The organism is Dickeya parazeae Ech586, from assembly GCF_000025065.1.
GTDB lineage: Bacteria > Pseudomonadota > Gammaproteobacteria > Enterobacterales > Enterobacteriaceae > Dickeya > Dickeya zeae.
Map to the genome: position 1 here is coordinate 2,133,847 of NC_013592.1, position 57,671 is coordinate 2,191,517.

The 57,671-nt window shown below is 55.3% G+C and carries 49 protein-coding genes and 1 pseudogene (2 of these 50 only partly in view); 31 read left to right on the forward strand and 19 right to left on the reverse strand.

The window, feature by feature from the left end; all coding sequences use genetic code 11:
• The 10 genes in view from sctT to sctW are tightly spaced (at most 10 nt apart) and all read right to left on the reverse strand, a layout consistent with a single transcriptional unit that may run on beyond the window.
• A protein-coding gene (sctT, locus tag DD586_RS09325) for a type III secretion system export apparatus subunit SctT (RefSeq protein WP_012884561.1) crosses the window boundary here: on the reverse strand, positions 1-95 show its start. It extends 709 nt beyond the left edge of the window; only the first 95 of its 804 coding nucleotides appear in the window; the start codon lies at positions 93-95; the stop codon falls past the left edge of the window.
• A 7-nt stretch (positions 96-102) separates the two neighbouring features.
• Positions 103-363: a type III secretion system export apparatus subunit SctS gene (gene sctS / locus DD586_RS09330; RefSeq protein WP_012884562.1), complete on the reverse strand. Its 261-nt coding sequence runs from the start codon at positions 361-363 to the stop codon at positions 103-105.
• 7 nt (positions 364-370) lie between these two features.
• A complete protein-coding gene (sctR, locus tag DD586_RS09335) occupies positions 371-1,024 on the reverse strand; it encodes a type III secretion system export apparatus subunit SctR (protein ID WP_012884563.1) in 654 nt (217 codons plus the stop codon).
• Positions 1,021-2,205 carry a type III secretion system cytoplasmic ring protein SctQ gene (sctQ, locus tag DD586_RS09340; RefSeq protein ID WP_012884564.1) on the reverse strand — a complete coding sequence of 395 codons (1,185 nt, stop codon included), beginning with the start codon at positions 2,203-2,205 and terminating at the stop codon, positions 1,021-1,023. The genes sctR and sctQ overlap by 4 nt, the downstream gene beginning before the upstream one ends.
• The gene (locus DD586_RS09345; RefSeq protein ID WP_012884565.1) at positions 2,202-2,753 is read right to left on the reverse strand and encodes a type III secretion system HrpP C-terminal domain-containing protein; all 552 of its coding nucleotides are present in this window, start codon (positions 2,751-2,753) and stop codon (positions 2,202-2,204) included. Before DD586_RS09345 ends, sctQ begins: the two co-directional genes overlap by 4 nt.
• On the reverse strand, positions 2,750-3,229 hold the full coding sequence (locus tag DD586_RS09350) for a hypothetical protein (protein WP_012884566.1): 480 nt from the start codon (positions 3,227-3,229) through the stop codon (positions 2,750-2,752). The genes DD586_RS09345 and DD586_RS09350 overlap by 4 nt, the downstream gene beginning before the upstream one ends.
• Positions 3,216-4,598, reverse strand: a complete 1,383-nt coding sequence (gene sctN / locus DD586_RS09355) for a type III secretion system ATPase SctN (RefSeq protein WP_012884567.1) — start codon at positions 4,596-4,598, stop codon at positions 3,216-3,218. The genes DD586_RS09350 and sctN overlap by 14 nt, the downstream gene beginning before the upstream one ends.
• A complete protein-coding gene (sctD, locus tag DD586_RS09360; RefSeq protein ID WP_012884568.1) occupies positions 4,598-5,569 on the reverse strand; it encodes a type III secretion system inner membrane ring subunit SctD in 972 nt (323 codons plus the stop codon). The genes sctN and sctD overlap by 1 nt, the downstream gene beginning before the upstream one ends.
• Before the next feature lie 10 nt (positions 5,570-5,579).
• Positions 5,580-7,682 (reverse strand): type III secretion system export apparatus subunit SctV, encoded by a 2,103-nt coding sequence (gene sctV / locus DD586_RS09365; RefSeq protein ID WP_012884569.1) that lies wholly within the window; start codon positions 7,680-7,682, stop codon positions 5,580-5,582.
• A 3-nt stretch (positions 7,683-7,685) separates the two neighbouring features.
• A complete protein-coding gene (sctW, locus tag DD586_RS09370) occupies positions 7,686-8,840 on the reverse strand; it encodes a type III secretion system gatekeeper subunit SctW (protein WP_012884570.1) in 1,155 nt (384 codons plus the stop codon).
• Between the two features lie 323 nt (positions 8,841-9,163).
• On the opposite strand from sctW, the gene DD586_RS09375 reads away from it, so the two are divergent.
• The 10 genes from DD586_RS09375 to DD586_RS09420 all read left to right on the forward strand — a co-directional run bounded on the left by DD586_RS09375 (position 9,164) and on the right by DD586_RS09420 (position 18,088).
• Positions 9,164-9,718, forward strand: a complete 555-nt coding sequence (locus DD586_RS09375) for an RNA polymerase sigma factor (protein WP_012884571.1) — start codon at positions 9,164-9,166, stop codon at positions 9,716-9,718.
• Between the two features lie 250 nt (positions 9,719-9,968).
• A complete protein-coding gene (locus DD586_RS09380) occupies positions 9,969-11,435 on the forward strand; it encodes a PAS domain-containing sensor histidine kinase (RefSeq protein WP_012884572.1) in 1,467 nt (488 codons plus the stop codon).
• Positions 11,436-11,467: 32 nt separating this feature from the next.
• A complete protein-coding gene (locus DD586_RS09385) occupies positions 11,468-12,109 on the forward strand; it encodes a response regulator (protein ID WP_012884573.1) in 642 nt (213 codons plus the stop codon).
• 375 nt (positions 12,110-12,484) lie between these two features.
• On the forward strand, positions 12,485-13,462 hold the full coding sequence (locus DD586_RS09390; protein ID WP_012884574.1) for a sigma 54-interacting transcriptional regulator: 978 nt from the start codon (positions 12,485-12,487) through the stop codon (positions 13,460-13,462).
• 216 nt (positions 13,463-13,678) lie between these two features.
• Positions 13,679-13,882: a hypothetical protein gene (locus DD586_RS09395; protein WP_012884575.1), complete on the forward strand. Its 204-nt coding sequence runs from the start codon at positions 13,679-13,681 to the stop codon at positions 13,880-13,882.
• Positions 13,883-13,993: 111 nt separating this feature from the next.
• Positions 13,994-14,371 (forward strand): EscI/YscI/HrpB family type III secretion system inner rod protein, encoded by a 378-nt coding sequence (locus tag DD586_RS09400; RefSeq protein WP_012884576.1) that lies wholly within the window; start codon positions 13,994-13,996, stop codon positions 14,369-14,371.
• A gap of 83 nt (positions 14,372-14,454) precedes the next feature.
• Entirely contained in the window at positions 14,455-15,258 is an 804-nt protein-coding gene (sctJ, locus tag DD586_RS09405) for a type III secretion system inner membrane ring lipoprotein SctJ (RefSeq protein ID WP_041164909.1), read from the forward strand.
• Positions 15,239-15,820, forward strand: a complete 582-nt coding sequence (locus tag DD586_RS09410) for a type 1 periplasmic-binding domain-containing protein (RefSeq protein WP_012884578.1) — start codon at positions 15,239-15,241, stop codon at positions 15,818-15,820. The genes sctJ and DD586_RS09410 overlap by 20 nt, the downstream gene beginning before the upstream one ends.
• An 84-nt stretch (positions 15,821-15,904) precedes the next feature.
• Complete coding sequence (sctL, locus tag DD586_RS09415) at positions 15,905-16,513, forward strand: type III secretion system stator protein SctL (protein ID WP_012884579.1); 609 nt, start codon at positions 15,905-15,907, stop codon at positions 16,511-16,513.
• A gap of 252 nt (positions 16,514-16,765) precedes the next feature.
• Positions 16,766-18,088: a lytic murein transglycosylase gene (locus tag DD586_RS09420; RefSeq protein WP_012884580.1), complete on the forward strand. Its 1,323-nt coding sequence runs from the start codon at positions 16,766-16,768 to the stop codon at positions 18,086-18,088.
• 36 nt (positions 18,089-18,124) lie between these two features.
• Here the strand turns inward: DD586_RS09420 and DD586_RS09425 are convergent, their stop codons facing one another.
• Positions 18,125-19,282, reverse strand: a complete 1,158-nt coding sequence (locus tag DD586_RS09425) for an alpha/beta hydrolase (RefSeq protein ID WP_228669771.1) — start codon at positions 19,280-19,282, stop codon at positions 18,125-18,127.
• A gap of 351 nt (positions 19,283-19,633) precedes the next feature.
• Here DD586_RS09425 and DD586_RS09430 point away from each other — a divergent pair, with 351 nt between their 5' ends.
• From DD586_RS09430 to DD586_RS09485, 12 genes are all read left to right on the forward strand, one after another.
• A complete protein-coding gene (locus DD586_RS09430; RefSeq protein WP_012884582.1) occupies positions 19,634-20,683 on the forward strand; it encodes a hypothetical protein in 1,050 nt (349 codons plus the stop codon).
• 164 nt (positions 20,684-20,847) lie between these two features.
• A complete protein-coding gene (gene rdrA / locus DD586_RS09435) occupies positions 20,848-23,403 on the forward strand; it encodes an antiviral RADAR system adenosine triphosphatase RdrA (RefSeq protein ID WP_012884583.1) in 2,556 nt (851 codons plus the stop codon).
• A 3-nt stretch (positions 23,404-23,406) separates the two neighbouring features.
• The gene (gene rdrB, locus DD586_RS09440) at positions 23,407-26,010 is read left to right on the forward strand and encodes an antiviral RADAR system adenosine deaminase RdrB (RefSeq protein WP_012884584.1); all 2,604 of its coding nucleotides are present in this window, start codon (positions 23,407-23,409) and stop codon (positions 26,008-26,010) included.
• 238 nt (positions 26,011-26,248) lie between these two features.
• Entirely contained in the window at positions 26,249-26,476 is a 228-nt protein-coding gene (locus DD586_RS09445; RefSeq protein WP_012884585.1) for a type III secretion protein HrpF, read from the forward strand.
• Complete coding sequence (locus DD586_RS09450; RefSeq protein ID WP_012884586.1) at positions 26,463-26,897, forward strand: type III secretion system chaperone; 435 nt, start codon at positions 26,463-26,465, stop codon at positions 26,895-26,897. The genes DD586_RS09445 and DD586_RS09450 overlap by 14 nt, the downstream gene beginning before the upstream one ends.
• A complete protein-coding gene (sctC, locus tag DD586_RS09455; RefSeq protein WP_012884587.1) occupies positions 26,890-28,962 on the forward strand; it encodes a type III secretion system outer membrane ring subunit SctC in 2,073 nt (690 codons plus the stop codon). The genes DD586_RS09450 and sctC overlap by 8 nt, the downstream gene beginning before the upstream one ends.
• Positions 28,963-28,995: 33 nt before the next feature.
• Positions 28,996-29,187 (forward strand): HrpT family type III secretion system protein, encoded by a 192-nt coding sequence (hrpT, locus tag DD586_RS09460; protein ID WP_012884588.1) that lies wholly within the window; start codon positions 28,996-28,998, stop codon positions 29,185-29,187.
• A gap of 26 nt (positions 29,188-29,213) precedes the next feature.
• Positions 29,214-29,585 (forward strand): HrpV family type III secretion system protein, encoded by a 372-nt coding sequence (gene hrpV, locus DD586_RS09465; protein WP_228669773.1) that lies wholly within the window; start codon positions 29,214-29,216, stop codon positions 29,583-29,585.
• 159 nt (positions 29,586-29,744) lie between these two features.
• Positions 29,745-30,713, forward strand: a complete 969-nt coding sequence (gene hrpN / locus DD586_RS09470) for a harpin HrpN (RefSeq protein WP_012884590.1) — start codon at positions 29,745-29,747, stop codon at positions 30,711-30,713.
• A gap of 362 nt (positions 30,714-31,075) precedes the next feature.
• The gene (locus DD586_RS09475; RefSeq protein WP_012884591.1) at positions 31,076-32,752 is read left to right on the forward strand and encodes a ShlB/FhaC/HecB family hemolysin secretion/activation protein; all 1,677 of its coding nucleotides are present in this window, start codon (positions 31,076-31,078) and stop codon (positions 32,750-32,752) included.
• Positions 32,753-32,858: 106 nt separating this feature from the next.
• Complete coding sequence (locus DD586_RS09480) at positions 32,859-41,789, forward strand: hemagglutinin repeat-containing protein (RefSeq protein ID WP_012884592.1); 8,931 nt, start codon at positions 32,859-32,861, stop codon at positions 41,787-41,789.
• Positions 41,789-42,139, forward strand: a complete 351-nt coding sequence (locus tag DD586_RS09485; protein WP_012884593.1) for a hypothetical protein — start codon at positions 41,789-41,791, stop codon at positions 42,137-42,139. The genes DD586_RS09480 and DD586_RS09485 overlap by 1 nt, the downstream gene beginning before the upstream one ends.
• Before the next feature lie 249 nt (positions 42,140-42,388).
• Here DD586_RS09485 and DD586_RS21360 read toward each other — a convergent pair whose 3' ends face one another.
• The gene (locus tag DD586_RS21360; RefSeq protein WP_267195269.1) at positions 42,389-42,553 is read right to left on the reverse strand and encodes a SymE family type I addiction module toxin; all 165 of its coding nucleotides are present in this window, start codon (positions 42,551-42,553) and stop codon (positions 42,389-42,391) included.
• A 181-nt stretch (positions 42,554-42,734) separates the two neighbouring features.
• Here DD586_RS21360 and DD586_RS22255 point away from each other — a divergent pair.
• Positions 42,735-44,424: pseudogene (locus DD586_RS22255) on the forward strand (VENN motif pre-toxin domain-containing protein); the annotation flags it as partial.
• 1 nt (position 44,425) lies between these two features.
• The gene (locus DD586_RS09505; protein ID WP_012884597.1) at positions 44,426-44,800 is read left to right on the forward strand and encodes a DUF6896 domain-containing protein; all 375 of its coding nucleotides are present in this window, start codon (positions 44,426-44,428) and stop codon (positions 44,798-44,800) included.
• Positions 44,801-45,059: 259 nt separating this feature from the next.
• On the opposite strand, the gene DD586_RS09510 is transcribed toward DD586_RS09505, so the two are convergent.
• Positions 45,060-45,323 carry a SymE family type I addiction module toxin gene (locus tag DD586_RS09510; protein WP_167316308.1) on the reverse strand — a complete coding sequence of 88 codons (264 nt, stop codon included), beginning with the start codon at positions 45,321-45,323 and terminating at the stop codon, positions 45,060-45,062.
• Positions 45,324-45,554: 231 nt separating this feature from the next.
• Here DD586_RS09510 and DD586_RS09515 point away from each other — a divergent pair, with 231 nt between their 5' ends.
• The 7 genes from DD586_RS09515 to pepT all read left to right on the forward strand — a co-directional run bounded on the left by DD586_RS09515 (position 45,555) and on the right by pepT (position 51,159).
• Entirely contained in the window at positions 45,555-45,839 is a 285-nt protein-coding gene (locus DD586_RS09515; protein ID WP_041164397.1) for a damage-inducible protein J, read from the forward strand.
• On the forward strand, positions 45,836-46,141 hold the full coding sequence (locus DD586_RS09520) for a type II toxin-antitoxin system RelE/ParE family toxin (protein WP_012884599.1): 306 nt from the start codon (positions 45,836-45,838) through the stop codon (positions 46,139-46,141). Before DD586_RS09515 ends, DD586_RS09520 begins: the two co-directional genes overlap by 4 nt.
• A 291-nt stretch (positions 46,142-46,432) precedes the next feature.
• Positions 46,433-46,672, forward strand: a complete 240-nt coding sequence (locus tag DD586_RS09525) for a FeoA family protein (protein WP_012884600.1) — start codon at positions 46,433-46,435, stop codon at positions 46,670-46,672.
• Positions 46,673-46,785: 113 nt separating this feature from the next.
• Positions 46,786-47,013, forward strand: a complete 228-nt coding sequence (locus DD586_RS09530) for a FeoA family protein (RefSeq protein WP_012884601.1) — start codon at positions 46,786-46,788, stop codon at positions 47,011-47,013.
• 22 nt (positions 47,014-47,035) lie between these two features.
• Positions 47,036-49,360: a Fe(2+) transporter permease subunit FeoB gene (feoB, locus tag DD586_RS09535; RefSeq protein WP_012884602.1), complete on the forward strand. Its 2,325-nt coding sequence runs from the start codon at positions 47,036-47,038 to the stop codon at positions 49,358-49,360.
• 37 nt (positions 49,361-49,397) lie between these two features.
• Entirely contained in the window at positions 49,398-49,619 is a 222-nt protein-coding gene (locus DD586_RS09540; protein WP_012884603.1) for a FeoC-like transcriptional regulator, read from the forward strand.
• A gap of 271 nt (positions 49,620-49,890) precedes the next feature.
• Positions 49,891-51,159 (forward strand): peptidase T, encoded by a 1,269-nt coding sequence (gene pepT / locus DD586_RS09545; RefSeq protein WP_041164399.1) that lies wholly within the window; start codon positions 49,891-49,893, stop codon positions 51,157-51,159.
• Positions 51,160-51,247: 88 nt separating this feature from the next.
• Here the strand turns inward: pepT and DD586_RS09550 are convergent, their stop codons facing one another.
• The 6 genes from DD586_RS09550 to mnmA all read right to left on the reverse strand — a co-directional run.
• Positions 51,248-52,369 (reverse strand): ribosomal protein uL16 3-hydroxylase, encoded by a 1,122-nt coding sequence (locus DD586_RS09550; protein ID WP_012884605.1) that lies wholly within the window; start codon positions 52,367-52,369, stop codon positions 51,248-51,250.
• A gap of 238 nt (positions 52,370-52,607) precedes the next feature.
• Positions 52,608-54,059: a two-component system sensor histidine kinase PhoQ gene (gene phoQ / locus DD586_RS09555; RefSeq protein WP_041164912.1), complete on the reverse strand. Its 1,452-nt coding sequence runs from the start codon at positions 54,057-54,059 to the stop codon at positions 52,608-52,610.
• 16 nt (positions 54,060-54,075) lie between these two features.
• Positions 54,076-54,744, reverse strand: a complete 669-nt coding sequence (gene phoP, locus DD586_RS09560; protein ID WP_012884607.1) for a two-component system response regulator PhoP — start codon at positions 54,742-54,744, stop codon at positions 54,076-54,078.
• Between the two features lie 254 nt (positions 54,745-54,998).
• On the reverse strand, positions 54,999-56,366 hold the full coding sequence (gene purB / locus DD586_RS09565; RefSeq protein WP_012884608.1) for an adenylosuccinate lyase: 1,368 nt from the start codon (positions 56,364-56,366) through the stop codon (positions 54,999-55,001).
• A gap of 201 nt (positions 56,367-56,567) precedes the next feature.
• Positions 56,568-57,206, reverse strand: coding sequence for a high frequency lysogenization protein HflD (gene hflD, locus DD586_RS09570; protein ID WP_012884609.1), 639 nt, complete (start codon positions 57,204-57,206; stop codon positions 56,568-56,570).
• 450 nt (positions 57,207-57,656) lie between these two features.
• On the reverse strand, positions 57,657-57,671 hold the 3' portion of the coding sequence (mnmA, locus tag DD586_RS09575) for a tRNA 2-thiouridine(34) synthase MnmA (RefSeq protein ID WP_012884610.1). The gene runs 1,098 nt beyond the window's last position; 15 of the gene's 1,113 nt are visible here — the last part of the coding sequence; its start codon lies beyond the right edge, outside the window; it ends in the stop codon at positions 57,657-57,659.

Genomic DNA, 57,671 nt, shown 5'->3' on the forward strand with positions numbered 1-57,671 from the left:
GGCACCAGAAACAGGCATGGATACAACCGGGCCACGCCGAGCGTTAGCGCGTAAATAAAGTCGTAAATAGACTGGAGGGTGGCAAGAGAGATCATCGTGATTTCATGCCCGGACTTGTTCAATCATATTAAAAGCCATTACCGCCAGTTGGATTAACTCAACGCCTATCCAGCGACCGGTCATGGCCAGCACCAACCCCACCGCCACCAGTTTGACGGCAAAAGGCAACGTTTGGTCCTGTAACTGCATCACCGCCTGCAGCAGTGAAATCAGTACACCGACCACCACCGCGACCAGCAACGGTGGCGCAGACAGCATCACGACCAACACCATCGCCTGCCGGAACAGAGTGAGCGTTTCCATGGTGACCTCACAGGTAACTGTAGAACAGGCCGTCCAGCAGACGCGTCCAGCCGTTAACCAGCACGAACAGCAGTAGCTTGAGCGGGAGCGAAAGGGTGGTCGGCGCGACCATCTGCATCCCCAGTGCCAGCAGGACATTAGAGACAATCAGGTCGATAACGATGAACGGGATATAAATCAGAAAACCGATTTTAAACCCGGCTTGTAGCTCTGAGAGCACGTAAGCGGGCAGGATTAACAGGATGTTCTGGGTAGTTATTTTCTCCGTCATTGCAGCAGGCCACATGCGCAGGCTGTTTTCATGCAGATGAGTGAGGATATCCGGGTCGGTGTTGCGCGACATGAACTTCTGCAATGGTTCGATGCCGCGGGTCACGCTGCTTTCCAGCGCATCAAGGCTGCTAAAATCCACCGGTGCGTCCTGAAACCGCAGTTTGATGTCGCTGAATACCGGTGCCATCACGAACAGCGTGGCGGCGAGCGCCACACCGTATAACGCCATGTTGGGGGGCACTTGCTGTACCCCGATGGCGTTGCGGGTGAGCATCAGTACCATCGATATTTTCAAAAAACAGGTGCAGACGATCATCGCCAGTGGAATCAGTGACAGCGACCCCAGAAACAGGGCAAACATCACCGGATCGAAGTTGCCTGAGGTCATCGTAATGACTCCGTGGCGATCTCCCGGCCAGCAACCGGCCCACGGGTGATTTGTAACCCCAGTCGACCTTCTACATTGACCAGTTCTCCCTGCGCCAGTGGTTGCTCGCCGTGATACAGCGTGGCTTCGCCGGGGATGGCCTGTTGCAGGGTTAACACGGTACCGGGGGCGAGTTGCTGCAAATCCTGTAGTGTCAGCGTCAGGTAGCCGCAGCGTACCGTCAGTGCCAGCGCGAGCGGAGGCAGTGGATAACCCGACAGCGGCTCGCCAGACGGCAACGTACTCTCTGCACATGGCGAGGTGTGTTGCACGTTGCAGGCATCAAGCGTGGTGTCGCCATAAGACGCGGTGTTGTCAAACGGTGTAGGGTCGCCAACGGGTATCGGATCGTCAAAAAATGTGGTCACGGGGCAGTCCTCCAGTTCTGTCACGGCAAACCAGTAAGGGGCGAGTGCCTCCATCCTGAGTTGCCCGGTTAACCGCCGGTCGGCCAGCGTAATGCTGCCGTCACCTTGCGGTGAGAAGTACTGTCTATGTGGACAGATCACGTCGCCCGGTTCCAGACTCGCTAACTGTTCTGGTGACAACGTCACGTCTGCCAGTGTCAACGGCAGGCGTATCGCCAGATGGCTGGGCAAGGTAGCGTGCGGCGCGTACCACCCCGGCCGACATAGCCAACGCTGCACCGTATGGAATGACATTCGTAACCGGCTACGAATGCGAAAATCCCCCCGAATTACCTCCAGCCACAATGTTAATTCGGCTGATGTGTTATCACCTGAATGCGCATTGTCATCTGATGCTGCTACAAAATCAGGTTGTGCAGGTGACAGCGGCTGAATTTCACCGAACAGTTCGCGCAATGCCGGGCTGAGCGCCTGATTGTAGTGCGTCCAGTAACGGGTCACGGTTTCATTGCTGTCATGCTCGCCGGGCAATAGTGCCGGGCAGGCGGAGAGCAGCGACAGCAAGGGGGCAGCATTGTCCAGCCATAGTGTACCGTCGTGGCAACGCCAGCCGCTTTCCGCTCCGACAGCGGGCGCGTCGTCTGCTAACTGTATGCGCAATTCCCCCTGTTGACCCTCCAGCGTGAAGGCGAAACGCTGTGCGCTCGCCAACTGGCGTGATAGGGCCGCCTGTGCCTGACTGATGTGCCGTAGTGTCTGTGCCAGTGGGATCATGCGTCGTCATCCTCCCTACTGTCGAATTGCAGGCGTACCGGTGCACGCAACGTGCTCGCCAGCGAACGGCGGCACGCATCACGCTGGTTTTTCAACCGTTCATAGGTGGTTTTGCCAAACCGCAGCGACACATCCCAGCCATTAGCGGGGAGCGCTACCATCCGAACATCTACGCAGCCCAGCTGTGGTAACTGCACGCTGAACGACAGCGGCTCGCCACGGTGTAACGACGGCATGTCAGACAGCGAGGATTCCAGAGCTGACCAGCCCGCAGGCATGACGGGTGTTGTTTGCGCCGGGGTATCCTGGAAGGACGTCGGTGTAAGCGCAGGATACAGCGCCAGCGATGGGCCAAACGGCAGCCAACTGACATCGGGCAGCACGTCGTCAGGTTCGGACAGGCGGCCGAACGGCTTCCAAAACACGTCATCGTCAGCAGCGTAGCCATACCCGGACACATAACCGGGCAGATCCGGTTGCGACTGGTGCGATAACGGTGACGGGCCGGAGGGCGAAATCTCGGGTGGGATGGGCCGGGAAGGGGTCATATCGCCTCCTGATAGGTGGTTAACAGAAATTCGAGTTTCTCGACGGCTTTCTGGCAAAGGTGTGCGGTTTCCCTTGCCTGCCCGACCTGTTGCTGTTGGTTCAGGTACTGTTGCTGCCAGTCGGTACACAGCAGTACCTGGGCCTGAATCTGGCGGATGTGTTGTTGTTCCTGCTCTAGCTGGTTTTTCAGGGTTTCCAGTGTTTGGGTTTTGCCCAAGGCTTCGCGCAGAAAGGTGTCGCGCTGTTGTTGCCATTCGGCCTGCAACTGTTGCAATTGTGCTTGTTGGGTGCGCAACGCGGCCTCGGTTTGCCTGAGCGCCTGCTCGGCCTGACGCAACTGGCGTTCGGCGCGGCTAAGGCGCTGTCGGCGGATCGGCAACAACGGCGTCAGTGCTGCATGCAGTTCTTGCACACGGCTGTCTGGCTGTTCTTCTTCCATTACACTGACGGATATCATGGTGTTAGAGAGTGGCATACTGACTCACCTCGGCGAGTTGCATCTGGATGTCGTCAAAGGATTGCGGTTCACGCATCGCCTGTTGCAGAAAACGGTTGATGTCATCGTTGGCGTTGACGGCGGCGTCGGTGAGTGCATCGTGTCCCGGTTGGTATTCACCGAGACGAATCAGCATTTCTACCTGTTTGTACGCCGCCATCAACCGACGTACCGCGTTGGCGTTGCGGGTATGTTCTGTGTCGACGACATTGCTCATGGTGCGGCTCAGGCTCATCAGAACGTCGATAGCCGGGTAGTGGTTGCGTTCAGCCAGACGCCGCGACAGCACGATGTGACCGTCAATCAGCGAACGGACTTCGTCGGCGACCGGGTCATTCATCGAGTCCTGTTCGATCAGCACCGAGTAAAGCGCGGTGATCGCCCCCTGACGGGTTTGCCCGGCACGTTCGACCAGCCGGGGCAGCAGCGTATAGACCGAAGGCGGTAACCCGCCGCGCCCCTGCGGTTCGCCGAGCGCCAGGCCGATTTCACGCTGGGCGCGGGCAAAACGGGTTAACGAGTCGATAATCAACAGCACCTGTTTACCTGTAGCGCGAAAGGCTTCGGCGATGGCGGTCGCGGTAAACGCCGCGCGGGCGCGCTCCATGCTGCTGCGATCGGAGGTGGAGCAGACCAGCACGGTGCGGCTTCGTAACTGCGCATCAAGCTCATGGTCGAGAAACTCGCGCAGTTCGCGGCCACGCTCGCCGATTAAACCGAATACGATAGCGTCACAGGGCGTATTACGCGCCAGTTCTGCCAGCAAGGTGGTTTTGCCGCAGCCTGCACCGGCGAATATCCCCACGCGCTGGCCACAGCCGATAGTCAGCAGACCGTCGATGGCACGCAGTCCGGTAGGAAGTGGCGAGGCAATGCGCGGGCGTTCGGTCGGCGGCGGTGCGTCGCCGATCACCGGCATCGGTGGGCTGGCGCTAAGCGAGCCTGGCTCCACAAATGCGCTGTGGCTGCCGTGTTCCAGCGGCCTGCCGAAGCCATCGAGCACGCTACCGAACAGGGCTTCGGATACCTGTACGCAATGCGGCTGGTACAACGGTGTGACGACAGCGCCCTGAGCGATACCGTCCAGCGCACCCAGTGCCGACAGAAAGGTATTTTTCGGGCTGAAACCGACAATTTCCGCCAGCACAGGTGAGTGGTCGTGACGTTCGATCAGGCACAAATCGCCGATGCGAGCGTTAGGCAGGCTGGATTCCAGCAAAATACCGCGGATACCGAGGATTTGCCCCTGCCGTATCACCGGCGAATAAGCCGCCAGCTGGCGTTGCTGCTGTTGCAGCCAGTGGGTGATTGCGGGGTAACGGCTATCGATGGTGTCCTGCGTCGTCATTACCAGTTCACCTTGATCTGCTGTTTGCCGCGAAATTCGATCTGGCTATCGTTGATGCTGACCAGCCGCAGGTTATCCACTTCGTCGCCAACGAAAAGGCGTCGGCCATCGGCGGTGACGATGTTGGCTTTCGGACCACTGGTGACCTGCACAATCTGGAACGGTAGCGCGTCGGTTTTCTCCGCCGTGTGATTTTCAATCTGTAAGGCGGTGACGTAGCGTTGGTGGAATTGTGCCAGCATTCGTGCCAGTCGGGTGTGTTGCGCGGGTAAGAGCGCTCCGCTCAGCACGACGCGGTTGTTGTCCTGACTGAGGGTGACCAGTCGCTCCAGTTCGCGGTCAGTGAGCATGGTTTGCAGTGTGCTGTTCAACTGTGGCAGCGTGCCGATGGGCAAACGGTTATCCTGCGGTGACGGCGCAGGCGGCATCGCCGCCGTTTCCTGTAGCATCCAACTTCCGACGATCATAAACAGTAATACGCCCAGCAGCAGGTAACTGCATTTCGCCCACAGCGGCAGACGGCGTTTTTCCCGGCGTGCGGCGCTGGGGTCTGGCAGGGAAGGCTGGGGCATATCCATAGTGATATCGGCATCCGTAGAGAGCATGTCGGCGTCGATGGTCGCACTGTCGTGGTCTGAAACGGCCTGCGGTGATGTCGCGGGGGTGTCTTCCTGCCACGGGGTGTCGGCGCTGACCACGCATAACCAGATAGCCCCGACGGTGAATGGTGTGCCGGGCGGTAATAGTAGCGACTGTTCCACGTTGTGGCCTTCGCTATTACCGACAGGGCCATCCAGTACGCAGACCTGCCAGCCGTCGGATGAGGTTTCCAGCAGGCAGTGCTGCTCGCGGATACCGGGATCGTAGAGCACCATGTCGGCCTCATCGGCCGAGCCTATACGCCATGAGGTTCCGCTCAGCGGCAGCGCGGCCCCACGGTGCAATCCGGTCAGAACTCGTAGTTCAAACATATTGCGTTTCCTATGCGTTAAAAGGGTCAGTTCTATCCTGCAGGTCGATACGACCGGCGACGTTGATGGACAGATGCGATTCCAGTTCGGTGAATGACAGCACGGGAACGTGATGAAACTCGTCCTGTAATAGAATGCGCAGTGGACTGCGCAGGTCCTGCGCGACCAGGATCAGCGCTGATGACGGCAGCATCGGTGGGAATGCGCGTCGCAACTGGCCGAGCAGAGTGGCGGCGTATTCCTGGTTGAGCGCGAAGAAGGTATCGCTTTGCGTCTGGCGTAACGCGTCACGCAGCAGCTCTTCGGTTTCTGGTGTGAGCAGCCAGACGGTAAGGCTGTCTTCCTGACTGTACTGATGGCAAATTTGGGCTTTCAGTTCCAGACGCACATAGTCGGTCAGGGCGTTGATGTCGCGCTCATGCTGACCGATATCGATCAGCGCTTCGGCAATCGGCCGCACTGAGCGTAGCGGCACCCGTTCCGACGCCAGGCGTTGCAGCACACTGGCAAAACGCGACAGCGGCATAATGCGTTGCAACTCCTGCGCCAGTTCCGGTTGTTCGCTCTCCAGCCAGGCGAGGATCGATTTGGTTTCCTGTAACCCGATAAACTGTGCGCCGCTGCGGTGCATCGCATTCTCCATACGCATGAGGATCAGCGCCTCCGCGTTCCAGGGGCACAGTTGTGGCTGTTGCAGCATCGGGTGTTCCGGCGTCATCCACAGCAAGTGGTGTTCATCACGGGCAGCAAGGCCGGGTATCATGCCGTCGTCCTGCCCGTCTTGCGGCAGTTGTTCGCGTGAAACGGCCAGCAACGGTACGCCGAAACTGGCCCGCAACTGCGGAATTTCATAAACACAGAAGCGAAACTCATCTTCCGGGACGGTAGGGGTGAATTCGATATCAAACGACGGCAGGGTAAAACCAAAGTGATACACCAGCCGGTTGCGCAGGCGTCGTATGTTTTGCACCAGAACGGCGGCCGCGGCGGTGCCTTGCCATACCGTGTGAAACTGCAACAGGTAGGCACGGGTGGGGTTGAAGCGCCGCAGGTCCTGATACCCGTTCTGGTCGGCAGGCAGGTTGTCGTTTGCCAGTAACGCATCCTGCAGGCCGTTTTGTTTGGCTCGCCAGAGCTGGAATAATCCGCTGCCGAGCGAAACCAGACTGATCATCAGAAAGACCAGTGTTGGCATACCCGGCAACAGGGCGAACCCCAGCATGCCGACCGACGAGATAATCCAGGCTTTGGGCTGGCTGGTCAGCTGTTCGGCAATTTCCCGGCCAATATTATTGTCCGTTTGCTGGCCATCAGCTGACACACGGGTGATGATCATGCCGGCGGTCAGTGAAATCAGTAGCGCTGGGATCTGGGCAATCAACCCGTCGCCGATGGTCAACACCGAGTAGATATGCATGGCGTCACCGGCGGCCATGCCGTTTTGCAGTACGCCGATGGCGAAGCCACCAATCATGTTGATAAACACGATCACCAGACCGGCGATGGCATCCCCCTTCACGAACTTCATCGCGCCATCCATCGCGCCGAACAGTTGGCTCTCTTTGGCGAGGTTTTCCCGGCGCTGGCGGGCCTGTTGGGAATCAATCAGCCCGGCACGCAGATCGCTGTCGATAGACATTTGTTTACCGGGCATGGCGTCCAGCGTAAAACGCGCGGCGACTTCCGCCACCCGCTCCGACCCTTTGGTAATGACCAGAAAGTTCACCACCGTCAGGATCAGGAAGATCACCAAACCGACCGCCAGGTTGCCGCCAACCACAAAGTTGCCGAATGCTTCCACCACGTGACCGGCATCCTGTTGCAGCAGGATCTGCCGGGTGGTGGAGATAGACAACGCCAGCCGAAACATGGTGGTCAGCAGCAGTACCGCCGGGAAGGTGGAAAACGCCAACGGTTTAGGCAGGTACATCGCCAGCACAATCAGCAGTGATGAAATACAGATGTTGAGCGCAATCAGCACGTCGATAAGATCGGTCGGCAGCGGGATGATCATCATGAACACTATCGCCATGACGATCACAGCACCCACTACCTCGGAGCGCTGCATCGCGCTCATGGCAAAACGGTTAAGCCAGGCGATCAGCACAGCCATCGGTTACCCCTTAGCCTGGGTTCGGCCGTTCTGCTGTTGTTTTTCGTACTGGGCGATATCGCCAATCAGACCTCGAATCAGCTGCAGGGCGGTGAGTCGATTTTTGGCATCGCGCCACAGCGGGTGCGGCAGGTCATTGACCAGCGGCAGCAACCCGTTGAAAAACAGTAACTGGCGCTGCATGTCTTGCCCGGCGACTTCGCGGCCCAGATTGTGCAGATCACGGGCATACGCCCCGTTGCCGCTCAGGCCAATTAACCGCCGCGTCAGGTCTACCGCGCTCAGTGTGCATTCCGGCATCCGCGATGCCAGCCTTGCCAGCAGTGACTGACTGGCCGACAGCGTATGGCTGAGCTGGCGTGAGTCGTTCAGGTTGCTGAGCATCCGGCTTAGCGCCGTTTTTGAGATGGATGGCGCCAGTGAGGCGATATCCGCCGCCAGCGCGCGCTGGAGGGTGCGCAATCCGGCCGCGAAATGCTGAGGGTCAAAACGTTCCAGCAGGGCATCCAACAGCGCGGCGGGAGACTGTTGGTGGACAATGCGCTGGTAGTAAAGCTCACGTAGCGCTTGCTTCTGATTCGGATCGGTACTGAACAGGGAGATAGCGGCGGCGGTGTTCAGACCGGCCCGGACTTCCGGGCCTTTTTCTTGTTGCAACTGCGCCAGGCTCTGGCTGGCTGCCTGCGTGAGCGCGGCGTCCTGCTGTTGTTGTGCCTGACTTAACACATGGCGCAGCACGATATCGCTGCGCGCCGCATCACCGCCTGCCGCGTGCAGAATAGCATCGACTGTTGGTGGCGATGACTGGCCCAACAGCGCCTGCATCTGACGAATTTGCTGGTCAAGCGTCGGGTGTTTCGGGTTTTCCAGTAACTGAAACAGCTCCGTCAGTTTTTCGATACGTTCGATATTGGCCAGCATGCGGCTTTGCGGCTGGCTGATTTGCCGACGGCTAAGCGCCTTGCTTTTGCGTTCAACCTGCTCGCCAAAACTGGCCGTGACTTCTTCCATCGCATCGTTCAGCGCTTTGTCGTGCGACGGGCGAGCCTCGCTGGCTTTGGCCGGTGAACCGACCGGCTCCTGATCGTCGATATCGTTGTCGTTGATGGATGTGCTGCTGGTCGTGAGCACAGAAGAAACGTTGTTGAGTGAAATCATGGTCCTGTCCTGCCTGAAGCTGCCTTAGCGTTAGCGGTGTGCTGTTATGTGGCTGGACCTGGTGCTGGGTTCCCGTTAAATGATGCAAGTCAACAATGATAAGTAACAATTAGTTATTATTTATGTTTGAAATTATTTGGTTGATTTGCTCTGCAAGAGTTTGCAATTCGGACCGAATTCCATGGGCAATAACTGGCGTAAAAAGCCACATAAATAAAAAATAAATCATTATATAACAGTTGGTTAATTAGTTTTCATGGGCTGGCACGCGCCTTGCTCTCCCGGATGCGCCAATGAGGGCACAACGATGGAGAGTAAATGAAATGGAAACTACTGCACTGAAACAATTGGATGTGTGTCAGGTTCATACCCCTGCCAATACCGTGGACTGGGAGCAGGTTTTCCGCCTGCATGGCAAGCGACTGCAAAACTTCATTCGTAAGCGTGTATCGAACCGTGAGGATGTGGAAGATTTACAGCAGATGACCTATCTGGAAGTGTTGAAAAACCGTGAGAAATTCGCCGGTGCCTCACGTCCGGAGACCTGGGTTTTCGGCATCGCTCTGAATCTGGTGCGCAACCATTTCAAGCAGGCGCGTTATCGCACCGTTGATATCAGCGACGAGGTGTTGGAGGTCGTGGAAGTGATGTCAACGGATATCGATCCCAGCCGGATTACGGAGTGTGATCACGCGCTGGACCGCGCGCTGGCCGCCAGTGCGCACTTGCCGGAGGACACACGCAAGATGTTAGTGATGCTGCTGGATGCCGATATCAGCTATCAGGATATTGCCACTCAGCTCAACATTCCTATTGGTACGGTTCGTTCGCGTCTTTCCCGCGCCAGAGGATATCTGCGCCAGGCCGTTGATGCATAAGCTCAAACCCTGTGCGGTACGCCCGCGCAGGGGATGACTTATATTGCCATGCTCAGGAGGGCATCTCCCGTGGATCGGGAGATGAAGGAACCTGTCAGTCAGCATCAGGCGGTAGTCGTCACGTCGAGTGACGGCACCGCCTAACAGGGTCGCAGGTCTTTTCACCTGAAGGCGATGCCTGCGGCTTTCCTTTCGCTGCCGACGCCTGTAAGCGCGCGTCGGCAGGCTTAGCGCTAGCAAGGAGATGGCAATGTTATATACCCCGACTTCCCGGCAACCCCAGCAGCCGGACGATGTACCGCCGCTGGAGTTGGTGGATTTTGCCTTTAGCCGTATCAAGGATGCCATTTATATCGTCAACGATAGGGAGCGGTTTTGTTACGTCAATGACGAGGCCTGTCGCATGCTGGGCTACAGTAGCCACGATTTTCGTCGCATGCAGATACACAACATCGATCTGAGCTGGAAAAAAGAAGAGGCGAATCGCCACTGGCGCGATCCGCGCTGCTGGAAGCGTGGGCTGACGTTTGAAACCCAGCATAAAACCCGCTCGGGGATGATCCTGCCGGTAGAAGTCAGCGTGAATCATTTTCTCCATAAAGGACGACAGTACAGTATGTGTGTAGTCAGGGATATTCGTGAGCGTAAACAGAATGAGCAACTGGCCTATGCCCGGGAACAGGAATTCCAGGCGCTGGTCGAGAACTCACCGGATCTGATTACGCGCTTTGATCCAGAGCTTAACTGCCAGTACGCCAACCCGGCTACGCTGGCCCATTTGCGTTTTACCGCCGAGCAGTTACGTGGACGCAGGATGACGGATTTACTGCCGAATGCCCGCTGCGCACAGCGGATTTTGCAACTGGTGAAGCGGGTGGTAGATACACAAAGCAGCGTTGAGGGGGAACTGGAAGAGGACATGGGAGTAACGACGACGCGCCATCGGGTTATCCACCACATTCGTTGTGTCCCGGAGTTTGACCAGAACGGTCGGTTGACTTCGATTCTGACGGTCGGGCGCGATATCACCGCCATACGCTACGCCGAAAAAAAGCTCGAAAACTCTCACATGCAATTACGGTTGCTGGCGCGCCAGAGGGAAATTTCCCGGGAAGAGGAGCGTAAGCACATCGCCAGAGAAATTCATGATGAACTGGGCCAACACCTGACCTCCATGCGGATGAGCCTGTCGCTGATGCGCATGCAGTTTGCCCGTGATAATCCGCATATGCTGACACAATTACAGAATTTAATGGCATTGTCTGATAAGACCATCCAGGTGGTGCGACATGTCGCGACCCGGTTACGGCCCAACGTGCTGGACATGGGCTTAACGCCGGCACTGGAGTGGCTGCGTGATGATTTTATTCGTCAGTATCGCTGCCCTTGTTTGTTGCATGCTCCAGAGCCGGAAGTGCTGCTCAATGATGAGTATGCGACCGCGGCGTTTCGGGTGGTACAGGAGTCGCTCACTAATATTGCACGGCACGCACAAGCGACACGGGTGGTGATTTCACTGGAAAATCGCGATGGCATGATTGTGTTAAGCGTGCGCGACAACGGTAAAGGATTTGACGCTCAAACCTGTAAACCTAATGCCTTCGGCCTGATGAGTATGAAAGAGCGTGGCCGGATGCTGGGAGGTGAAGTGACGATAGACAGCCAGCCGGGAGTCGGTACGCTGGTTCGATTGACGTTTCCGCAGGATACCGCGTAACACAGATTTCTCTAAAGGGGACGAAAACGCGAATGGATAGACTGATAAAACTGATGATCGCCGACGATCATGTGATTATGCGTGAAGGGTTAAAGCAGATCTTTGCATTAGACGAGAGTCTGGAAGTGGTGGCAGAGGCGGGAACCGGCTCACAGGTGCTCTCGCAACTGCGGGAATGTCAGGTTGATTTGCTGCTGCTGGATATGTGTATGCCAGGTATTTGCGGCGAAGAGCTGATTATTCGCATTGTGGCGCAGTATCCGCGTCTGCCGATTCTGGTATTAAGCATGTACAGCGAGCCGCAAATCGCCCGGCGGGTGTTGAAGAGCGGGGCGCTTGGCTATATCACGAAAGATAAAGATCCGGAGGCGTTATTGTCGGCGATTCGCCGGGTTGCACAGGGCGCACGCTATATTGACCACAGCATCGCCGAACAAATCGTGTTTGCGGATTGCCAGGCACAAGGCGATGGGCGCCATGACCTGTTGACCACGCGCGAGCATCAGATCATGGTCATGCTGGCGCAGGGGCTGGGGGTGAATGCGATTGCCGATATGCTGGCCATCAGCAATAAAACCGTCAGTACCCATAAATCACGATTAATGGAGAAGATGCAGTTCACCACCAATGCGGATATTGTGAAATACGCATTGAGCCAGCGTTTAATCGTCTGACGCTACTCTGTTGTTTAGCCCCCGTGTTTGTCGCGATGAAAAGTTGCGATGGCAGAGGGGGCATCCTGCCTGCAACTTTCGTAACACTCTGATTACACTCGTTTCCGTAGTAAGACTATTCCTACTTCGCGCGCAGAAATCCCTACCTTAACTTCAGCGGTTGGCTGATGGTTTGTTTTGCCGTCGGCGGTAATGTGTGCGCGTACCATCAATAATCTGTTAAGTCGGTCAGATTTATCGCTGTTAATCGTTAGCAAATCGTCAAGATAACGAGATGGTCGTCAGATAAGCAGGATGTCGTTACCCACGTAACGGCCTGACAGGGATAGACCTGGCAGCGCGATAACGGAATACAGGAAAAATACAGGAGTAGTCATGACGATAAGGAATAGCAATGAATTCGAGCAGTCACGTCATTGTGTCTCCCATGAGTCTTTGTTAACCCCCCCTCTGGAAGATATACACGGCCCACTCTCTTCACTCATCCATACTATTGCCCCTCTCCATGTTGATATCGTACTGGAAGGAGAAACTGGCACCGGCAAAGATACGCTGGCGCGCCGTATTCATCAGCTTTCCGGTTGCCCCGGCCCGCTGGTGGCAGTGAATTGCGCCGCCGTACCGGAAACACTGGCGGAAAGTGAATTGTTTGGTGTGGTATCCGGCGCGTATACCGGTGCCAGCCGCTCTCGTGCCGGATATCTGGAAATTGCAGATAAAGGCATCCTGTTTCTGGATGAAATCGACAGTATGCCGTTGACGCTACAGGCGAAAATGCTGCGGGTACTGGAAAGTCGCGGTATTGAGCGGCTGGGCAGCACCCAGTTCAAACCGGTAAACATGCGGGTGATTGTCGCCACACAAACGCCGTTGCACAAGCTGGTGGAAAAGGGGCGCTTTCGCCGCGACCTTTACTTCCGACTGGATACGGTAAAAATTCAGTTGCCGACGTTACGTTCGCGTACAGAGATTATCCTGCCGCTGTTTCAGCGTTTTTTGCACGACGCCGCCGCGCGCCTGAAACGGCCGGTGCCTGGTGTGTCAGCCATGATGCAGGAGCAACTGTTGATGCATGATTGGCCCGGCAACATCCGTGAACTGAAAGCTGCCGCGGAACGCTGGGTTTTGGGGCTTTCACCGGTGCCGGTAGCCGCAGACGGCGGGAAAGCGGGGAATGATACGCCGTTGACATCACTGAAGGTGCGGTTGCGCCGCATTGAGCGTTTCCTGATTCAGGAAGCGTTGCAGCGTAACGATCACTGTATCGATAACGTCGTCCATGAGCTGGGTATCCCCAAGCGCACGCTCTATCACCGCATCAAATTGCTGAATGTCGCTGCGCGCGGACTGTAGTGCGAACCGCAGCGTGGACCGTAGCGCCGATAGCCGCGTAAGTGGTTATTGATCAGGCTGGAACCTGTTATCACCACCAGGGGAAAAAAAGTGAATCTCTTGCGGAACTCCCCCTTACGTTCTCCTACTTAACTTATGAACACGATGACTGTGTCTGTCGCCGGTTCACTGGCGAAATTTACTTTATCAATCAATTGCTAACTGGAGATATCTATCATGATGGGACTTTCTAACGCTGCTGCGATGACCAGTATGAAAATGTTGGACGCTACCGCTGCTCAGACGACATTAATGACCTCTGCCGCCCAGGCGCAGACCATGAAAACCAACGCCATGTCGTCCATCACCGATATGCAGATGGACTCCGCCACCAAAGCCATGAACTCCGGGCAGAAAGCGGCCAAAGCTATTCAGTTCTGATGTTGTGTAGGTAGTCGACTACCGGGGGGAGTGTTCCCCCGGTTTTTTTATCACTAAACGGTCATCAAAAAAGCATTCACCAAAAAACATCCATCAAAGAGGAACGGACTCATGATGAAAGTGACCCGCGTCAATGCGCCTCAGGGCGTTGTCAATGGCATTGCGAATGGCAATGCGCCGCGCCGTCCGGATATCCCTGCGCAAGCGGATGTGAACTGGTTTAGCTCCGCTATCGAACCCGCCGCCCCGGCAACACCGACCGCCGACAACAAGGCCTGGCTGGGGGCGCTGGCGGAGAAATCTGACAAGCTGGAAAACCTGCTGCAAAAAGCTGAGCGCCAGGTCGGTAAAAGCATCACCGGCAATAACCCGAAAGATGTGATGGATGCGACCCGGACATTGTCGTCGTTTTATCTGGAAAGTCTGCTTAATGCCAAGGTGGTGGCGAAAAGCGTTCAGAGTCTGGAAAAACTGACCAACCTGCAATAACCGCGAATAACCCTGAGTTAATCCATGGTCCGCATCGTCATGATTAGCCCAGGCATGATCAACCCATAATCAATGGCACCATGATGAGTCAATCCATCCTGCACCGATTCCTGACCCTGCTACTGGCGATACTGATTGCTGGTTGCGGCGATCGCGTGGAGCTCCATCGCGGTCTTTCTGAAAACGATGCCAATGAAGTGATTGCTGCGTTAGGGGGCTATCACATCGGGGCGGAAAAGCGTACGGATAAAGCGGGTGTCAGTATTCTTATTGATGTTAAGGACATGGAGCGATCCGTCAACATTCTCAATGCCGCCGGGTTGCCCCGCCAGGCCCGCACTAATCTGGGCCAGGTCTTTCAGAAGACCGGCGTGATTTCCACACCGCTGGAAGAGCGCGCTCGTTACATTTATGCCTTGTCTCAGGAAGTGGAATCCACACTCACGCAGATTGACGGCGTGCTGGTGGCGCGGGTTCATGTCGTGCTGCCTGAGCGTATTGCACCAGGGGAACCTATTCAACCGGCGTCTGCCGCCGTGTTCATCAAATACCGGCCTGAACTGGAACCTGACAGCATTGAGCCGCGCATTCGCCGTATGGTGGCCAGCAGTATTCCGGGGCTGGCCGGTAAGAGTGAAAAAGACCTGGCTATCGTGTTTGTACCGGCGGAGCCGTACAAAGATCACATTCCAACCGTATCGCTGGGGCCGTTTCAACTGATGCCGCAGACCATGACGCAATTACAGTGGCTGGCTGGGTTACTGGCGTTGGCGCTGGCGGGCGTATTGGGCTGGCGTTTTGGTAAGCCCTGGTGGGTGCAGCAGGTAGCCAACAGAAAACAGGCGCAACCAGACGCGAGGGCGGAGCATGAACAACATGCCCGGTGATCATGACGTCCTGCGCTGGAACCAGTGGTGGTGTTATGGCTGCCTGCAACAGGCGGACCCAAGCTGGTTTGATGCGTCGTGCTTTGACGAGAGCGATATGGCGCTGGCATCGGTACACCATACCGCCATCCGTCATCATCTCGGTCTGGCGGAGGCCTATCCTCCTGAGCCGCAAAACGCGTTGCTGCAACTGGGGCAACTGGAGGCGATGGCGCGTCATCAGGTTCTGGTGTTGATAGCTACCGTTTGCCGTGAAGCATCAGGCGAGTTACCGCAAGCACTGGCCGTCTGGTGTCGACGGCTGGCGAAGGCATTGCGCCCCGGTTTGTGGTTGCCACCGTCGCTGACGTTTGCGCAACACCGGGAACAGGATGCATTGGTGATATTACACCATCGCTTTCCCGCCTCTTGTCGGGGTCGTTTACAGCTGTTGTACCCACGTGACTGGCGTGATTGCGCGCAAGAGCAGCTGTCTAAAGACTTACCTGCCAGCCGCATCACCAGTCTGTGTGACGCGATCATCTGGAAAGTCGTGACAACGCAGGCATCAGTGGCTGGGTAGTTTCCTTCTAAAATAGTTTACTGAATAAACTATTTAGCGTTAAGTTATCAATCGTGAGTCTAATCACTATCAGGGAGAGGGAGTATGTTGACCAGACGCTGTTTAAAACTGGTGGCAGGCACCGATATGCAGGATGCAGAGGTGATCCGGGTTGGACAATTGCAGCAGCACCAGCACGGGGTGACGGTGATAGAAAAAGCACGGCAGCAGGCCAACGTGTTGCTGGATGAAGCCCGTCAGCAGGCGGATGAGTCTGTGGCGTTGGCGACCATTCAGGCCGAGCGGCAATTCTGGCAGCAGGCGGATGAGATATTACGCGGCTGGCAACAGGAGCGTGAACAGATGGAAAGCTGGTTGGTATCACAGTGCAACCAATTGCTGAGCGATGCGATGCATCAGATCCTCAACACAGTCCCTGACGCTGAGCGTTACCCGGCGCTGTTGCGCCAGTTATTGCGCACCCAAGGTGGGGAAGGTAGCGGCACACTGTATTGTCACCCCGACCGTCAGGCCGACGTGTCCGCCTGGCTGACCAAACACAGCCATCTGGGCTGGAAACTCAGCAACGATGAAGCACTGACGCAGGATACCCTGAAGCTGATTACCGCGCAGGGAGTCATGACCCTGAGCTGGCAGCGGGCGGTAGAGCAACTGTTACCACAAGGGCCAACGCCGACGTTAAACGGCGTGTGATGACGCGTACCGGGGCAAGCCGCAATACGTCGTTACTCTGACACATGTAATACTACGCATAATCCCAGCCGGTGACACTTATGTCACCGGTTGTCTGTATCTTCCCGCCTGTTGCTGCACTATTACTGTAAGCGCGGTTGCACAATTCCAGGGTGGTGCCCGGCAACGTTCCGGGCCTGCTGTTTGGCATGTCTTCATACCCTAAATAACTCGAGTTGCAATATGGCGGGTATCTCGTAACGGAATAGTCAAATGGTCAATAGCGGAACCCAGACATCATCGATGATGTCGATGGCGAAGGTAATGAAGGTAGTCGTGGTGCTGCTCGGCACCGGGGTGTTAAGTTCATGCGCCCACCAGCACAAGCCTCCCGGCGAATGTCGGGATATTAATAGCTTGCTGACAGCGCACGGTATCACTGACACGCCTACAGGGCTACCGACGCCAGATGAAAGTTTTGAACAATGGAAAGCAGAGGTACGTCAGGACGCTCTGGCGCAGGGAATCACGGCGGATACCTTTGATAGCGCATTCGCCGGTCTGACCCCAGACAACGACGTAGTGGCGGCTACGCAAAAGCAGCCTGAAGTGATCGTGCCGGTGTGGACCTACATTGCACAGCGGGTGACGCCGGATAACCTGGCGCAAGGGAAAGCCTTGCTCAAGCAATACCAGAAGGTGACGGCGCGCATTGAGCAGCGCTACCAGGTGGATCCCCCCTTGCTGTTCGCCTTCCTCTCCATTGAAAGCAATTATGGTGCCAATACCGGCAACAAAGCGGTTGTCCGTTCGCTGGCGACGCTGGATTACTACAATTATCGTCGGGCGTTTAACCGGCAGAATCTGATTGCGGCGTTACGCATGATTCAAAACGGCGATGCGCGGCCAGAGCAGATAAAAGGCTCCTGGGCTGGCGCAATGGGGATGCCCCAGTTCATACCCACCTCTTATCTGCAATATGCGGTGGATTTTGATGGCGATCACCACCCTGATATCTGGACCTCATTCCCGGATACACTGGCGTCGGTAGCAAATTACATGCAGCAGGCCAAATGGAAAGCGGGCGTGCCCTGGGGGATGGAGGTCAATTTGCCCGCCCGTTTCGATTATGCCGTTTCCGGTTTGGATAATCAGAAAACGGTTGCTGACTGGCAGGCGCTTGGGGTGAAAACGGCCGTGCCCCGAGACCTGACGTCGCTGTCTGCCGAGAAAGCCTCGATATTGCTGCCGGTCGGTAAGAATGGCCCGGCGTTTCTGGTGACGGGGAATTTCCGCGCCATTTTGCGGTATAACAATTACGTTTCCTATGCGCTGACCGTCGGCTTGCTGTCGGATAACTACCAGCATGATACGCCGGTACTCAAACCCTGGCCGCAGCGGGAAACGCCGTTGACGCGCAAAGAGCGCGAGGCGCTGCAAATTCTGCTACAGGAAAAACAGCTCTATCAGGGCGCTATCGACGGCAATATTGGAAGCGGCACCATGCAGGCAATCCGTACTTATCAGCAGCAGCAAGGGTTAGCGGCGGATGGGTATCCCGACCATGCGTTGCTTGACAGATTGCGCTGCGGCTAGCTCTGATGATCTCTAGCTCGTCGTCACGATAACCATTCACGATGTCACAATATTGTGCGCTGCCTGCACCAGCAGGTCGGCGCACGACTCGGTCATCGGCCCCAGCAGGCCGTGGATACCGAGCGTGTGTCCGACATCGGGCAACCGCGTGATATCGACATGCGCAAAGCGGTGTCGGACACGTTCGAATAATGCCACTTCGGCTGCCACATTGACCTGCGTATCCATCTCGCCGAAATAACAGAGAATACGGCTTTGACAGTGTGCCAGGTGCTCAATTTCCGGTAATTCACTCTGATACCACTGTTTCCACCAGGCGTAAGACGAGTGGGTGAATGGCGCGTCGGCTGGCCACGGCTCCTGATCGTCATGTCCTAACACCATCGCACTCTGTTGCTCGAAACTCGCCTGCAATGTGGCCGTCATGCCATCGAAATCCGCTTGATCCCAATATCCCTTGTAGGGCAACAGGTCGTTGATAGGTTGCAGAAACGCCAGCGGGCTGTGGCCAAACCCGTTTTTCAACTCTTCCAGCGTCAGCCGGTCTCCAGCATGGGGAATGGCTTTAAGCCAGGTGACCGTGCGGTGAATCAACTGCCATTCCATCAGTTGTTTCATGGAGGAGAAGAGTGGGGAGATCAATATCAGAGCTTTGGCCGTGACAGTGTAACGTTGCATCAGACGAGCAAGGTTAATCGTGCCTTCGGAATGCCCCAGCAAAATGAGGTTGTGACGGTCGATGTGTGGCAGGTCGATGGCGTACTGATAGAGCGTATACAGGTCGTCACATTGACTTTGCGGGGTTACCGTCTGGCGAACGGCGGCGTCGATAAATAAACGCCGGTATGCCAGATCACGGTTGAACAGGTATTCCGGGTTATCCAGCGTCTTGTCGCGCAGGTGACTTTTGACGCCACGGCCATCAAACCGCAGCACCGCCAGCCCGGCGTCCAGAAACTCCTGTGCCAGACAGGTAAAGACAAAATCCGCCTGAGTGCCACTATTGCCAAGTAGATAATGACGCTCGTGCATACCGCTACCGGGCACCAGCATCACTAACGGATAACGCCCTGCGGGTGTTTGCGGGTAGTTGATCTGACCGGTGAGGGTGGCTTTCCCATCCAGCGATTGCAGTGCAAATGTTTGCACCGGGTATTTGTCATTTAACTGGTCATTTTCAAGATAAGTTTTCACCACGCTCGCTCCTGATTGCCCTGTTTATGCTCTGGCAGTGTAAGACGAGCGAGGTCGGGTTGTCTTGCGCTGTCGCAGGTCTGTTTGACCACCACACAACCCCCACCGCGTTCACCGGCGCGCCTCATCTTGTAGTCTGCATTCGTTCGGCTCCGCCAGTCCGCTGAGAGGGTATTTGGACGACTGGCGCTTGCCCGAACCGTTATCGCAATGGACGCGGTGTCGCTGGTTTTACACCATCGTTATGGCCTGAATTTCCGTTGTTATCACACAGCCTTGCAGGCGCGTGCCGCGCTACATTGCCCAATGAAGATGCACAAATCTAATCGATTAACAACCAAGAGGTTACCTATGGATAAAGTACTAATCTGGTTCTGCGGCACGGGCACCACGAAACAGGATTTTCTCGCTAATGTTGAAATCAGCGGTTTCAGCGCCGTCGTCGCTATCGACGGCATCGGTACCGCCGCCATGTTGACCAAAACGCAGGCATTGGCCAAACGCGCCAGTTGGGGCGGCAGCTTTGTCGATATGAGTGAAACGCTGGGTGTGCTTTATGATCAAGCTAATGGTTATGACGACCGTGCCGGTGTGGTAACACTGGATAGCCTGTTCCCGCTGGTGGATTATCTTAAGACGCTGAAAGAATACCAACTGGTCGTGGGCGGGCACAGCCGCGGTGCGGCGGTGGGCTTAACCGAGTTTCTGGCTGAGCTGTATCATCTGGCGGTGCAAAATCAGGCGCCGGGCGTCTGGGCGAACGCGAAAACGATCCGACTGGTGGTGGTCGACCCGGTGCAGGGACAGCAGAGTACGGATAAAGACACCAACGCCTTTAACGCGATTCTTAAGGATAAAACTCTGGCGCAGATCCTGGCTGAACTGGAAAGCAAATGGTTCGGCGGGCGAGAGGTGTTCGATACCATCGTTTACAGCGCCCGTTATGATGCCCGCTCCAGCTTTGCCTTTGATTACCGCTGGTATCATTTCATCACCGAGCAAATGGGCAAACAGGCCTGTCCCGCCAAGCGCGCGAAACTGGTGATGGCCGGTTTCCGCCACTCGGCACCGGTCAGCAAAGAAGACGAAATCTCCGCGTTGTATCAGGGCAAAGGCGTCGCGCCGATTGCGTTTTTACAGCAACTGGTGTCGTTCGACCCTAACTGGGAACAATCGGCTCGCCTGCTAAGCCAGATTGAAAACGCTTATCTCGACCAGCTTGCGGCGGGTGCGAAAACCGACCTGATCACCCAACTGGACAAACAGACCAGCCTGTTGTCCTACGGTATTACCGGTCTTATCGGTGGCAAGTCGCTGCAGAAAACGCTCTCTTCCGATAACCCACAGAAACCGGAATACCGCCGGTTCTACCGCTATCAGTACGGGACGACGACGTTTTAACCCACCTTCGGTTTAATTTTCGACCAAGGCCGCTATCGGTGATAGCGGCCTTTTTTGCTATCTCCGCTTGATATTTTCATTAATTCTGCTTATCTATTTTTTCCTTCCTGTCACCGTATTAATAGACGGTTATTGTTTTTAATAATTATTTTCAAAAGGGATTAATGGTGAGTGAAATTATTCTTAACCTGAATTTACCCGAATATCAGGACGACTTTCTTGCGGAAACAACAGACAGCAACCAGCTTTGGCAACAGCAGGCGAACAGAAAGCTGGCTGAGTTGCTTAGAACGATGGGGAATGATGCCCATCGATATAAAACACAATGTCAACCCGACAGCAAAGAAACGTATCAGGCGCTGAGCAGTTACCATCACGCTATCTTTATCAGCGGGGCGCGTGGTGCCGGGAAAACGGTATTTCTGAAAAATGCTAAAGCAATTTGGCAGCATGAAACCGATAAGCAGGACAAGCAGGAAAGGAAGCCTAACTTGCATTTTATGCCGGTGATTGACCCGACATTGCTCAATATCAATGAGCGATTTTCTGAGGTGATCATCGCCTCGGTATACGCGGCGGTGGAAGGTAAATTAACCAATCAGGCTACTTCTCAAACATTGAAAGGTGACTTCTATCAGAGACTGAAAGACCTGTCCGGCGCACTGGTCAAGCCTTCAGAGCTGGCGGAGTTACGTGGCATTGATCGCATTCAGAAGTACCGCTCCGGTATTCATCTGGAACGGTACTTTCATCAGTTCCTGATCGCCAGTGTCAGATTGCTGGAATGTGACGCGCTGGTGCTGCCGATTGATGATGTGGATATGAAGATCAGCAACGCCTTTGAGGTGCTGGATGATATCCGTTGTCTGCTGTCCTGCCCGCTGGTGCTGCCGCTGGTCAGCGGCGATGACAAACTCTATCGCCATCTGGTGACCCTGCAATTTGAGGGGGAGTTAGTCAAAAATAAAGAAGCCAGCAATGCGGGAGAAGGGCGACAAGACGCAGGGCGATTATCGGATGCGTACCTGACCAAAGTATTCCCTCATCACGCCCGCTTGCCTTTACAGCCCATTGATCAGTTATTGCCGCAGTTGGTTATTCAGGATAAAGAAAATGCCGAGGCGATGACCTATGGCAAGTACGCTACCACTATTAAAGAGGTCTTTTATCCGTTGTGTAATGGACTGGAACGCAGCACCGACTGGCCACAACCTGCCAATGCCCGCGAAGTGACGCAACTGGTGCGCTTGCTGCCGCCGTCTGACCTGGAATCGACAGATGATAGCCAGGAAACGTTATGGCGCAAGTTTAGCCACTGGGCAGAAGCAAAACAGGACGGGGCGGCGTTAACTAATGCCGAGTCTTATCTGTATCTGCGTGACGCGCAAAAACCAGAAGATTTTTCACTGGCCAGATTGGTAGCGTTTAACCCGCTGCTGCAAAAAGAGCGCTATTACTGGGCGAAAAAGAATTTTTACTCGCAACAGGTTGAACGGATAAATGAACTGAAAACCACAAGTGGTCGAGGTGAGGATTTTAACCGGAAAATTTTGGATACGGTTTTTTCTGAAAATATACCGACGTTGCGTAGTATGCCACCGCTGGAGTACATCAAACATGGATTTCGGCTAACTGAAAAAATTGCGGAAAATAAAGAGGGAAATCGAACACTCATTGCGGTTTACACCCATCATGATTATTACACCCAACAGTTGAATCGTGGATATCATATTTCCTTTAGTCGAGCGTTTGAAATTCTGACATGGTCAATGTTGGCTGTGACGGAGAAATTACCGTCTGGAGTTAAATTTGATGAAATCTATCAGGGGATATTTCAACGTGCGCCGTTTTATTCCATTTTTGCAATGAATGAGACAAAAGCTATTGATGAGGATGACGGCAATGAGTCTGATGGAGAACAGGACCTGTCTGTTGATTATATTTCCGAGTCAAAAAACTTGTTAAGTGATATTCATGGCTGGATTGAAAATAACAAATTTGATTTAAAGAATAACAATCTTATTCCTTTATTAAGCGCGGTGTTCAACAAAACTTTCTCTCAACTCAATCTTCTGGTAAGGAATTTTTCTGAAAATAAGAAAGGTGCATTCAATGATGAACATCTGTCAGATCTTGCCAAACGATTTGAATATATCTTCATTAATGCCCTAGTCTCTTTTTTACGTGATGGGAAGACGGTGGTAAACACCAACGTAGCAATCGGTGCTCGTTCTTCCTCGGTGAGAGATGTTAATGACTTCATGCAGCAAGACAAAACCCTTTCCCGAAACATATCAGGAATATTAACTGTTTCACAAGCAGGGAAAAATATCGTACCTAAGATTAAAGATGAACCCTTTGCTAAACTGATTAAAGCTATGTGGGATCACCCTATCTTCAATTTATCTGGCGAGTTATGTTTTCCAATTAATGGTAGTGTTGGTGAGAATGAGCTATCGCTTGATGATTTATCCGTGTCAGGCAATATTTATGATCTGAGGAATTATTATTTAGTGGATTCAGGGATGAAAAAGATTATTACTGATGAAGTTTATGAGTGGGCTGTTTCAAATAAAGAAAAGGCAAAAATAATCTATACTCGGCTGGATTGGCTGAAGGATAATGATAGGTCCACAACTGCTGAAATTGAAGGGAAAGGATATATAGGAAGACTTTATAACGGCATTGGCTGGATGTTAAATGAAGAACCAGAGGATTAACCCATGTACACCCAGGACCCGCGCTGGTTAATCCCTTGTGCCTGTCTGGCTTCCGACCGGTTATTTTATTTTCATCTGCAACAGCATACCGGGCAGCGTAATAAACCGGATGTTGAACAACAGGAAGAACAGCGTTTATTGACGCGAGCGGCAAAAGATTACCAGTTCTATTTTGGTGGGCGGCTGCGTAATGAGGATATTGAACACAATCTGCATAGCTGGGCTAGTTCATCGCCAACGGATAGTGTGGCAATAACCGATAATATGACCTTGCTGGGGCAACTGGCGGAGGCGTTTTTGCTCTGGCAAGGCAACGGTTTTGAGGTGCGGCGTGAACGGCTGGAAGCCTGGCTGATGCTATGCTCGGTGCTGGACCCGGCCTGGATTATCGCGCAGGCTTATGTGCAACTGGTGCGCCAGCGGGTGCTGGACGAAGGGGAACTGGTGGGGCTGCTGATTCAGCAGAGTCCGTTTGCCTTTCCTGATGACTCGCGTGACACCCACTATGCCGACAACCATGTGCATTTTAACGGCCACGGTTATGCCTCGTTGTCGATGTTGAGTTTTGTCGAGGGGGATGTGCGTCTGAAGCCAGATATTCGGTGGCCGCAGCGCGAGGAATACCCTCTTTTGGAAAGTGAGCAGTTACCGAAACAGCAACTGCCACGCTGGCTGTCGGCTTATGTGGCTTGTTTACTGGCGGCGATTTATCCCTCTGGCACAGCAGCAGATAACGCGGTTGATCTCGGTATACTGACACGATCACTGGCATTGCCGCTGACGGAAAGCGAGCGTTGGTCACTGCGGGATAGCACGCTGATTACCCCACCTGACAGTGGGCAACAGCAACTACTCTATGCCGCGATGCAACAGGGGCACGCCGGTGCTCAGCGCTGGCTGCTGTTTTGTAGCGGGCTGTTGCTGCGCACATCCCAGCCGGATTACGACAGTGTGCTGTCAAACCTGATTCGGGCCAGCATGATATTGCGTAACTACATGGTGGTGTCGGCGGTGGGCTTGGGGCAATTTGTCGAGTATTTTGGCACCGATGTGCGGCGGGCGGATAAACGCTTTTCCAGGGAGCAAGTCCCTCGTTATGATTTAAGCCCGTCAGTATCGCGGGAATACCGTGTGTCTCCGGGAGAGGTCATTGGTGATGAACGCAAACCCAATATTTATCACCACAAGTTGACCGACTTTTTTGACCAGCATGCGCGCTGGCATGTGCCGGAACAAGCGCATCTGGTGGTGCATTTTACTCGCGGATTTCCGAAAAAAACCGCTGTCAGCCGCTACGACAAACGGTTGACCACTTTCCGCGCTGAGTTGCTGCAACAAGTCCGGGCGCTTGAAGACTTTGCTGCGTCGGTCACCTTGCAGGAAACCTCGCACCAGCCGGATATCGACACGCCGCCACGCACGATTGACGTGCGCAAACTGGTGCGTGGCTACGATGTGGCGGGCAATGAAAATGAACTTCCCATCGAGGTGTTTGCACCGGTGTTGCGGGTGTTACGCGCCGCCAGACAACCCGCCGGTATGCCGTTTTCTCAGCGCCTGAAACGCCCGTTTATTACCGTACACGCCGGTGAAGATTACAGCCACCTGCTCAGCGGATTACGGGCGATGGATGAAGCGGTGGAATTCTGCCAGTTGCGGGAAGGCGATCGTATCGGTCACGGGCTGGCGCTGGGGGTGGATGTGCAGCACTGGGCGCAGCGCCAACGGCGCGCCTGGCTCACCGCCGGTCAGCATCTGGATAACCTGGTGTGGGCCTATCATCAGGCGGTGCAACTGTCCCGGCATACGGTAGAGCATATTCCGGTGATGCATGAATTGCGTGACAAAATCCATCATTGGTCGCAATGGATATTGGGCGATATTTATACCCCGAATCAATTGTATGATGCCTGGCGACTGCGCCGTAACTGGCCTGATTTTGACGCCATGCAAAGTGAAGTCGGCAGGTTTGCCGAGTGGGTACCGGATGCACAATTATTGATGAGCCGCCAATCCGTTGATGAAGACAACGAGAAAGTGGTTAACCTCTGGCAGCGCCGTTATCTGGACAGCGGTTTGCCCGAACGTGAGGCAGACAGGATAAACCACACTATCTCGGTGAACTGTTTACCCCAAGATAGCGAACATTTTGCGATCACCCTCAGTCACTCTGAAGACTGGGTTTCTGCGGGCGAACTGCGACTGTATGAAGCGATACAGGATTTTCTGATGGAGAAATACAGTCGGCTTGGCCTTGTGATTGAAGCCTGTCCGACCTCAAATATTTATATCGGGCGTTTTGAGTACTATCATGAACACCCGCTGTTTCGCTGGAATCCGCCGCAACCGGATTGGCTAAAGCCGGGAGAGCAGTTTAACCGCTATGGATTACGTTCCGGTCCGCTGGCCGTATGCATCAATACCGATGATAGCGCGCTGATGCCGACTACTATTGCTAACGAGCATCGCCTGATGCGGGAAACCGCCGTTCAGTTTTTTGGCATCGGCACCTGGATGGCTGATTTATGGATCAATACTCTGCGTGAGAAAGGTGTAGAGATCTTTAAACGTAATCATCTTACTCAACTGTCCACATCGTCGGATTAAGTACTGCTCCTGGGAGAGAGGCGGTTCGTATTACTCTCTCCCGCATTGTTACCCCACTCGTTGATCAATGTTGATTGTCGTCGCTAGCGACGTTTCTTCTTTTCCTCATCCCGATCTATCTCATCTCGATGGAACCGTCGCCACGCCCCGCCCACACAACTGCAGATAAACCATGTCGGTTTAACCAACAGACTTGTTCGACTCAACACACCCGTTCAACTCACAGGAGCATGCAACCATGTCTTTGTCTTCACCTATTCAACGTCGGTTGGACAGCGCATTTGTCGATGCACAGTCCCGGCTTGATGAGATGGCGCAAACCATTTCGCAAGGAGAAGTTAGTCCGGCAGATACCTATGCGTTTTATGAGGCCAGCATGGACTACTCAAACGCCAACTGGGCCGCCGGACAGATGCTGAGCGTCAAGCACGGCCTGGCGAAGGCTATCATCAATGACTTCAACTGAGTTACCTGGCGTGATTGAGCGTTGGCTCAATAGCACGGCAGGGCAACTGACGCTGCACATTGATGACGGCCCGGTGGTGTTAACGCGCTATCACGACGGTGTGGGGTGTGCCGCCATGGTGACCTTGCCGGTCAAGGTGGATGACCGGTTGCTGCACAAGGCGCTGCGTTATTCGTCTGCTGCCGTGCTGCGGTTGGGCATGGACGCCGCCGCCCTGTGCTGGTCTGGCGCAGACGTTCAATTATGGTTACTGATGCGACACCAACCGGATGACCCCGTCCGATTGTGCCGCACACTGGAAGCGCTGGTTAATCAGCGAGATGTCTGGCAAAGCCTGCTGGCACCGCTTGCCAGACCGGCATCGCCGCCGCCGCTGAATCTGAAAACACTGGCTTTTTTGCAAGGAGATCAGCATGCGTAACGCGCTGTATGCACTGTTATTCAACCTCTATCGTCTGTTTTGCTGGTCGCTGGTATTGATGGGGATGTTGCCCGGCGCACATGCGGCGACGCCACCGGACTGGAACAAAGGCGCTTATGCCTATTCCGCCGAACAAACCCCACTATCCGCGGTGTTACAGGATTTCGCCAACAGCCATGGCGTTGATTTGAGAGTCGGTAACATTGAGGACGCCACCATTGACGCCAAAATCCGCGCCGACAACGCCACCGCGTTTCTGGACAGGCTGGCGTTGGAGCACCGTTTTCAATGGTTCGTCTACAACAATGTGTTGTACGTCAGCCCACAGGATGAGCAGACATCGGTACGCATTGAAGTCTCGCAGGATGCGGCACCCGACATGAAGCAGGCGTTGACCGGTATTGGCCTGCTGGATACGCGGTTTGGCTGGGGGGAACTGCCGGATGAAGGCGTGGTGCTGGTCACCGGACCTGCGGAGTACATCAGCCTGATCCGCAATTTCAGCCAGCAACGCGAAACCAAAGACGATCGCCGTAAGGTGATGATTTTTCCGCTGCGTTATGCCTCGGTATCCGATCGTACCATTCAGTACCGCGATCAGCGTTTGGTGATCCCCGGCGTAGCGACCATGTTAAATGAGCTGATGGATGGCAACCGCAGCGCTCCGGCAGGGGCATCCGGTGCTGTCAGTGGAATGGGCAGTGAGGGTGGGATGGCGCAGGCTAACGGGGCCGGTGGGCAGGATGCCAGCCAGGCCATCGAACGTAATGCTCGCGCCATGTTGGCCCGACTGGCGAGCCGCGCCAGCAGCGGTGAGGCGGCGAGTTCCCGCAAAAAAGATCAACTCAACGGCAAAGTCTCGGCAGACGTGCGTAACAACGCGCTCTTGATTCGCGATGACGAAAAACGCCGGGAGGAATACCAGCAACTGATCGACAAGATCGATGTGCCGCAAAATCTGGTCAATATTGATGCGATCATTTTAGATGTCGATCGCACCGCACTCTCAAGGCTGGAGGCTAACTGGCAGGGGAAACTGGGCGCGGTGACCGGCGGCGCTAACCTGATGTCTGGCTCCAGCACCCTGTTTGTCAGCGATTTTAAACGGTTTTTCGCCGATATTCAGGCGCTGGAAGGGGAAGGCACCGCCTCGATTGTGGCTAATCCGTCGGTACTGACACTGGAAAACCAACCCGCGGTGATCGATTTCAGCCGTACCGCCTTTATTACTGCTACCGGCGAGCGGGTGGCGAATGTACAACCGGTGACGGCGGGCACCAGCCTGCAGGTCACGCCGCGTGTCGTCGGTCGCGGCAGTACCAGTAGCATTCAACTGGTTATTGATATTGAGGACGGCCAGGTGGAAACCAATACCGAAGGCAACGCCTCCGGCGTGAAGCGCGGTACCGTCAGCACACAAGCGCTGATTGGCGAGAACCGGGCGCTGGTGCTGGGTGGGTTTCATGTCGAGGAAAGTGGTGATCGTGATAAGCGCGTACCGCTGTTGGGCGATATTCCCTGGATCGGCAAACTGTTCACCTCTCGCCAGCACGAAGTTTCTCGCCGTGAACGGTTGTTTATTCTGACTCCGCATCTGATTGGCGACCAGAACGACCCCACCCGGTTTGTGTCGGTGGATAACCGTCGTCAGTTGAATGACGCGATGGGGCGCGTAGCGCAGCGTAACAGTAAAACCGACCTGTTCGGCATGGTGGAGAATGCCATGCGCGATCTGGCCAGCGGCCAGACGCCAGCCGGGTTCACCAGTGACAGTCATGGGCCGCGTTTGTCGGAAATATGCCGCACGTCGCCGTCGTTGAGTTATCAGAGCAATCGCCATCAATGGTACAGCAATGTGTCTTTCAGTCTGGCGGTAGGCGTGGTGAAAAACACCGGCACGCGTCCTCAGCGTTTTGATGAAGCCCGGTGTGCCAGTAACCGCACGCTGGCAGTCGCCGCCTGGCCGAAAACCACGCTGGCCCCCGGCGAGTCTACCGAAGTGTATCTGGCGCTGCTTCCAGCCAAAAACACCCAGCCTGCACGTGCGTCGCTGATTACACCCTGACGGTTCACACCATTCATAGCGTGAGGAAGAAAAATGATGCGTTATCAAACCCTGGTGCTGCTGTGCGCGGCGCTGATGCTGAGCGCTTGTGCCGCCCGCACGCCGACCAGTGCCTGCACGTCAGTGAGCTGCCGTCCGGATCCTGACGGCCGACAGATGGTTATCTGGTGGCAGACGGACATGCGACCCGGCGTGGCCGATTTTACCCTGGTGAGTGTGCCATGACCGACAGCATCAGGATATTTGACACGATGACGGCGTTTATGGCCTCGATTGCCCGGCATCAGGCGGCGCGCTGGTCGCCGCAATCCGGTATCGAGCTGGTGTTTCAGTCCGGTGATCATGGCTATGAACTCATGTTGCAGATTCACCCCGGGAAACACTATCCCGGTTTGTATCGCCGTCTGCTCGAACGCCGTTACCAGCAAGCGGCGGAGTATGACGGATGTCACCTGTGCCTGAACGGCAGCGACGTACTGATCCTCTGGTGGCCGTTGCCACCTGCGTCCGACACCTATGCGCAACGGGTTGAACAGCTGTTTGCGTTGGCCGAGCTGACATTACCGCCAGTTGCGACAACGCGAGCGCAAACCGAGCGCAACGTGCCGCGATTTGTGCGGTAACTGCCGCTTTTTTAGGCCAAACCGGTGAATAGAGGGAACCGTTTCACTGCCCGTGTCACTCAGTAACCAGTATCCATCATGATGCCCACATCGGGAGCGGCGTAGGCATCCGTTGCAGGTACTTTCGCGAACATCTGACATGAATGAGGAAACGAGATTATGCAAATTACGATCAAAGCACACATCGGCGGCGATTTGGGTATCGCCGGGCTGGGACTGGGGTCACAAGGCTTGAAAGGCCTGAACACCGCGACGTCCTCACTGGGTTCCAGTTTGGACAAGCTGAGCAGCACTATCGATAAGCTGACTTCTGCGATGACCGCGATGATGTTTGCCAGTGTCATGGCACAGGCGTTGGGGTCAAAAGGCGGGCAAGGGGCGGGCAACCCGGCATCGAAATCCGGTAGCGACCCCTTGTCTGACATGTTCGATAAGGTGTTGAGTAATCTCCTGGGTAACAATACGGCTAACGGCCTGACGAAGCAGGGTGATCAGATGCCTCAGTCTTTGCTAAACGGCAACCAGATGACGCCGGACAACATGGACGCATTCAGTAAAGGGATGGGCAATGCGCTGTCCTCTATTCTGGGTAATGGTCTGGGTCAGGCGATGGGCGGCTTCTCCGGGTTATCGCTGGGGGCAGGCGGTTTGCAAGGGCTGAGTGGCGCAGGCGCATTCAACCAACTGGGCAATGCTATCGGTATGGGGGTGGGGCAGAATGCGGCGCTCAATGCCCTGAGCAATGTCAGCACCCATGTAGATGGCAATAACCGGCATTTTGTGGATAAGGAAGATCGTGGGCTGGCAAAAGAAGTCGGCCAGTTTATGGATCAATATCCGGAAATTTTTGGTAAACCGCAGTATCAGAAAGATAACTGGAGTTCAGCCAAAACAGACGATAAATCCTGGGCGAAAGCGCTGAGTAAACCGGATGATGACGGCATGACCGGTGCCAGCATGGATAAATTCCGTCAGGCGCTGGGGATGATCAAAAGCGCGGTAGCGGGTGATACCGGTAATACCAACCTGAATCTGCGGGGTGCAGGCGGTGCCTCACTGGGTATTGATGCTGGCGTCGTCGGCGACAAGATAGCCAACATGGCGTTAGGCAAGCTGGCGAACGCCTGATAACGCGCCATGAATATCAGGTAATGACGGTCGGGAAGAGACGAGGAAACTCGTCTCTTCTGCTGTAGAACAGAGGCTGGCTGAGTGCGTTTTCATTCGGATTCCGTTTCCTATTTATGGATTTGGTTTCCTTTTATTCATCGACGTCCCAACAATATTGTGATCCTTGTTGCTGTTATGGGTTCTTTTTAGAACTTATTGTCATAAAAAAGAATGAAAATCACTTAAATCAATGGGTTGTTTCTGAAATATCGGTGTTTTTCGGCAACCAAATTGTAAGGTTTTGTATTGTTTTCGAAATAAATGCACATTATTATTTAGGTAATCTTTACCTTCTGTTTCTATTTACATGGATGTGCATCATGCCTGTCAGTCGCAGGAAAGCTGACCTGATCGTGAGCTTTTTCTTTATCGGTTATTCCGTTTCCGCGTTCTGTGCACCGCTGAATCCGGCGGAGCGAAATGAAATCCAGCAATATCAGTCGGATGTTATTGAACAGTCCCGCCAACAGCGGGAAGCCCTCCAGCAGCTAAACAACATCGTGCAGGCACCGCTAAAAGCGGATAACGCGCCGCAAGGCCCCTGTTTTACCCTGCATGAAATTCGCTTTAATCACAGTACGTTACTGAGTCCACGTGATCAGGCCACCCTGACCGCTGGCTACCTCAATCGTTGCAACAACCTTGAGCACATCAACCAACTGGTGCATGACGTCAGCAACTGGTATATCCAGCGCGGCTATATCACCAGCCGGGCGTTTTTGAGTGAACAGGATTTGTCTGGTGGCGTGCTGCAACTGGAAATTCTGGAAGGGCGGCTGGAAAAAATCACCATCAATAAGCAAACGGAACGGATGACCCGTACCGCGTTCCCGGCTCGTGAAGGGGATATCCTGAACTTGCGCGATATCGAGCAAGGGATGGAGCAGATGAACCGCATGCCGTCCCAGCAGGTGACCATCGAAATTCTGCCGGGCAGCACGCCGGGGTACTCGGTGGTTAACCTGACCCGGGAAGCCCGTCTGCCGTTCAGCGGTGGCCTGACCGTCGACAATAGCGGCCAGAAAAGCACCGGTCAGGAACAGCTAACCGGTAGCCTGATGCTGGATAATCTGTTCGGCGTGGCGGACCAGTGGTTTCTCACTGCCGGTCACAGCAGCCGTTTTGCCACCAGTCATGACGCTGAAATGCTGCAGGCCGGCTTTTCCCTGCCGTATGGCTACTGGAGCCTGGGCTACAGTTACGCCCAAAGCCGTTATCGCAACACCTTCATCAACCGCGATTTCCCCTGGCGCTCGACCGGCGACAGCGATACCCACCGGGTATCGTTATCGCGCGTGGTGTTCCGCAACGGCACCATGAAAACCGCGCTCGCCGGTGCGCTCAGCCAGCGCACCGGTAACAACTATCTGAACGGGGCACTGTTGCCGTCCAGCAGTCGCACACTGAGCAGTGTGTCGTTAGGGGTCAATCACAGCCAGAAGCTGTGGGGCGGTCTGGCGACGGTTAACCCAACCTATAACCGCGGTGTCCGCTGGCTTGGCGCAGAAACCGATACCGACAAAAGCGCCGATGCGCCGCGAGCCGAGTTCAATAAATGGACGCTGTCCGCCAGCTACTATCACCCGGTTACCGACAGCATCACCTACCTTGGCAGTCTGTACGGACAATACTCGGCCCGTGCGCTGTACGGTAGTGAACAGCTAACGCTGGGCGGGGAGTCTTCCGTACGCGGGTTCCGTGAGCAGTACACCGCCGGTAACCGCGGTGCGTACTGGCGTAATGAGCTGAACTGGCAGACGTGGCAGTTGCCGGTAGTGGGTACGGTCACCTTCATGGCCGCCATCGACGGGGGGCACCTCTATAACCATAAACAGGATGACGCGACGGCGGCTTCACTGTGGGGTGGTGCCGTTGGGGTGACCGTGGCCAATCGCTGGCTCAGCCAGCAGGTGACGATGGGGTGGCCGATATCTTACCCGGCATGGCTACAACCCGACACCATGGTGGTGGGTTACCGGGTCGGCGTGTCGTTCTAATAAATCCAATATCATCATTTTATTAAAATATTTTAATGCGTTAAGCAGATTCTCCTGTGTCATCGCACATGGGGTTTTCATACAGCACAGAGTCAGGAGTTCAGGGATGAAAGCGGTGAAGTTGTCGCAGCGAGTTATGGTGTGGTGTCTGGTGTGGCTGACCGGGCTGCAGCCGCTGTTGCCCGCGTGGGCGGCAGGGGTGACGGTGGCCTCGGGCAACACCACACTGGAGGCGGCAGGTAACGGCGTACCGGTGGTGAACATTGCCACACCGAATGCGGCCGGGCTGTCGCACAACCGCTATAACGACTTCAACGTGGATAACCGCGGACTCATCCTCAACAACGGCACCGCCCAACTGACGCCGAGTCAACTGGGCGGCCTGCTGCAGAACAACCCCAACCTGAACGGTCGCGCCGCGGCGGCCATCATCAACGAAGTGGTGTCGCCCAACCGCAGCCATCTGGCAGGCTACCTGGAGGTGGCCGGTCAGGCGGCGAATGTGATGGTGGCGAACCCGTACGGCATCACCTGTAGCGGTTGTGGCTTTATCAACACCCCGCGCATCACGCTGACCACCGGCACCCCGCAGTTTGACGCGGCAGGTGGGCTGAGCGGTCTGGACGTGCGCGGTGGTGACATTCTGGTCGACGGGGCGGGGCTGGACGCCAGCCGCAGCGATTATTTTGCGCTGATAGCGCGTACGGCAACCCTGCAGGCCGGGCTGAATGCACGTGACGCGCAGGTGGTGCTGGGGGCGAACCGGGTGGGGACCGACGGGCGGATAACGCCGCAGGCGGGAAGCGGGGCCGCGCCGGTGCTGGCACTGGACACCGGGGCGCTCGGGGGCATGTACGCCAACCGCATCAGTCTGGTATCGACGGAGCAGGGTGTCGGGGTGAACACCGCCGGGCTGAGCGCACGTCAGGGGGATATCCAGCTGTCGGCGAATGGCCGGTTGCAGGTCGGCAGCGCGATAGCGCAGGGGAACATCACGGCGCAGGGCGGCACGCTGGTGGTTGCGGGCGACCAGCAGGCGCAGGGCACGGTGGCGCTGCGAGGCGAGCAGGGCATCACGCTGGGGGCGAGTCGTACACAGGCCGGACAGGGGCTGACGCTGTCGAGTGACGGGCGCATCAGCGCAGACCGCGCCCGGCTGAGCGCGGGCGTGAGTGACAGCGGCACGGTACAACCGGGGTACGCTCTGACGCTGTCGGGCACGGAGTTGGCGCTGGGGCAAAGTCAGCTGGCGGGTGACCGGCTCAGCCTGACCAGTACGGGCGCGGTGAGCCAGTTGTCGGGCGGTGCCTGGCAGGCGGGCAGTGGCCTGACGCTGAAAGGCGACGCGCTGTCACTGGATGGCGATGCAGGCGCGCAGACGCTGACGGTCAGTGGCGGCAGCCTGAGCGGCGCGGGGCGCTGGCAGTCGACGGGGGACCTGTCGCTGGGCGGACTGACCGCGGCGCAATGGGACGGCACCCTGCTGGCCGGTGGCACGCTGTCGCTGGACACGGCCAGCTTGAGCAACCGGGGCACCCTGGCGGGCGGGCAGGTCCGGCTGACGACGCCGGTGCTGGACAACCGGGGCACGGTGAGCGGGCGTCAGGTCAGGCTGCAGACGGGGCAACTCGGCAACAGCGGAACACTGTCGGCGGACGAGGGGCTGTCGGTACAGGCACAGACCGGGCTGGATAACAGCGGCTCGTTGCTGTCAGGCGGTGGCCTGACGATAGCCGCCGGGCAGACGGTCAACCGGGGCGTGCTGTCGGGGGGCGCGGTAACGCTGAGCGGTGATGCGCTGTGGAACGGCGGGGTACTGCAGGGGCGGCAGTCGCTCGGGGTGAATGCCCTGACCGGGTTCAGCCAGACGGCAGACGGCGCACTGACCAGCGGTGGGACGGTCACGCTGTCATCGGGCACGTTAGAGACGGCTGGTGGGTTATCGGCGCAGGGGCTGCAACTGCACACCGGACTGTGGCGCAATCAGGGCACGGTGAACTTGGGCGGTGACGGGCAACTGACGCTGGAGGCACTGGATAACAGCGGCACCCTGCTGTCGTCCGGTGCCTGGGACATCACGGGCGGGCAGCTGGGTAACCGTGGCAGTCTCGGGGGCACGCGGCTGTCGGTGACGGCGGCCAGTCTGGATAACAGCGGCACGCTGTTAGGCGCACAGGCGCTGACGATAGCGGCCGGGCAGCAACAAAACAGTGGTCTGCTCAACACCGACGGGCTGATGACGCTGTCGGGCACAACGCTGGATAACAGTGGCACGGTAAAAGCGCAGGGTGGCCTGTCAGCCGCCTTTGACGGCCGTATCGACAACCGGGCGAACGGCCAACTGCTGAGTGTGGGACGCGGAGAGATAACCACCGGTGTGCTCAGCAACCAGGGGGTGTGGCAGGCAGACAATCTGATGCTGACGTCAGGCGCGCTGGACAACGGCGGGCACATCCTGGGGGTCAATAACGGCACACTGCAACTGAGCGGCGCGTATACCGGGCTTACCGGGAGCGAGCTGACCAGCGGTGGAACGTTGCAACTGCAGGCTGACCGTCTGGACAGTGCCGGGTTACTCAGTGGCACGGATACCACCGTCAAGGCCGGGACGCTGCAAAACGGTGGTGTACTGCAAGGGTATAACGGGCTGACGCTGAACGCGCTCCAACTCGATAACAGCGGGACGACGCAGGCGCAGCAACTGGACATCACCACCGATGGTCAACTGACGAACCGGGGCACGCTGTTGGGGCTGACGGGGCTGACACTCCAGTCGGCTGGCCTGAACAATGTCAGCGGGGCGCGGCTGTACAGCGCGGGGAACCTGCAACTGCGTACAGGCACGTTAACGCAGGAAGGGGAACTGGCGGCGCTGGGAAACCTGAAGGCGGATATCGGCGGCCCCTTCACCCTGACTCACACCCTGGCGGCGGGCGACCAACTGACGCTGAATGTCACGGGTGACCTGCTGCAGGCGGGGACGTTGCAGGGCAACGGCGTGACGGTAAGCAGTACCGGCACGCTGACACAGCAAGGGCGCATCGTCGCGGGCACTGGCACCAGCACATTATCGGCGGCAGCCATCAACCAGACGGCAAGCGGCAGTATTCAGGGTGGTGGGCCGCTGAGTCTGCTGGCGGGTGGCAACATCACCAACCGGGGCTTTGTCGGCACCGCGGCGGACCTGTTGCTGCAGGCGGGCGGGCTGATAGACAACAGCAGCCTGCTGTACGGCGGCGGCAATCTGCAACTGCTGTCGGATGCACTGGTCAACCGGTTCGGCAACATTCTGGCGGGAAACAGCCTGTGGATACAGCGTGACGCGGCGGGCAACGCCAGCAGCAGTGTACTGAACAGCTCAGGTACCATTGAAACGCAACGCGGCGATATCACGGTCCGCACCGGCACGCTGACCAACCAGCGCGAGGGGTTGACGGTGACCGAAAGCAGCAGCGCAGTGGCCGATATGCCGTCATGGGCGGGCGGGACTGAAGCTAATGTACCAGTTGAATGGTTTAACTCGAGAGATTTGGGGGTTTTTAATAAAGAACGGTGTTCTCGTGGTCATGATAGTGAATCTTGCACTGACTTTTATTATATAGTTCCATTTAAAGATAAAAGTAATCTGAAAATATTAGTGTCGAATCAGGTTGTATCTGTAAATGCAAGTGGGGAACAAGGACGAATTGTTTCTGGCTCTAATATATTTTCTTCAGCAGATTTGTTTTTAAATGATGCTTCGGTTGTATTGGGTAGAGGGAATGTAAATTTATTAGGTGGTGAATTAAACAACAAATCTTATCAGACTGGTGAGTTAACAAGGTATTTTAATTATCAATATGATAGGGTTTGGGAGAATGGGGGGGCAGTCTTTCCTCAGTATCGTTTTTACCGTTTGACTGCTGAGGAATCCAGACAGCATGCTAATGAACTTGAATATGCTCTTCTTCCTCTTTCATCGCAGATAAATAGTGATTCGATTTATAGTTATGGGGATGAGATAATAGAGTATTTTGGTTCGCGGAATTCGAGTATTCACTTCAATTTGTCAAGTGAACCTGTTACCGAATACACCCCCGGACAGTCCTACAACGCCACCATTCAGGCGGGCGGTGCGATAACCGCCAATTTCGCGCAGAACATCAGTAACACCGGTTTACAGCCGGGCAGCGGTGGCTTTATGCCGGCGATAGCCACGCCAGCGCTGAGCACCGCCAACGGGGCGGGCAGCCAGAATCCCCCGACGCCACCATCGCTGGTGGCAGGGCGAGACCCCTTATCGCTGGCCGGAAGTAGTGACCCGTCACTGAATGCCTTGCAGACGGCGCTGGCCCAGTTGGGCGGTCCGTCGCTAAACGACTATCCGTTACCCACCAGTCAGAACGGGCTGTTTGTTGCCGACACCAGCGGCAACGGTCGTTACCTGATACGCAGCAACCCCCGGCTGAGCCAGCTCGGGCAGGTCGACAACGGCCTGTTTGGCGACCTGCGTCGCCTGCTGGGGCAGACGCCGGGCACCAGCGTGCCGGTGGAGACCAGCCCGACCCTGACCGACCCGACGCAGTTCCTCGGCTCCTCCTACCTGCTGGGCAAGCTGAATCTGGACGCGGAGCACGACTACCGTTTTCTGGGCGATGCAGCGTTTGACACCCGTTACATCAGCAATGCGGTGCTGAGCCAGACCGGGCAGCGTTACCTCAATGGCGTGGGGTCGGACCTGGCGCAGATGCAGACGTTGATGGATAACGCGGCGGCGGAGAAAAACCGGCTGAACCTGCAACTGGGGGTGAGCCTCAGTCCAGAGCAGGTGGCGGGGCTGAGCCACAGCATCGTGTGGTGGGAAAACATTACCGTCGATGGGCAAACCGTGCTGGCACCGAAGCTGTATCTGGCGCAGGCGGATAAAACCAACCTGTCAGGCAGCCGCATCGTGGCGAACAGCGTCAGCCTGAGCGCGGGCGGGGATATCGACAACCGTGGCAGCACGGTAACGGCGCTGAATGCGCTGACGGTCACCAGCGGGGGGCAGGTCACCAACCGCGAGGGCGGGCTGCTGAACGCGGGGGGCGCGCTCAATCTGGTGGCGCTGGGTAACCTGACCAACAGCAGTGCCACGATTCAGGGCAATACGGTGACGCTGGCAAGCGTCAACGGGGATATCGTCAACACCACGACCACCAATCAGTGGCACACACAGGCGAGGGACGGCCGGGGCAGCGGGTCGCTGACACGTACCGATATCGGCCAGACCGGGCTGATCACCGCACAGGGTGGGCTGACACTACAGGCAGGGCACGATATCGCCCTGAACGGGGCGCAACTGAGCGCGGGCGGGCCGTTGGCGCTGGCGGCAGGCAACGACATCCAGCTGAATGCGCTGGGCACGGTGACAGACACGGTGCGTCAGGACGGGCGAGCCACGACACAGCGTCGGCAGCAGGGGCTGGTGCAAAGCCAGCTTGCCAGCGGGGGCGACCTGAGCCTGAGTGCCGGGCGTGACCTGACTGGCACGGCGGCGCAACTGAGTGCGGCGGGCACCATGGCGCTGTCGGCGGGGCGGGACCTGACCCTGCTGTCCGCTGAGCAGGAGCAGTTCAGCTCGAATGCGTGGAGCCGCCATCTGGACTGGCAGCAGACGGTGACGCAGCAGGGCACGGTGCTGAACGCGGGGGACGGGCTGAGCCTGCGGGCCGGGCGGGACCTGACGCTGCAAGGGGCGCAGGCGGAAACGCGCGGGGCACTGACGGCACAGGCCGGCCGCGACCTGAACCTGCTGTCGGCGACAGAAAGTCAGCACGACTTTTTTGAAGAAACCACGGTGAAGAAGGGTTTCCTGTCCAGCACCACCACGCACACGTTGCGGGAGCGGGAGCAGACCACGGAGAAAGGCACGTTGTTGTCCGCAGGCAGTGTAGCGCTGACGGCGGGGCATGATATCGGGGTACGAGGCTCGTCGGTGGCGGCGGACGGCGATGTGGCACTGACAGCCGGGCACACTATCAACACGGCGGCCAGTGTGGAGACCTACCGGCAGTATGAGGATGTCAGCCGCAAAAAGAGCGGGGTGTTCAGCGGAGGGGGAATTGGCTTTACCATCGGCAGTACCTCGCTGCGTCAGACACTGGCGTCAGCGGGGACGACGGAAAGCCAGAGCGTAAGCACATTGGGCAGCACCGGCGGGTCGGTGAGTCTGCGTGCCGGGCAGGACGTGAACCTGTCCGCCACTGATGTGATAGCGGCGCGGGATATTCAGGTGGTGGGTAATACGGTCACCATTGATCCGGGCTACGACAGCCATCGCCAGTCACAGAAGATGGAGCAGAAAACCGCCGGATTGACGGTGACGCTGTCTGGCGTGGTGGGCTCGGCGCTGAACAGTGCCGTGCAGGCGGTACAGGCGGTGCGTGAGCAGAGTGACAGCCGCCTGCAGGCATTGCAGGGTATGAAAGCAGCGCTGTCAGGGTATCAGGCTTATCAGGGCACGCAGGTTGATACCAATAACCAGGGGGCGTCATCGTTTGTCGGCATCAGCGTGTCTCTGGGGGCGCAGCGTGCCAGCAGCAGTCAAAACAGTGAACAGTCACAGAGTTTTGCCTCGACGCTGAATGCGGGTCATGATATCAGCGTGGTGGCCCGCCAGGGCGATATCACTGCCGTCGGCAGCCAGTTGAAGGCAGCCAACAACGTAGACCTGAATGCGGCCCACGCGATTAATCTGTTGTCGGCACGCAATACCGAGTCGTTGACCGGCAGCAACAGCAGCAGCGGCGGGAATATTGGTGTCAGTTTTGGGCTGAGTAACAGTGGGGCAGGATTCAGCGTCTTTGCCAACGTCAACGCGGCCAAAGGCCGCGAGATGGGCAGTGGCAATAGCTGGTCGGAAACCACGGTGGATGCGGGGCAGCGAGTCGGCCTGACCAGTGGTGGGGACACCCGTCTCATCGGCGCACAGGTCAGTGGTGACCGCATCGTGGCCGATGTGGGGGGCGATCTGCTGCTGGCAAGCCAGCAGGATAATAACCGCTATGATTCCAGGCAGACCAGTGTGTCGGCAGGCGGTAGCTTTACCTTTGGCAGCATGACCGGCAGCGGTTACCTGAGCGCCAGTCAGGATAAAATGCACAGCAGTTATGACAGTGTGCAGCAGCAGACCGGGCTGTTTGCGGGTCAGGGGGGTTACGACATCCACGTCGGCAACCATACCCAACTGGACGGCGCGGTGATTGGTTCGACGGCCAGCGCAGATAAAAACCGGCTGGATACCGGCACGCTGGGCTGGAGCAATATCGACAATCAGGCGGTGTTTTCGGTGTCGCACAGCGGCATCGGGCTCAGTGCCAGCCCGTCACTGAGCCTGTCGGATATGATGAAATCCGCCGCGCTGACCGGGCCGTCGGCCCTGATGTCGATGGGGCGTGGCGGCAACGCCAGCAGTACCACTTACGCAGCGGTGAGCGACGGTGCGCTGATTATCCGTAATCAGGCCGGTCAGCAGCAGGACATTGCCACCCTGAGCCGGGATGTGGCGCACGCCAATAATGCGCTGAGTCCGATATTTGACAAGGAGAAGGAGCAGAAGCGCCTGCAGACGGCGCAGATGGTCGGTGAACTGGGCTCACAGGTGATGGATGTCATCCGCACCGAAGGGGAAATTCGTGCGACGCGGGCGGCGGAAGCCAGTGGCAAGGTGGATCGCCTGCCGGATAACGCCTCCGAGGCAGCGTGGGATAAATACAGGAAAGACCTGACGGAGACGTCGGAGTACAAAGCGGTGATGGCGTCGTACGGCACCGGCAGTGACCTGCAACGGGCGGCGCAGGCGGCGACGGCGGCCATTCAGTCGCTGGCAGGCGGCGGTAACCTGCAGCAGGCGCTGGCGGGTGCCTCGGCACCGTATCTGGCGCAACTGGTGAAAAGCGTCACGATGCCAGCGGACGAGCGTAAAGCCACGGTATCGGACATCGCCGCCAATGCGATGGGCCATGCGCTGATGGGGGCGGTGGTGGCGCAACTGTCGGGCAAGGATGCGGTGGCGGGTGCCGTGGGTGCGGCAGGCGGTGAGCTGACGGCCCGGCTGCTGATCATGAAGGAGCTGTATGGAGGGCGTGACACCAGCGACCTGACGGAAGCGGAAAAACAATCTGTGAGCGCCCTGGCGTCACTGGCTGCGGGTCTGGCGTCGGGCATTGCATCTGGCAGCACCGAGGGCGCGGCCGCGGGGGCCCAGGCCGGGCGTAATGCGGTGGAGAATAACTCGTTAGCCGGAGATAAGGCCCGTCAGTCAGTAAAAGAAAGTGCGGAATGGTGGAAGAAACAGGTCCGCGACAAGCTGGGTGAAGGCACGACGTCTGCTACAGCAAACAGCATTATCAATGCGATAGCGGATAGTGGCGATTCGGCGATAGGGTCAGCGGACTATGTTGCCGATGCAGCAATGGCACTGGCCTCCTGTGCTGCCGGGGACAGTTACTGTAATAAAGCACTGAGTGACCTCTCAGGGAAGAATCAGGCAGTAGCCGACAGTGTATCGGCACTGATGAAGAGCGAGACCTGGTCAGCGGTAGCCGATACAATCAAACAGGCTTCTGGAGGCAATCAGGCGGCACTGGAAGCGACGGGTGGAATGCTGGCCGGTATTCTGCTGCCGGGTAAGAAAGTACCTGATGCTCTTGCTATACAGACGATATCTAACTCTGTAGTTGATGCGAAGAAATTTGATTATCTTTTTGGACGAGCAAGCGGGAACGCCCATACATTAGATCGCACAAATCAACTTTCTTTAGAAATGAAGAGATTAGGTATTACTGATGATATGAGCGGACATGCAATGCTTGCTGAGCACTTTACGGCAGTAACAAAAGACCCGAGCAATATTGTGAAAAAATATACTGATCAGTACGGTAGTTTTGAAGTCAGGGAATCTTTCTTTATTGGGCCTTCTGGTAAGGCAACAATGTTTGAAAGTACCTTTGAAATTACTGACGATGGTTCCCATCGATTCATAACCACAATACCGAAAAATGGAGTAACTAAATAATGTTTATAGAAAACAAACCTGATGAGGTTGAGTTGCTCTCTTTTTTTGAAAGTGAACCAGTCTCTTTTGAACGAGATAATATAAGCTATTTATATATAGCTAAGGATAACAAGGGACTTAGTATTGATTTTTCGTTTAGCGTTGTTGAAGGATGGATACAGTACACGATGAAGCTAAATGGGAATGAAATTCAATATAACTCAATTGATGGAGTCAGTTCTTTTAATATCAGAAAAGATAAATTAGGTGAATATCTGCACACCGAAATTATTACTAATGAGATTATTACTAAAGTTGAAATACGCGTGAGGCCAGATATATCAATAAAAAGTAGTACACTGGTTAGATAGGATAGATCCCGGCCCCTAAAACAGGCCGGGATTTTTTTATCTTCCAGTCAGACTCTGAGTTCCACCTTAACTATCAGTCGCCCTTGAACTTGAGCAGCGGGGTTGCCCGAAAGAGCTTCAACCCCCGGACAGGAAATGTTTTGTGGCCACCGCCAGTGGGCCGTGTCCCCAAAACCACCCGGTCAGGGCGATGCCCCGACACCCCAGCGTTAAAACAAAAACCCCGGCGCGGGCCGGGGGTGAGGGTGATTACTCGGCGAACTTAAGGCCGCCGGGGTAATGCTTAATCCAGTTGGTGGCGGCGTCCGGGTCAAAGGGGTCGATGCTGAGTCCTTCGAGACAGTGCCACAGTTCGCGGGTGTTCTGGGCGGTGATGACCATGCAGCCGGGCATGACCCGTATTTTTAGCGGCATCCCGTCGGTAAACCCGTATTCGGTAAGCCTGGCACCTTGCAGTGCACCGCCTGAAAGCGGGCGCGTGCATAGCGTTCGGTTTGGGAAATGCGTAATCTTTGATTTTAGCGAGATAACACAGCGCAGCGGCTGTCTGTAGCAAAACTAGCAGAACTCCCCATGATGATCCGACACTGACTGCGTGTCGGCGGGCGGTAGCTTTACCTTTGGCAGTATGACCGGCAGCGGTTACCTGAGCGCCAGTCAGGATAAAATGCACAGCAGTTATGACAGTGTGCAGCAGCAGACCGGGCTGTTTGCGGGTCAGGGGGGTTACGACATCCACGTCGGCAACCATACCCAACTGGACGGCGCGGTGATTGGTTCGACGGCCAGCGCAGATAAAAACCGGCTGGATACCGGCACGCTGGGCTGGAGCAATATCGACAATCAGGCGGTGTTTTCGGTGTCGCACAGCGGCATCGGGCTCAGTGCCAGCCCGTCACTGAGCCTGTCGGATATGATGAAATCCGCCGCGCTGACCGGGCCGTCGGCCCTGATGTCGATGGGGCGTGGCGGCAACGCCAGCAGTACCACTTACGCGGCGGTGAGCGACGGTGCGCTGATTATCCGTAATCAGGCCGGTCAGCAGCAGGACATTGCCACCCTGAGCCGGGATGTGGAGCACGCCAATAATGCGCTGAGTCCGATATTTGACAAGGAGAAGGAGCAGAAGCGCCTGCAGACGGCGCAGATGGTCGGTGAACTGGGCTCACAGGTGATGGATGTCATCCGCACCGAAGGGGAAATTCGTGCGGCGCAGGCGGCGACGGCGGCCATTCAGTCGCTGGCAGGCGGCGGTAACCTGCAGCAGGCGCTGGCGGGTGCCTCGGCACCGTATCTGGCGCAACTGGTGAAAGACGTGACGATGCCGCCGGACGAGCGTAAAGCCACGACATCGGACATCGCGGCCAATGCGATGGGCCATGCGCTGATGGGGGCGTGACACCAGCGACCTGACGGAAGCGGAAAAACAGTCGGTGAGCGCCCTAGCGTCACTGGCCGCCGGTCTGGCGTCGGGGATTGCGTCGGGCAGCATCGAGGGCGCAGCGACAGGTGCCCAGGCCGGGCGTAATGCGGTGGAGAATAACTATCTGAGCAGCAAACAGATAGACGCATGGTCGGCTGAAATGAAGTCCTGTCAGGCAAATGGTGGTGACTGTAGTGACATCATTAAGAAATATGAGGAGTTAAGTACCGCTCAGCAGAAACAACTGATCAGTGATTGTGCGACTGATCCGGCAACATGCCAGCAGAAATATGGTGATGTGTTGGCCGACAGCATGGCGGTGAAGCAGTCGATAGATCGTGCTTTGGGAGAAGATATCCCGATCAAGATGGTCTATGACCTGACAGCTACGTTTGCGCAGCAAATACAGGTTGAAGGTGTTGTTGCAACAAATAAAGTCTCAGAAGCACTCCAGAAAGAATATGGTCTGGATGAGATTCAGGCTGATATTGTTGCGAGTGCAGCGGCTGCGGCATTTGGCGGAGTAAGCAAGGCTGGACATAAAACTGGAAATGTAGCTTCTCAAGTAACTACTAAGAACGTAGATCCAAGTATTCTAATTAGTCGGCAAAATAAAAATGAAATGTCGGGTTCACAAGTAAAACGGCTTGTAAAAGATATGAAAGCAAATGGCTTTGATGTCAATGAACCTGTCGATATTGCTATCGTAAATGGTAAGGCAATTATTATTGATGGCCATCATAGAGCTGAAGCAGCAGTAAAAGCTGGAATTAAAGATATACCAGTTAGAATACACGAGGTTACGAAAGAACAAGGTGTTCAACTTTTACGTGAAGCTGCTGAGGCAAGGGTAAGGTATTGATATGATGAATGAAAAGGAAATTATCAGGTTTATCAGTCTTCAAGAGATGTTAATGAAGGCTTTCTTTATCGCTTATCCAAGCTTAAAGGACTTTGATTTCTTGCTAGACTTCCCGAAGAAAGGGACTGTTCTTGTTAATGATGATGAGTGGGGCTTTGTTAAACACGGTAAAGGTATTAAGTTTTTAATAAGCAACGATCAGAAAGAGATGGTGGTCGATATTAACAATGTCAAAAATACCAAGTTGATAGATATATGGCGTTTATCTCAATATTTTTCATCATATAATGATAATGAAATAAAGGGCGTGTTAGATGGAATGGTTCAGTCTGGGATTTTACAAAAAATATCAGAAAAGCAATATGAGTTAATATGATTAAGTAGTCAAAAGATCCTGGCCCCGCGCCGGGATCGTCGTTTTTACCGGTCAAACTCTCCGTGCTGTCTTCATCCCATTGCTCTTGTTCGTGATCTGTAGCGGGTTGCCTGAAAGAGCCTCAGTAACCGGACAGGAAATGTAATGTTTTGTGGCCACCGCCAGTTGGTCGTGCTCCCAAAACCATCCGGTCAGGGCGATGCCCCGACACCCCACCGTTAAAAACACCACCCCCGGTGCGGGCCGAGGGTGGTGTTGGTTACCCGGCGAACTTAAGGCCGCCGGGATAATGCTTGATCCAGTTGGCGGCCGCGTCTGGGTCAAAGGGTTCGATGCTCAGTCCTTCGAGACAGTGCCACAGCTCGCGGGTGTTCTGGGCGGTGATGACCATGCAGCCGGGCATGACCCGTATTTTTAGCGGCATCCCGTCGGTAAACCCGGCTTCGGTAAGCCAGGCCCCTTGCAGCGACACTGCCTGAAAGCGGGCGCGCTCATAGCGTTCGGCTTGGGAAATGCGTTGTATTGCCTTATATCGCGCAGGATAATCCGGCGGGGCGGTGAGCTTCGTAGAAAGCCTGTATCTCCTATCTCCGGGCGTTGCAGGCGAGTCCCCATCCGGCGGAGCAGTCGGACAGTGACGATGTCGGGCTGCTGGCTGACCTGATGGCCGCAGAGCAGGCGGAGGTTGAACGTGACAGGCTGGAAAATAGCCTGCATAATGACAACACAAATGACACCACAAAGGTGAGGAATGATGGGAACAATCCACTTCAGAATAGACGAGGAAACCAAACGTCTGGCAATGCAGGCGGCGGAAAGACGGCGAATGAGTTTGACAGAGGTGATGCGTCAGAGGGCAGAAGAGCTGGCCGCAGAGGAGCGCCGCTATCAAAACAGTGAGCATGAGGGCTGGCTGGAGCAGCAGATACTGGACGCGTTCAGCCGTTATGAGGACGGGGAAGGCGAGTTTATCAGCAATGAAGAAATGAATAACCGCATGAATGAACTGAAAATGCAGGCAGCACGGGGCAAACTGTGACATCAGCCGTTCAGTGGGAAAAGCAGGCACAGGCAGATCGTGAGGCCATCTTCCGTTATCTTTACAAAGAAGCGGGATTATCGGTAGCCAGTGCCACGGATGAGCGTTTCGTCAGCATGGCTGACATCCTTCAGGATAATCCGCAGGCGGGGGTGAAGGCCGGGAAGACGGAGAAACAGCGGAAACTGGTGGTTCCACGCTTCCCGTTCATCATCGTGTATGCCGTTGAAGATCATGTGGTTCGAGTACTGCGCGTACTGCATACCTCGCGAAAAATAGCGGGACATTACCGTAAGAGTTAGCTCTCACCGGGTGAGTGCGCCGAGTGGCGGGCCCGTATGACGTTTAGCCCGACTCGTGTTCGACAGCGAGGCTCTGTATTATCGCCAACCCTCAGTTGCTCCTCTATGACTCTTTACCTCCATTACCCTTCTGGCTCTATCCTCCCCCCAATCTTCACCTCCCTTGACGCACATCAAAAGGCGATGCGTAGACAGGAATATGATTGATAATCGTTATTACTTACCTTGATGCATTGCCGCCGTGTTGTAACGCAGGCGGGGTGCGGCGCACTGTCAGTGAAGGAATGTTGTATGGCTCTGAGTCTTCAAACGCTGCTTGATCTTCCACTTAACGTGAATGCCGTAGTGGCGCGTATTCGCTCAACGGGCGAGTACCAGCAGCGGCTGACTGAGCTTGGCATCCGTGTCGGTGGCCAGGTGCGCGTGATTCAGCGTGATGCCAATCAGCCGTTAATGTTGGCCGCCGGGGATAGCCGGATGGCGATCAACTGGGAGATGGGTAAGCAAGTGTGGGTATCGCCACAGCAATAAACACGATGGCAATCGGTTTGTCATGTTTGGTTTCTGGCAACCGGTTGATGACAGCGGGGTTACGACACCCGTAGTTCTTTTCAGACAGCAATGGGTATGAGGTTTACACAGCGATGACACTGGAAGCATTGGCAGTGGGCACACAGTGGCGTGTGCTGGGGTTTCAGAAAGGATCGGCGGATTACCGCAAGCGCCTGCTGGCGCTGGGCGTGACGCCGGGCGTGGAATTTTCGGTGTCGCGAGTTGCACCGCTGGGTGATCCGATTGAACTGCGCCTGCGTGGTGCATCGATCAGCGTGCGTAAAGGCGAAGCACAGATTTTGATTCTGGAAAAATGTTAATCCGGGCAGGTAAGGATTTTTTATGAGTACGCAACCCGTAATTTGCGTGGTGGGTAACCCCAATTGTGGCAAAACGACGCTATTTAACGTCCTGACTGGCGGTAAACAAACGGTCGGTAACTGGCCCGGTGTGACGGTGGAAAAGAAAGTCGGCAGTTACCGTTATCAGCAGCAACAGGTAACGCTGGTGGATTTGCCGGGGGTTTACTCGCTGAACCCGTCTTCCGAAAGCTCGGAAGACGAACGGGTCGCACGTGATTACATCCTGTCCGGCGAAGCCAATCTGGTACTGAATATCGTTGATGCCTCCAATCTGGAGCGAAATCTGTACCTCACCGCGCAGTTGCTGGATATGCAGGTGCCGATGGTGGTAGCCGTCAATATGATGGATATCGCCGCCGCACGTAAGCTGGATATTGATATCGCCGGTTTACAGCAGCGCCTGGGGTGCCCGGTCATCCCGATTACCGCCAGCCAGAAGAAAGGCATCGCGATGTTGCATGAGGTGTGTCAGGCCGCGCTGGCACAACCGGCGATTCCACCGGTGTCGATTCCTTATGATGCGCCGCTGAATCAGGCGGCGCAGGCGATTGCAGATCAACTGCAAGGGCAGGCAGCGATTCGTAACCCGTATTGGCTGGCGATTCAGTTGCTGGAAGGTGACATGACAGTGCGTGACCGGGTGCCTGCGGATACGCTGGCCTTTGCCGATGCTGAAGTTGCCCGGCTGGTCGCCGAGTATGAGGATGAGCTGGATATTTTTCTGGCGGACGCGCGTTACCAGTTCGTTGGTGCGGTGGCGCGTGAGGTGATTACCCGCCGTGGCGAGGCTTCCGCAACCCTGACCGACAAAATTGACCGCGTCGTGTTGCACCGCTTTTTTGGTATTCCGATCTTCCTGCTGGTGATGTACCTGATGTTTGTCTTCACCATCAATATCGGTAGCGCCTTTACCGATTTCTTCGACAAGCTGTTCGGCACCCTGATGGTGGATGGATTCGGCGAGCTGTTGCTGGCGCTGCATACCCCGGAATGGCTGAAAACCCTGCTGGCAGATGGCGTGGGCGGCGGTATTCAGACCGTATCCACCTTTATTCCGGTGATCGGTTGCCTGTATCTGTTCCTGTCCTGGCTGGAGGATTCCGGCTATATGGCGCGAGCGGCGTTTGTGATGGACCGCTTTATGCGCGGCATCGGTTTGCCGGGCAAGGCGTTCGTGCCGCTGATTGTCGGGTTTGGTTGTAACGTGCCGGCGGTGATGGCGACGCGCACCATGGAGCGCCATAGTGACCGTGTGGTGACGGTGATGATGGCGCCGTTTATGTCCTGTGGTGCACGGTTGCCGGTGTACGTGTTGTTTGCCTCCGCCTTGTTTGTCGAAGGCGGACAAAACCTGGTGTTCGGGTTGTATCTGGTCGGTATCGCGGCGGCGATTGCGACCGGCTTTTTGCTGAAAAATACCGCACTGAAAGGCGAAGCGTCTGCCTTTGTGATGGAAATTCCCCCTTATCACTTGCCCAGCTTGCGTAGTGTACTGATTCGCACCTGGGAGCGCCTGAAGGGGTTCTTGCTGCGTGCCGGGCGGCTGATTGTCGTGGTGGTGACGGTGCTGGGCTTTCTTAACTCGATGGGGACGGATGGTTCCTTTGGCAACCAGAATACCCAGAAGTCGGTGTTGTCGGCAGTGGGGCAAGCCATCGTGCCGGTATTCAAGCCGCTGGGCATTCGCGATGAAAACTGGCCAGCAGCAGTGGGGGTGTTCACCGGGATATTCGCCAAAGAAGCGGTTGTCGGTACGCTGGATTCGTTGTACGGCGCAATGGCGGCCTCACAGGATGGCGGCGCAAAAGCAGAAGCTAAACCTTTCAGCCTGGCCGGTGGTATTCACGATGCGCTGGCGACCATTCCAGAAAATCTGGGCAAGCTGGGTGACGCGGTATTAAACCCGTTAGGGATCAATGTTGGTGATCTGAGTGATACCGCCACGATTGCCAAAGACAATAAATTCTCGGTGACCTCGCTGACCGTGATCAGCCAACTGTTTGATGGCCGTTTGGGGGCGTTTAGTTACCTGCTGATGGTGCTGTTGTATATCCCTTGCGTGGCGGCGGTATCCGCCATCTGGCGTGAGGTGGGCACCGCCTGGACGCTATTCTGCGCTGGCTGGACCATTCAGGTCGGCTACAGCACGGCGGTGGTGGTGTATCAGGTTGGGCGGTTTAGCCAGCACCCGTTGTATTCGCTGTGTGCGCTGGTAGGGGTGGCGGCAATGCTGTGTGTCACAGTGATGTTGCTGCGCCGCAATGGTCTGCAACGCCAGCGCACCGTGGTAGGTGAAGTAAAATAAATCAGTCGGGCGGGCAACTGCCCGCCGGGGAGAGATAATGACGCTACTTGAATTGCGGGATTTTGTCCGCGAAAGAAAAAAGGTGTCGCTGCAAGATATCAGCACGGCTTTTAAGGCCGATCCCGGTGTGGTGGCGGGCATGCTGGAGGTGTGGGTACAGAAAGGCAAAATCCGCTTCCATCAGGGGGATGCCGCACCCAAATGCGGCGGCTGTTGCGGCTGTGATAAACGCCAGGGCCAGTATTACGAGTGGTTGTGATATTTTCCCGGGCCGATGCGCAATCAGCCGTCGGCCCGGCTTCCCGTCCTGTGGCGGTAAGTCTGCCGCCTGTCTTGAGATGTTGTCTGTTTATTAACTTGTTGTAGGCGTTCCTGGCGTGTCTGTCATGGTGGCTGACGTGCTGCCCAGCGTTACGGGCGGTGTAAGGCGGCAGTGCTGGGTGGAAAACCAATAAAAACTGACCTGACGCAATATGTGGTACAGGCACCCTCTACATAATGAAACCTGTAATCCATCGGAGGGGGTGATGATGGAAAAATTACTTGATCGTTTTTTAAATTACGTTGCGTTTGATACCCAATCCCGACCGGGTGTTCGGCAGGTGCCGAGTACGGAAGGGCAATTGAAGCTGGCGCAGGCGCTGCAACAAGAATTAATTGAACTGGGACTGGAACAGGTATCGGTCACGAAGCATGGCTGTGTGATGGCGACATTACCCGCTAATGTCGCCTGGCCTGTGCCGGTGGTGGGGTTTATCGCCCATATGGATACCTCGCCGGATTTTAGCGGCAAACATGTTAATCCACAGATTGTCGAGAATTACCGTGGCGGTGATATCGCGCTGGGTATGGGCGATGAAGTCTTGTCGCCGGTGATGTTCCCGGTGCTGCATCATCTGCTCGGCCAGACATTGATTACGACTGATGGTAAAACGCTGTTGGGGGCGGATGATAAAGCTGGCATTGCGGAGATCATGACCGCACTGGTCCGGTTGAAAAAACGCCAAATCCCGCATGGTGAGATTCGTATTGCGTTCACGCCGGATGAGGAAGTCGGCAAAGGTGCACAACACTTTGATGTCGATGTATTCCGTGCGGAATGGGCCTATACGGTAGATGGCGGTGGTGTAGGTGAGTTGGAGTATGAAAATTTCAATGCCGCCTCGGCTGTCGTGAAGATTGTCGGTAACAACGTCCATCCAGGCTGGGCAAAAGGGGTGATGGTCAATGCGTTGTCGCTGGCGACACGTTTTCACCAGCTCGTACCGGCTGATGAGACGCCAGAGCAGACCGAAGGCTATCAGGGTTTTTATCACCTCAATAGCGCGAAAGGAACGGTAGAACGTGCCGAACTGCACTACAGTATTCGGGACTTTGAGCGCGATAGCTTCGAGCGGCGCAAGAAAACGCTGCTGGATATCGCGGAAAAAGTGGGCAAAGGTTTGCACCCGGATTGTTATATCGAAGTCACGATCACCGATAGCTACTACAACATGCGTGAGCAGGTGGAGCAGCATCCCCATATCATCGCGCTGGCGCAGCAGGCTATGCGTGATTGCGGCATTACGCCGCTGATGCAACCGATTCGCGGCGGTACGGATGGCGCTCAGTTATCCTTCCAGGGATTGCCGTGCCCTAATCTGTTTACGGGTGGCTACAATGCTCACGGTAAGCATGAATTTGTGACGCTGGAAGGGATGGAGAGCGCTGTGGCGGTGATTATGCGTATCGCCGAACTGACGGCATTACGGGCCAAGAGTCGGCAAACCAGCACTGAGAGTGCATCAGTAAAAGCCTGATGGTTTAGGTATTACGCTACTGACACAGAAGACGCCGTTTGGCGTCTTCTGTGTTTTAGATGGCAGAGCAATAATCAGTCAACGATAGTCAGTCAACAAAATACCAGTAACCACTGTTAACCAGAGCGGTCAACTGGGCAAGGAAAGACGGGTCATCCAGCGCATCGCCAAACCGCCCGATGTTCAGCACGTCATATTGCGCCAGAGCGGCTATTGCCTGTGGTGGGTGATTCTCCAGCCGTTCGCCGTTGACGAAACAGGTTTCGCCAATACGCAATACCCGCAATCCGCCAAGCCGGCGCAATGCCTCGCCCTGCTGTAACAGGTCGTATACTTCGCCTGGCTGGTAAGGCGGCTCCGGCGGTGCCAAATCCAGTTCATGCCGTGACTGGGACGCAAATTCGCCGAACCATTGACGAAAGGCGTCTTTGTGCTGCACCAGTTCCAGCATCATGTGCTGAAGTTTATCCAACTCCTGCGGTAACACGTCGGCTGGATGAGCGCGAGCAGGAATGTCCGGGTCACTGTAGCGTTGGCCGCCCAGTTCGCGGGACAACACATAGTCGGCAAAACCACTGACCAGCTCGCGGGAACTGGGGGCACGGAACCCCACCGAGTAATTGAGCGAGTTTTCCAGAGAATAACCTTCGTGCGGAAAACCCGGCGGAATATAGAGAATATCGCCGGGTGCCATTTCTTCATCAATGATGGCGTCGAACGGTGCAACCTGCAGCAAGTCGGGATGTGGGCAATGCTGTTTCATCGGCACCTTATCGCCAACGCGCCAACGACGACGTCCGGTACCCTGAATAATAAACACATCGTATTGGTCAAGATGTGGGCCGACGCCACCGCCGGGCACCGAGAATGAAATCATCAGGTCGTCAATACGCCAGTCAGGCAACTGACGGAAAGGACGCATCAACGCGGCAGAAGGCTCATGCCAGTGGTCGACGGCTTGTACCAGTAAAGACCAGTTGCTTTCTCCCAGGTGGTCATAGCTTTCAAACGGGCCGTGGCTGACATCCCAACGGCCGTCTCGATGGCTGACCAGGCGGCTGTCTACCTCGTTTTCCATCGCCAGTCCCGCTAATTCGTCCGGGCTAATGGGATCAAGAAAATGAGGAAAACCGGCTTTGATGATTACCGGCTTTTTTTGCCAGTGGTGTGTCAGGAAGTCCTGCCAGTCAAGATTAAGTTGGTAGTCCATAACGCATTTCCAGTAACAGGGAGCTATCGACGATTATAACGAAGTCGCCGTGATGGTGTTTGCCCTTTATTCACAGATGAGATGGTAGGCTGAAAAGCGCGGTCGAGATGCTCGACCGCAGACAATAACGATGGCGGTTGTTGCTAACCGCGATGCTAATAACAAGGTCGATATTAATAACAAGGTTAATGACAACCGTACCACTCACTACAGTGTAGGTGATTCGCAGCGGAGCGCATTAATTATCATTCTGGCCGAGGTGCTGCTGGCCGAAAATCGCTTCGACTTTGGCACCGCCGAGCGCGCTGGAACCGATAAGGATTTCGCCCTGATATTGCTCGATGATTTCTGCGGCAACCGATAGTCCGATGCCTTGCCCCGGGCGCAATGTGTCCGCCCGTTGCCCGCGCTGGAAAATGACTTCGCGCTTGCTGTCAGGAATGCCGGGGCCGTCATCATCAACGACCAGATGCAGTTTTTGACCGGAATAGCGGGCGCTGATTTCAACAAACTCCAGACAATACTTACAGGCGTTGTCGAGAATATTGCCCATGACCTCCATAAAGTCGTTTTTCTCGCCAATGAAGGTCAGCTCGGGGGAGATGTCCATGGTCAGCACGACGCCTTTACGCTGGTACACCTTATTCAGCGCAGAGCAGAGCGCATCAAGCTGTGCCGGAACGGAGTGCACTTCCCGAATGATGGTGAGATGTTCAGTCCGCACGCTGGCGCGGTGCAGGTAATAGCCGATTTGCTGCGAGATACGGCTGATTTGCGTCAGCATGATGGGTTCGGCTTGTTCGATGGTCAGCTCTTTGCCGGTGCGTAACGAGCGTAGCGTGGTCTGCAACACCGCCAGCGGCGTTTTCAGACTGTGGGTCAGGTCGGTCAACGTCGTTCGATATTTGTGATAACGCTGGCGCTCGTTACTCAACAAGGTATTAAGATTACGTACCAGACTGTTCAACTCGCGTGGTGGGTTTTCGTCCAGGTGCTCGCGGGAACCACTTTCCAGTTCGCTTATCTGATGCACCAGATGTTTAATAGGCCGCAGACTCCAGTGGGCCGCCAGCCACAATAACGGCAGTACCAACACCAGATGAGCGATAAACACGTACCGGAACCACTCCCAGACCACATCCGCCTGTTGCAGTTCCTGCGGTACCCTGTCTACTACCACGATAACCAGTTTAGGCAAACGATCGGACGCAGGGTAAACGTTGACGGCGATTGAATGAGTGAACGGCGTTTTGTCTTCCGAGCTGTAGGCGTGCAATTTATCCAGCATTTGCGGGCTGCTGCCTTGCAAGACGGCATTACTGGTATTGGAATCGGCGTCCAGTTCGTGGTAATCCGTTTTTTCCAGCCATTCAGGTTTGATCTGGGATTCCAGCTCTGGAACGGCGCGCTCCCGCCACAGTAGGTGGCCGTGTTTATCGTAGATAAACACCAGCGTGGGGTAGTTAATATCGATTTCAGGCGGTGTTGCGATGGTAAGTTGATTGTCATGCCACTGCGCCAGGCTATAAAACAGGTTGCTCTCGCCACGTAGCAGGCGGAATGACGTCTTGTCAAAACTCACGCTGTATCCCACTACCGCGACGATGCCGTAGGAGAGGGTGAGTGCCAGTACTACCGCAGCGGTCGAAATCAGAAAGCGAAAACGCAGCGAAAAATGAGATTTTCTCAACTTGCCGTCCAAATGATTAGATATCGAAGCGGTAACCCTGCCCGCGAACAGTGGTAATAACATCATGGGAGTTGGCCGATTGCAGTTTCTTGCGCAGCCGCCCCATTAATACGTCGATGGTATGACTTTCACGCAACTCCGCGTCGGGATACAGTTGCAACATCAGTGACTCTTTGCTGACTACCTTGCCGTTATTGCGGATCAGCGTTTCGACGATAGTGTATTCAAATGCGGTGAGTTTGACCGGTTCACCATGCACCAGCAATTCGCGACGTGACAGGTCCACTTCAAAGGGCGGCAGGCTGATAATTTGAGACGCCAGGCCGCTATTGCGACGCATCAGCGCCTGCATGCGCGCGACAACTTCCTCAATGTGAAACGGCTTGGTGACGTAGTCATCAGCACCTGCTTCCAGAACGGCGACTTTTTCCTGCCAGCTTTCCCGAGCGGTGAGAACCAAAATCGGTAATTTAACCTGATGCGAACGCCAGCGGCGGATCAGGCTGGTGCCATCTTCTATCGGCAATCCCAAATCGACAATAGCGATGTCTGGTGCGTGTTCCTGAAGGAAATAATCCGCTTCTTTTGCGTCCGCCGCCGCATCAACCTGATGCCCCATTTCATTTAACTGGACATTCAGGTGATGGCGTAACAGAACATTATCTTCAATTACAAGAATACGCATGACGGTTTTCCTCGGTCCATTGCCTGATGAGAACGATCCAAACTTAGTGAATTATCCAAACTTAGAGAACTGTTAACGCGTTGTACAGGTCTTGCTGTGCTGACCGGCGCGTTTACCGTCATTTAGGATAGCCAACGACAAAAATACCTTATAGATGTAAGGTACGTCAGCATTATCCACAATCGTGCTCAACTGGGGCTAAACGGCGGGGCAGGAAATTAGGTCGGGCGACGGTGATGTCGCCCGAAATGAAGTTAAAGCTCGTCAACCAGTTTGATTGCACGACCGATATAATTAGCCGGTGTTAATGCCTTAAGACGCGTTTTTTCATCATCCGGCAGTGCCAGCCCATCGATAAACGCCTTCATGCCTTCCGCGTCTACACGCTTGCCACGGGTCAGCTCTTTGAGTTTTTCGTAAGGTTTTTCGATACCGTAGCGACGCATTACCGTTTGAATCGGCTCAGCCAGTACTTCCCAGTTGTGATCCAGTTCATCCAGCAGGTGGTCACGATTGACCTCCAACTTGCTGATGCCTTTCAGGGAGGCCTGATAAGCGATAACAGCATAACCTACGCCCACGCCCAGATTACGCAGCACCGTTGAATCGGTCAGGTCGCGCTGCCAGCGTGATACCGGCAGTTTGCTGGCAAGATGGCCCATTACGGCGTTAGCCAGCCCCAGATTGCCCTCGGAGTTCTCGAAGTCGATCGGGTTCACTTTATGCGGCATGGTAGAAGAGCCTATTTCACCGGCGATGGTTTTCTGTTTGAAATGGTTAAGGGCCACGTAGCCCCACACATCGCGGTCAAAGTCGATCAGAATGGTGTTAAAACGGGCGATGCAATCGAACATTTCAGCAATATAGTCATGAGGTTCGATCTGTGTGGTGTAGGGGTTCCACTGAATCCCCAGTGACGTGACGAAACTTTCGCTGAACTGGTGCCAGTCCACCGCCGGGTAGGCCACCATATGGGCGTTATAGTTCCCGACAGCACCGTTGATTTTGCCCAGAATTTCCACCTGTTGCAGTTGGCGGAATTGACGTTCCATACGGTAGGCGACGTTGGCAAATTCTTTACCGATAGTCGACGGTGTGGCGGGCTGGCCGTGGGTACGGGACAACAGCGGGATATCGCGGTACTGCTGCGCCAGTTGTTTGATGGCATCGATGATATTACGCCAGAACGGCAGCAAGACATCACGACGAGCGGCATCCAGCATCAGCGCGTGGGACAGGTTGTTGATATCTTCAGACGTGCAGGCGAAGTGGATGAATTCATTCACAGCGTGCAGTGCCGGAACCGACGCTACTTTTTCCTTCAGGAAATACTCCACCGCTTTGACGTCATGGTTGGTAGTACGTTCGATGGTTTTAATGCGCGCGGCGTCTTCTTCGCTAAATTCAGCGACAATCTTGTCAAGGAAAGCGTTTGCGTCGGCATCAAATGCAGGAACTTCCTTGATTTCTGCACAGGCCGCCAGTTTTTGCAGCCAACGTACTTCAACCTGCACACGGAATTTCAGCAAACCGTATTCGCTGAAAATAGTGCGCAACATGCTGACTTTATCGCCGTAGCGTCCATCAATGGGGGAAACGGCGGTCAGTGAGGATAATTCCATCGCAAGCAACTCCTGGGATTGTTTTCAAATAAATAACAGAGATTATCGCCATCCTATCGCATGACGAATCGCGTTTCATGGCAAATAACCGCGCATCGTAACAACAGCGCATAACAAACAGTATTGTCGTCTGATAACTAGTATCTCATGACGGTGGCTGAACCGGAATAAGCAGCCACCATCAATGACGTGGTGTTTCTGTCAGGGGTAGTGGTGGCCGCGGCTCAACATTTCTTGTGCGTGGCGTACCAGTTTGCTACGGGAGAACATCAACTGTAATCGACTACCGCCCACTTGCTGCCACAGTACGGCAGCACGAATCCCCGCCAGCAGTACGGCACGTACCTTGGCCTGAATTTGCGGGCTTTTTAGCACGTCTTGCGCCCCAGTTACCTGAATACGGGGGCCCAGTTTACTGATGACATCCACGTAAATACCGGCGAGTACGTTAATAAACGTGTCTGACAGCAGGTCGTAATGTTCCAGTTGTCTGTCCAACTGATTGATGCGGTTGCCTAATTCGTCCATCGCGGCCCGATTATTGTTCAGCCGACGCTCCAGCACCATCAGGCTAAACGCATAGCGCGATAACTCAGCGCCCAAGCCTTCGCGTGACGAGTTGAGGATCCCCAGCAGCGTTTCCAGCCCAATCTTCAAATGGTGTTCAGCGTTGCCAAACACATCCATCGTACTGGATGGGTTAATATTCATGATACTTTTCAGTGACGTTTTTAATGCATCCGTATTGCAACTGCCTTGATGCGCAAGTTGCTGCACCAAATAAGCAGACTGGCAGATTCCTGCCATTGCCAGCGTAATGTCATGATAATTTTTAGCCACAATTACTCCTGTCAACATCATCTGGCCGCTGTGTGGGTCCGGAATGGCGATACTGACTGCACGGCCAATTTTCCCCAGAAAAAAAGCCAAAAACTGGCGTACATCTCCAGCTTTTTCACCCACACAGCCTAAAAAGGCGATGATCATGCCATAAAAATCAGGATGAACCCAGTATCAACCCGGCAAAACCCAGCACGGGTTGCAAATCGTTCATCCTGATCGTTCGGTACTTCAAAGTTTAGTGTCATGACAACGAAAAAGGTGCCAACGCGGTGTTTTATTTGACGTCATCAGGTGGAGACGAGAGGGAAAGGATGAGTTGTAAAATGCATCAGTGACGCAACAAAAAAGGACAGAAAAGAGGGAAGAAAACGGGAAATAAGAAGAGAAAAATCAGAAAAAAACCAGAGAAGCGTTGATGCTCCTCTGGTCGAATGCGATGTGAGCTGGTTATGGCACCATACG

Excerpts from the sequence above, each read along its gene's own strand:
- sctS (WP_012884562.1), bottom strand. The coding sequence starts at position 363 with ATGGAAACGCTCACTCTGTTCCGGCAGGCGATGGTGTTGGTCGTGATG.
- sctR (WP_012884563.1), bottom strand. The coding sequence starts at position 1,024 with ATGACCTCAGGCAACTTCGATCCGGTGATGTTTGCCCTGTTTCTGGGG.
- sctQ (WP_012884564.1), bottom strand. The coding sequence starts at position 2,205 with ATGATCCCACTGGCACAGACACTACGGCACATCAGTCAGGCACAGGCG.
- DD586_RS09345 (WP_012884565.1), bottom strand. The coding sequence starts at position 2,753 with ATGACCCCTTCCCGGCCCATCCCACCCGAGATTTCGCCCTCCGGCCCG.
- DD586_RS09350 (WP_012884566.1), bottom strand. The coding sequence starts at position 3,229 with ATGCCACTCTCTAACACCATGATATCCGTCAGTGTAATGGAAGAAGAA.
- sctN (WP_012884567.1), bottom strand. The coding sequence starts at position 4,598 with ATGACGACGCAGGACACCATCGATAGCCGTTACCCCGCAATCACCCAC.
- sctD (WP_012884568.1), bottom strand. The coding sequence starts at position 5,569 with ATGTTTGAACTACGAGTTCTGACCGGATTGCACCGTGGGGCCGCGCTG.
- sctV (WP_012884569.1), bottom strand. The coding sequence starts at position 7,682 with ATGGCTGTGCTGATCGCCTGGCTTAACCGTTTTGCCATGAGCGCGATG.
- sctW (WP_012884570.1), bottom strand. The coding sequence starts at position 8,840 with ATGATTTCACTCAACAACGTTTCTTCTGTGCTCACGACCAGCAGCACA.
- DD586_RS09375 (WP_012884571.1), top strand. The coding sequence starts at position 9,164 with ATGGAAACTACTGCACTGAAACAATTGGATGTGTGTCAGGTTCATACC.
- DD586_RS09380 (WP_012884572.1), top strand. The coding sequence starts at position 9,969 with ATGTTATATACCCCGACTTCCCGGCAACCCCAGCAGCCGGACGATGTA.
- DD586_RS09385 (WP_012884573.1), top strand. The coding sequence starts at position 11,468 with ATGGATAGACTGATAAAACTGATGATCGCCGACGATCATGTGATTATG.
- DD586_RS09390 (WP_012884574.1), top strand. The coding sequence starts at position 12,485 with ATGACGATAAGGAATAGCAATGAATTCGAGCAGTCACGTCATTGTGTC.
- DD586_RS09395 (WP_012884575.1), top strand. The coding sequence starts at position 13,679 with ATGATGGGACTTTCTAACGCTGCTGCGATGACCAGTATGAAAATGTTG.
- DD586_RS09400 (WP_012884576.1), top strand. The coding sequence starts at position 13,994 with ATGATGAAAGTGACCCGCGTCAATGCGCCTCAGGGCGTTGTCAATGGC.
- sctJ (WP_041164909.1), top strand. The coding sequence starts at position 14,455 with ATGAGTCAATCCATCCTGCACCGATTCCTGACCCTGCTACTGGCGATA.
- DD586_RS09410 (WP_012884578.1), top strand. The coding sequence starts at position 15,239 with ATGAACAACATGCCCGGTGATCATGACGTCCTGCGCTGGAACCAGTGG.
- sctL (WP_012884579.1), top strand. The coding sequence starts at position 15,905 with ATGTTGACCAGACGCTGTTTAAAACTGGTGGCAGGCACCGATATGCAG.
- DD586_RS09420 (WP_012884580.1), top strand. The coding sequence starts at position 16,766 with ATGGTCAATAGCGGAACCCAGACATCATCGATGATGTCGATGGCGAAG.
- DD586_RS09430 (WP_012884582.1), top strand. The coding sequence starts at position 19,634 with ATGGATAAAGTACTAATCTGGTTCTGCGGCACGGGCACCACGAAACAG.
- rdrA (WP_012884583.1), top strand. The coding sequence starts at position 20,848 with ATGGTGAGTGAAATTATTCTTAACCTGAATTTACCCGAATATCAGGAC.
- rdrB (WP_012884584.1), top strand. The coding sequence starts at position 23,407 with ATGTACACCCAGGACCCGCGCTGGTTAATCCCTTGTGCCTGTCTGGCT.
- DD586_RS09445 (WP_012884585.1), top strand. The coding sequence starts at position 26,249 with ATGTCTTTGTCTTCACCTATTCAACGTCGGTTGGACAGCGCATTTGTC.
- DD586_RS09450 (WP_012884586.1), top strand. The coding sequence starts at position 26,463 with ATGACTTCAACTGAGTTACCTGGCGTGATTGAGCGTTGGCTCAATAGC.
- sctC (WP_012884587.1), top strand. The coding sequence starts at position 26,890 with ATGCGTAACGCGCTGTATGCACTGTTATTCAACCTCTATCGTCTGTTT.
- hrpT (WP_012884588.1), top strand. The coding sequence starts at position 28,996 with ATGATGCGTTATCAAACCCTGGTGCTGCTGTGCGCGGCGCTGATGCTG.
- hrpV (WP_228669773.1), top strand. The coding sequence starts at position 29,214 with ATGACGGCGTTTATGGCCTCGATTGCCCGGCATCAGGCGGCGCGCTGG.
- hrpN (WP_012884590.1), top strand. The coding sequence starts at position 29,745 with ATGCAAATTACGATCAAAGCACACATCGGCGGCGATTTGGGTATCGCC.
- DD586_RS09475 (WP_012884591.1), top strand. The coding sequence starts at position 31,076 with ATGCCTGTCAGTCGCAGGAAAGCTGACCTGATCGTGAGCTTTTTCTTT.
- DD586_RS09480 (WP_012884592.1), top strand. The coding sequence starts at position 32,859 with ATGAAAGCGGTGAAGTTGTCGCAGCGAGTTATGGTGTGGTGTCTGGTG.
- DD586_RS09485 (WP_012884593.1), top strand. The coding sequence starts at position 41,789 with ATGTTTATAGAAAACAAACCTGATGAGGTTGAGTTGCTCTCTTTTTTT.
- DD586_RS21360 (WP_267195269.1), bottom strand. The coding sequence starts at position 42,553 with ATGCCGCTAAAAATACGGGTCATGCCCGGCTGCATGGTCATCACCGCC.
- DD586_RS09505 (WP_012884597.1), top strand. The coding sequence starts at position 44,426 with ATGATGAATGAAAAGGAAATTATCAGGTTTATCAGTCTTCAAGAGATG.
- DD586_RS09515 (WP_041164397.1), top strand. The coding sequence starts at position 45,555 with ATGGGAACAATCCACTTCAGAATAGACGAGGAAACCAAACGTCTGGCA.
- DD586_RS09525 (WP_012884600.1), top strand. The coding sequence starts at position 46,433 with ATGGCTCTGAGTCTTCAAACGCTGCTTGATCTTCCACTTAACGTGAAT.
- DD586_RS09530 (WP_012884601.1), top strand. The coding sequence starts at position 46,786 with ATGACACTGGAAGCATTGGCAGTGGGCACACAGTGGCGTGTGCTGGGG.
- feoB (WP_012884602.1), top strand. The coding sequence starts at position 47,036 with ATGAGTACGCAACCCGTAATTTGCGTGGTGGGTAACCCCAATTGTGGC.
- DD586_RS09540 (WP_012884603.1), top strand. The coding sequence starts at position 49,398 with ATGACGCTACTTGAATTGCGGGATTTTGTCCGCGAAAGAAAAAAGGTG.
- pepT (WP_041164399.1), top strand. The coding sequence starts at position 49,891 with ATGGAAAAATTACTTGATCGTTTTTTAAATTACGTTGCGTTTGATACC.
- DD586_RS09550 (WP_012884605.1), bottom strand. The coding sequence starts at position 52,369 with ATGGACTACCAACTTAATCTTGACTGGCAGGACTTCCTGACACACCAC.
- phoP (WP_012884607.1), bottom strand. The coding sequence starts at position 54,744 with ATGCGTATTCTTGTAATTGAAGATAATGTTCTGTTACGCCATCACCTG.
- purB (WP_012884608.1), bottom strand. The coding sequence starts at position 56,366 with ATGGAATTATCCTCACTGACCGCCGTTTCCCCCATTGATGGACGCTAC.